52 protein-coding genes and 1 pseudogene (2 of these 53 only partly in view) are annotated in these 57,007 nt (G+C 70.8%); 33 read left to right on the forward strand and 20 right to left on the reverse strand.

Annotated features, from left to right (window positions below; genetic code table 11):
* The 3 genes in view from OE229_RS05100 to OE229_RS05110 are tightly spaced (each overlapping or abutting the next) and all read left to right on the forward strand, a layout consistent with a single transcriptional unit that may run on beyond the window.
* Positions 1-184: the 3' end of a hypothetical protein gene (locus OE229_RS05100; protein WP_262136781.1), read on the forward strand. The gene continues 635 nt to the left of window position 1, outside the view; 184 of the gene's 819 nt are visible here — the last part of the coding sequence; the start codon falls outside the window, past its left edge; it ends in the stop codon at positions 182-184.
* Positions 133-543 (forward strand): glycosyltransferase family protein, encoded by a 411-nt coding sequence (locus OE229_RS05105; RefSeq protein ID WP_459251772.1) that lies wholly within the window; start codon positions 133-135, stop codon positions 541-543. Before OE229_RS05100 ends, OE229_RS05105 begins: the two co-directional genes overlap by 52 nt.
* Positions 540-1,949, forward strand: a complete 1,410-nt coding sequence (locus OE229_RS05110) for a right-handed parallel beta-helix repeat-containing protein (protein ID WP_262136784.1) — start codon at positions 540-542, stop codon at positions 1,947-1,949. The genes OE229_RS05105 and OE229_RS05110 overlap by 4 nt, the downstream gene beginning before the upstream one ends.
* Here the strand turns inward: OE229_RS05110 and OE229_RS05115 are convergent.
* From OE229_RS05115 to OE229_RS05145, 7 genes are all read right to left on the reverse strand, one after another.
* Entirely contained in the window at positions 1,847-3,529 is a 1,683-nt protein-coding gene (locus OE229_RS05115) for an O-antigen polymerase (protein ID WP_262136786.1), read from the reverse strand. The genes OE229_RS05110 and OE229_RS05115 overlap by 103 nt on opposite strands.
* Positions 3,526-4,668, reverse strand: coding sequence for a glycosyltransferase (locus tag OE229_RS05120; RefSeq protein WP_262136789.1), 1,143 nt, complete (start codon positions 4,666-4,668; stop codon positions 3,526-3,528). Before OE229_RS05120 ends, OE229_RS05115 begins: the two co-directional genes overlap by 4 nt.
* 47 nt (positions 4,669-4,715) lie before the next feature.
* Positions 4,716-6,005 (reverse strand): glycosyltransferase family 4 protein, encoded by a 1,290-nt coding sequence (locus OE229_RS05125; RefSeq protein ID WP_262136790.1) that lies wholly within the window; start codon positions 6,003-6,005, stop codon positions 4,716-4,718.
* Positions 6,002-6,643 carry a sugar transferase gene (locus tag OE229_RS05130; protein WP_262136792.1) on the reverse strand — a complete coding sequence of 214 codons (642 nt, stop codon included), beginning with the start codon at positions 6,641-6,643 and terminating at the stop codon, positions 6,002-6,004. Before OE229_RS05130 ends, OE229_RS05125 begins: the two co-directional genes overlap by 4 nt.
* A 14-nt stretch (positions 6,644-6,657) precedes the next feature.
* Positions 6,658-8,022 carry a tyrosine-protein kinase domain-containing protein gene (locus OE229_RS05135; protein WP_262136793.1) on the reverse strand — a complete coding sequence of 455 codons (1,365 nt, stop codon included), beginning with the start codon at positions 8,020-8,022 and terminating at the stop codon, positions 6,658-6,660.
* 123 nt (positions 8,023-8,145) lie between these two features.
* Complete coding sequence (locus tag OE229_RS05140; RefSeq protein WP_259581449.1) at positions 8,146-8,574, reverse strand: DUF3060 domain-containing protein; 429 nt, start codon at positions 8,572-8,574, stop codon at positions 8,146-8,148.
* A gap of 91 nt (positions 8,575-8,665) precedes the next feature.
* Positions 8,666-11,149, reverse strand: a complete 2,484-nt coding sequence (locus OE229_RS05145; RefSeq protein WP_262136795.1) for a hypothetical protein — start codon at positions 11,147-11,149, stop codon at positions 8,666-8,668.
* Position 11,150: 1 nt separating this feature from the next.
* Between OE229_RS05145 and OE229_RS05150 the strand changes: the two genes are divergently transcribed.
* The 5 genes from OE229_RS05150 (at position 11,151) to OE229_RS05170 (ending at position 16,321) form a co-directional block, all read left to right on the forward strand.
* Complete coding sequence (locus tag OE229_RS05150; RefSeq protein WP_262136797.1) at positions 11,151-11,468, forward strand: hypothetical protein; 318 nt, start codon at positions 11,151-11,153, stop codon at positions 11,466-11,468.
* Positions 11,469-12,207: 739 nt separating this feature from the next.
* Positions 12,208-14,076 carry a molecular chaperone DnaK gene (gene dnaK, locus OE229_RS05155; RefSeq protein ID WP_259581453.1) on the forward strand — a complete coding sequence of 623 codons (1,869 nt, stop codon included), beginning with the start codon at positions 12,208-12,210 and terminating at the stop codon, positions 14,074-14,076.
* Positions 14,077-14,078: 2 nt separating this feature from the next.
* The gene (locus OE229_RS05160) at positions 14,079-14,738 is read left to right on the forward strand and encodes a nucleotide exchange factor GrpE (RefSeq protein ID WP_259581455.1); all 660 of its coding nucleotides are present in this window, start codon (positions 14,079-14,081) and stop codon (positions 14,736-14,738) included.
* Between the two features lie 41 nt (positions 14,739-14,779).
* Positions 14,780-15,784: a DnaJ C-terminal domain-containing protein gene (locus tag OE229_RS05165; protein ID WP_182064582.1), complete on the forward strand. Its 1,005-nt coding sequence runs from the start codon at positions 14,780-14,782 to the stop codon at positions 15,782-15,784.
* Between the two features lie 126 nt (positions 15,785-15,910).
* Positions 15,911-16,321, forward strand: a complete 411-nt coding sequence (locus tag OE229_RS05170; RefSeq protein ID WP_263345265.1) for a heat shock protein transcriptional repressor HspR — start codon at positions 15,911-15,913, stop codon at positions 16,319-16,321.
* 65 nt (positions 16,322-16,386) lie between these two features.
* Here OE229_RS05170 and OE229_RS05175 read toward each other — a convergent pair whose 3' ends face one another.
* Entirely contained in the window at positions 16,387-18,312 is a 1,926-nt protein-coding gene (locus OE229_RS05175) for an RICIN domain-containing protein (RefSeq protein ID WP_262136800.1), read from the reverse strand.
* A 344-nt stretch (positions 18,313-18,656) separates the two neighbouring features.
* Between OE229_RS05175 and OE229_RS05180 the strand changes: the two genes are divergently transcribed.
* Entirely contained in the window at positions 18,657-19,913 is a 1,257-nt protein-coding gene (locus tag OE229_RS05180; RefSeq protein WP_262136802.1) for a right-handed parallel beta-helix repeat-containing protein, read from the forward strand.
* Positions 19,914-19,964: 51 nt separating this feature from the next.
* On the opposite strand, the gene OE229_RS05185 is transcribed toward OE229_RS05180, so the two are convergent.
* Positions 19,965-22,025, reverse strand: coding sequence for an Ig-like domain-containing protein (locus tag OE229_RS05185; RefSeq protein ID WP_262136804.1), 2,061 nt, complete (start codon positions 22,023-22,025; stop codon positions 19,965-19,967).
* 112 nt (positions 22,026-22,137) lie between these two features.
* Here OE229_RS05185 and OE229_RS05190 point away from each other — a divergent pair, with 112 nt between their 5' ends.
* A complete protein-coding gene (locus OE229_RS05190; protein ID WP_262136805.1) occupies positions 22,138-23,283 on the forward strand; it encodes a class I SAM-dependent methyltransferase in 1,146 nt (381 codons plus the stop codon).
* A gap of 63 nt (positions 23,284-23,346) precedes the next feature.
* Here OE229_RS05190 and OE229_RS05195 read toward each other — a convergent pair whose 3' ends face one another.
* Both OE229_RS05195 and OE229_RS05200 read right to left on the reverse strand, forming a co-directional pair.
* Entirely contained in the window at positions 23,347-24,177 is an 831-nt protein-coding gene (locus OE229_RS05195) for an aldo/keto reductase (protein WP_182064587.1), read from the reverse strand.
* A 56-nt stretch (positions 24,178-24,233) separates the two neighbouring features.
* Positions 24,234-24,653 carry a pilus assembly protein CpaE gene (locus OE229_RS05200; protein ID WP_182064588.1) on the reverse strand — a complete coding sequence of 140 codons (420 nt, stop codon included), beginning with the start codon at positions 24,651-24,653 and terminating at the stop codon, positions 24,234-24,236.
* A 237-nt stretch (positions 24,654-24,890) separates the two neighbouring features.
* Between OE229_RS05200 and OE229_RS05205 the strand changes: the two genes are divergently transcribed.
* From OE229_RS05205 to OE229_RS05285, 17 genes are all read left to right on the forward strand, one after another.
* Positions 24,891-27,542 (forward strand): glycoside hydrolase family 2 protein, encoded by a 2,652-nt coding sequence (locus OE229_RS05205; protein WP_262136806.1) that lies wholly within the window; start codon positions 24,891-24,893, stop codon positions 27,540-27,542.
* Positions 27,543-27,690: 148 nt separating this feature from the next.
* Positions 27,691-27,969: a twin-arginine translocase TatA/TatE family subunit gene (gene tatA / locus OE229_RS05210; RefSeq protein ID WP_374222206.1), complete on the forward strand. Its 279-nt coding sequence runs from the start codon at positions 27,691-27,693 to the stop codon at positions 27,967-27,969.
* Between the two features lie 104 nt (positions 27,970-28,073).
* A complete protein-coding gene (locus OE229_RS05215) occupies positions 28,074-29,486 on the forward strand; it encodes an MFS transporter (protein WP_262136808.1) in 1,413 nt (470 codons plus the stop codon).
* A 53-nt stretch (positions 29,487-29,539) separates the two neighbouring features.
* The gene (locus OE229_RS05220) at positions 29,540-31,708 is read left to right on the forward strand and encodes an ATP-dependent Clp protease ATP-binding subunit (protein ID WP_259580339.1); all 2,169 of its coding nucleotides are present in this window, start codon (positions 29,540-29,542) and stop codon (positions 31,706-31,708) included.
* 100 nt (positions 31,709-31,808) lie between these two features.
* Positions 31,809-32,363, forward strand: coding sequence for a DUF2231 domain-containing protein (locus tag OE229_RS05225; RefSeq protein ID WP_262136809.1), 555 nt, complete (start codon positions 31,809-31,811; stop codon positions 32,361-32,363).
* A gap of 54 nt (positions 32,364-32,417) precedes the next feature.
* Complete coding sequence (locus OE229_RS05230; protein WP_182064592.1) at positions 32,418-33,071, forward strand: response regulator transcription factor; 654 nt, start codon at positions 32,418-32,420, stop codon at positions 33,069-33,071.
* Between the two features lie 41 nt (positions 33,072-33,112).
* Entirely contained in the window at positions 33,113-34,273 is a 1,161-nt protein-coding gene (locus OE229_RS05235; protein ID WP_182064593.1) for a sensor histidine kinase, read from the forward strand.
* A complete protein-coding gene (locus OE229_RS05240; protein ID WP_182064594.1) occupies positions 34,270-34,803 on the forward strand; it encodes a hypothetical protein in 534 nt (177 codons plus the stop codon). Before OE229_RS05235 ends, OE229_RS05240 begins: the two co-directional genes overlap by 4 nt.
* A complete protein-coding gene (locus OE229_RS05245) occupies positions 34,800-35,954 on the forward strand; it encodes a peptidoglycan-binding protein (RefSeq protein WP_182064595.1) in 1,155 nt (384 codons plus the stop codon). Before OE229_RS05240 ends, OE229_RS05245 begins: the two co-directional genes overlap by 4 nt.
* Complete coding sequence (locus OE229_RS05250; protein WP_262136810.1) at positions 35,951-36,676, forward strand: ABC transporter ATP-binding protein; 726 nt, start codon at positions 35,951-35,953, stop codon at positions 36,674-36,676. The genes OE229_RS05245 and OE229_RS05250 overlap by 4 nt, the downstream gene beginning before the upstream one ends.
* Complete coding sequence (locus OE229_RS05255; RefSeq protein WP_262136811.1) at positions 36,673-37,860, forward strand: ABC transporter permease; 1,188 nt, start codon at positions 36,673-36,675, stop codon at positions 37,858-37,860. The genes OE229_RS05250 and OE229_RS05255 overlap by 4 nt, the downstream gene beginning before the upstream one ends.
* Before the next feature lie 287 nt (positions 37,861-38,147).
* Positions 38,148-39,473, forward strand: a complete 1,326-nt coding sequence (locus OE229_RS05260) for a sugar ABC transporter substrate-binding protein (RefSeq protein ID WP_262136812.1) — start codon at positions 38,148-38,150, stop codon at positions 39,471-39,473.
* Positions 39,474-39,476: 3 nt separating this feature from the next.
* Entirely contained in the window at positions 39,477-40,505 is a 1,029-nt protein-coding gene (locus OE229_RS05265) for a carbohydrate ABC transporter permease (RefSeq protein ID WP_263345073.1), read from the forward strand.
* Positions 40,502-41,389 (forward strand): carbohydrate ABC transporter permease, encoded by an 888-nt coding sequence (locus OE229_RS05270; RefSeq protein ID WP_262136814.1) that lies wholly within the window; start codon positions 40,502-40,504, stop codon positions 41,387-41,389. Before OE229_RS05265 ends, OE229_RS05270 begins: the two co-directional genes overlap by 4 nt.
* Positions 41,390-41,501: 112 nt before the next feature.
* Positions 41,502-42,290 carry a DeoR/GlpR family DNA-binding transcription regulator gene (locus OE229_RS05275; protein WP_262136816.1) on the forward strand — a complete coding sequence of 263 codons (789 nt, stop codon included), beginning with the start codon at positions 41,502-41,504 and terminating at the stop codon, positions 42,288-42,290.
* Positions 42,287-43,282: a 1-phosphofructokinase family hexose kinase gene (locus OE229_RS05280; protein ID WP_262136818.1), complete on the forward strand. Its 996-nt coding sequence runs from the start codon at positions 42,287-42,289 to the stop codon at positions 43,280-43,282. The genes OE229_RS05275 and OE229_RS05280 overlap by 4 nt, the downstream gene beginning before the upstream one ends.
* Positions 43,283-43,361: 79 nt before the next feature.
* Positions 43,362-45,449: a PTS fructose transporter subunit IIABC gene (locus OE229_RS05285; RefSeq protein WP_262136820.1), complete on the forward strand. Its 2,088-nt coding sequence runs from the start codon at positions 43,362-43,364 to the stop codon at positions 45,447-45,449.
* A gap of 96 nt (positions 45,450-45,545) precedes the next feature.
* On the opposite strand, the pseudogene OE229_RS05290 reads toward OE229_RS05285, so the two are convergent.
* Both OE229_RS05290 and OE229_RS05295 read right to left on the reverse strand, forming a co-directional pair.
* Positions 45,546-46,556: pseudogene (locus tag OE229_RS05290) on the reverse strand (UDP-N-acetylglucosamine 4,6-dehydratase family protein); the annotation flags it as partial.
* An 84-nt stretch (positions 46,557-46,640) separates the two neighbouring features.
* Entirely contained in the window at positions 46,641-48,338 is a 1,698-nt protein-coding gene (locus OE229_RS05295; RefSeq protein ID WP_262136822.1) for a beta-N-acetylhexosaminidase, read from the reverse strand.
* 44 nt (positions 48,339-48,382) lie between these two features.
* On the opposite strand from OE229_RS05295, the gene OE229_RS05300 reads away from it, so the two are divergent.
* Both OE229_RS05300 and OE229_RS05305 read left to right on the forward strand, forming a co-directional pair.
* Positions 48,383-49,552 (forward strand): ROK family transcriptional regulator, encoded by a 1,170-nt coding sequence (locus tag OE229_RS05300; RefSeq protein WP_263345076.1) that lies wholly within the window; start codon positions 48,383-48,385, stop codon positions 49,550-49,552.
* Positions 49,553-49,603: 51 nt separating this feature from the next.
* Positions 49,604-50,374, forward strand: a complete 771-nt coding sequence (locus OE229_RS05305; RefSeq protein ID WP_259362667.1) for a DedA family protein — start codon at positions 49,604-49,606, stop codon at positions 50,372-50,374.
* Positions 50,375-50,377: 3 nt separating this feature from the next.
* Here the strand turns inward: OE229_RS05305 and OE229_RS05310 are convergent, their stop codons facing one another.
* Positions 50,378-50,581: a hypervirulence associated TUDOR domain-containing protein gene (locus OE229_RS05310; RefSeq protein WP_110858760.1), complete on the reverse strand. Its 204-nt coding sequence runs from the start codon at positions 50,579-50,581 to the stop codon at positions 50,378-50,380.
* Between the two features lie 198 nt (positions 50,582-50,779).
* On the opposite strand from OE229_RS05310, the gene OE229_RS05315 reads away from it, so the two are divergent.
* Positions 50,780-51,832, forward strand: coding sequence for a serine/threonine-protein kinase (locus tag OE229_RS05315; RefSeq protein ID WP_182064606.1), 1,053 nt, complete (start codon positions 50,780-50,782; stop codon positions 51,830-51,832).
* Positions 51,833-51,887: 55 nt separating this feature from the next.
* Positions 51,888-52,508, forward strand: coding sequence for a phosphoribosylanthranilate isomerase (locus tag OE229_RS05320; RefSeq protein WP_209133014.1), 621 nt, complete (start codon positions 51,888-51,890; stop codon positions 52,506-52,508).
* A gap of 101 nt (positions 52,509-52,609) precedes the next feature.
* Here OE229_RS05320 and OE229_RS05325 read toward each other — a convergent pair whose 3' ends face one another.
* The 3 genes from OE229_RS05325 to OE229_RS05335 form a co-directional block, all read right to left on the reverse strand.
* Positions 52,610-53,368 carry an HAD-IIB family hydrolase gene (locus OE229_RS05325; protein ID WP_262136823.1) on the reverse strand — a complete coding sequence of 253 codons (759 nt, stop codon included), beginning with the start codon at positions 53,366-53,368 and terminating at the stop codon, positions 52,610-52,612.
* An 82-nt stretch (positions 53,369-53,450) separates the two neighbouring features.
* Positions 53,451-53,882, reverse strand: coding sequence for an acyl-CoA thioesterase (locus OE229_RS05330; RefSeq protein ID WP_182064609.1), 432 nt, complete (start codon positions 53,880-53,882; stop codon positions 53,451-53,453).
* 82 nt (positions 53,883-53,964) lie between these two features.
* Positions 53,965-54,561 (reverse strand): nitroreductase family protein, encoded by a 597-nt coding sequence (locus OE229_RS05335; RefSeq protein WP_262136824.1) that lies wholly within the window; start codon positions 54,559-54,561, stop codon positions 53,965-53,967.
* 84 nt (positions 54,562-54,645) lie between these two features.
* On the opposite strand from OE229_RS05335, the gene OE229_RS05340 reads away from it, so the two are divergent.
* On the forward strand, positions 54,646-55,569 hold the full coding sequence (locus OE229_RS05340; protein WP_128781521.1) for an AEC family transporter: 924 nt from the start codon (positions 54,646-54,648) through the stop codon (positions 55,567-55,569).
* A 139-nt stretch (positions 55,570-55,708) separates the two neighbouring features.
* On the opposite strand, the gene OE229_RS05345 is transcribed toward OE229_RS05340, so the two are convergent.
* The gene (locus tag OE229_RS05345; protein WP_259580353.1) at positions 55,709-55,858 is read right to left on the reverse strand and encodes a hypothetical protein; all 150 of its coding nucleotides are present in this window, start codon (positions 55,856-55,858) and stop codon (positions 55,709-55,711) included.
* Here OE229_RS05345 and OE229_RS05350 point away from each other — a divergent pair.
* Positions 55,857-56,204 carry an aldehyde dehydrogenase gene (locus OE229_RS05350; protein WP_259580354.1) on the forward strand — a complete coding sequence of 116 codons (348 nt, stop codon included), beginning with the start codon at positions 55,857-55,859 and terminating at the stop codon, positions 56,202-56,204. The two genes, OE229_RS05345 and OE229_RS05350, sit on opposite strands and share 2 nt — an antisense overlap.
* A 33-nt stretch (positions 56,205-56,237) precedes the next feature.
* On the opposite strand, the gene OE229_RS05355 is transcribed toward OE229_RS05350, so the two are convergent.
* Both OE229_RS05355 and OE229_RS05360 read right to left on the reverse strand, forming a co-directional pair.
* Positions 56,238-56,486 carry a nuclease gene (locus OE229_RS05355; RefSeq protein WP_262136826.1) on the reverse strand — a complete coding sequence of 83 codons (249 nt, stop codon included), beginning with the start codon at positions 56,484-56,486 and terminating at the stop codon, positions 56,238-56,240.
* A gap of 133 nt (positions 56,487-56,619) precedes the next feature.
* Positions 56,620-57,007 carry the 3' end of an exodeoxyribonuclease III gene (locus tag OE229_RS05360; protein ID WP_138802509.1) on the reverse strand. Its footprint extends 449 nt past the window's final position, so the window shows 388 of its 837 coding nt (coding positions 450-837); its start codon lies off the right edge, out of view — the gene reads right to left on this strand; it ends in the stop codon at positions 56,620-56,622.

Below are 57,007 nucleotides of genomic sequence, written 5' to 3' on the forward strand. Positions count from 1 at the left end.
CCGGGGGATCGACGTCCTGACCGGGGTCGCGGCGTCACCCGGGCTCCCGGACGGCTGGCGCGTGGTCACCGCCGGTCCGATCGACTCGGCGGTCGACCGCGTGCGTTCGACGCACTGGTCGACACCGGGCGCATCGACCACCGGGGCGTCCTGGCCCCGCACGCGGCCCGCGACCTGTTGGTGACCGCCCGCGTCGGGCTCCTCCCACTCCTGCCGACGCCCGCCTACGCGGCGTCGATCCCCACCAAGCTGTTCGAGTACCTGGCGGCCGGACTGGCGGTCGTCGCGACCGACGTCCCGCTCTGGCGCGAGCTGCTCGACGGCGCCGACTGCGCGACGTGGGTGCCACCGGGTGACCCGGAGTCCGTCGTGGCCGCGCTCCGCCGGTACGACAGCGATCCTGAGCTGCTGCGGCGGCACGCCGAAGCCGGCCGCGCCCTGGTGCTCGAACGCTTCCGGTGGGACCACGAAGAGCACGTCCTGCTCGACCTGTACCGGTCGCTGTCCGGCGCTCCGCCGATGCCGGAAGCCGTCGGGCGGTGACGCCGCTCCCGCCACCCCGGTCGGTCGTCAGCCGACGGGGTGCGCTGTTCGGCGCGGCCGGAGCGATCCCCGCAGCGCTGCTCGCCACCGGAACCCGGTCGGCCGCCGCGTCCGGACGCTCGACTCCCGCGCCGGCGGACACGGCCCGGATGGTGACCGACGCCGGGGTCGGCCGGTTGCAGGACGCCGTCGCGGCCACCGACGCGGGTGCCGTGCTCGTCGTGACCCGGCACTGGGTGTTGTCCGAGCCGCTGCGGATCGACCGCGCGATGACGATCCGGTTCGTCGGCGGATCGCTCTCCACCACGCGCGACATCGACGTGCTCGTCGTCGCTGCGTCGGACGTCACCATCATCGACGCGGTCCTCCGTGGTTCCGGGTCGGACCACTCCGGGCTCGGTCGGGGGATCCACGTCGTCGGCACCGTCACACGGCCGTTCCACGACGTGCGGATCCTCGGCGCGGACATCCGCGACTTCTCCCACGACGGTGTCCTCCTCGACCACTGCGCCGCGTTCACCGTCGCGGACTGCGTCATCGCCGACGTCGGCTACGCCGGAGTGCTCATGTTCTCCTGCACCGACGGCACGGTGCGTGGCAACCGCATCGCCCGGGTGACCCAGCCTGCGCCCTACCTGAACTCGTACGGCATCGAAGCCGTCCGCGCGACCACCACCGGGCTCCTCGGCGCACCGCGTTCGGCCCGGGTCGTCATCGCGGACAACCACGTCTCCGACGTCCCCGCGTGGGAGGGCATCGACACCCACGGCGGGCAGTCCATCGCGATCCTCCGCAACCTCGTGGAGAACTGCCGGGTGGGGATCGCCGTCGTCCCCTCGAAGGACGAGTCGAACGCCGGCGCCACGAAGTACGCGCCCCTCGACTGCTCGGTCATCGACAACGTCGTCCGCCGGACGACGTCCGGCCCCGGGTCCGGCATCGTCATCCGCGGCGCGGGCGAGACCGTCGGTGACCCCGCCGAACGGGCGAACGGCATCGTCCTCCGCAACACGGTGTCGGGGTACGGAGACGGTGACCGCGACGGGGCCGTCCTCGTGTACCTGACGCGGCATCTGATCGTCGCGCACAACCACTGCCCGGGTGGCGTCCGTCGCGGGCTCTCCCTCTACCACTCGAACGACGGCATCACGCTCGTCGGCAACCGGATCGCGGGGCTGCGGCGACAGGGCACTGCCGCATCGGTCGCGATCGACATCCGCGCCACCGAGAACCGCGGGCACCTGGTGGGGAACCGGTACGAGGGCAGTGTCGAGAGCGGTGCCGTCTACGGGGTGCTGTGCCGTCAGACGGCCAACGACCTGGTGCTCGTGGACAACGACTGGGCCGCGACGACGACCGCGGTCGTGGCGGGTGCCGGCGCGGTGCTCCGGATCCGCGAGGGCTGAGCTGCCCGACGCCCGGGCACCTTCCGCCGGTCGGTCCGTGCACGTGCTGCAGCATCGCGGCGCCCAGCGCCCTGCCCCGGCAGCGCGCGGAGCAGCATCGATGCCGGCCCCTGTGACAGCGCGGGTGCGGGTGCTTCGCACGCGAGCGCCGAGCGGCGGCCGGCCCGGGATCGTGCTCGCAGCCGATCGTCGCCCAGGATGGTGAGGCGCCGTCTGGGCGCGGCCCGCTCCCAGCCACTGCGCGGGGCGATCAGCAGGATCAGCGTCCCCATCAGCAGCCCGTGCGAGAGCATCGCCGTGAAGATGGACGTGTTGGACAGCATGATGCTCGGCATCACCACCGCCATCGCCGCGACCCGCATCGGGAGCCCCCGGCTCGCACCGTCCAGGAACCGAAGCCAGACGAACAGTGCAGCCGCCGCGACGAAGATCCCGATCCAGCCCAGGTTCGCGAACCCGTCGGCGAACAGGTTGGCGTTCGCGTAACCCACCGACCCGGGCACCAGGTAGTCGGAGATCCGTTTCGGCGGCGGCAGGTCGTACGGGTACTCGATCCAGGGGCTGAGGAACGAGTACCCGTAGCGTGCGATGGGGTTGTCGGAGAAGTAGTCGACGTAGACCGAGGACAGCAGCCCCGGCGTCAGCATGAACCGACGGGTGAACACCGACGTCCAGGTGATGCCGCCCTGCACCTCATCGGCGACCGCAGAGACGATCATGATCGCGAGGGGCGCAGTGAGGAAGGCGAGCGACCGCGCCGGTTTCGTACCCCGGAACAGCACGGCCATGCCGAGGACGGCGATGAACGAGAACAGGACCGCCTTGAACCCGGTGCTCGAGTACAGCAGGAACTGCCCGGCGAGGGCGAGGACCACCAGGGACGGGCGCCGACGGAAGATGCCCCGCGCGAGGACCAGCGGGTTGATCACGTACGCCTGACCGGTCAGCAGGTACCCGAGGGCACCGCCGGTCCCGACGTCTGCCGAGTAGTCGGCACGCACCTCGTAGATGTCGTCGAGCGCCAGGAAACGAATGTGGATGCCGACCGTCCCCGCCATCAGGCCGTACGTGACGAGGGAGTAGAGGCCGCACACCAGCCACGTGAGCGTGCCACGGTCGATCCGTCGCGCACCGATGACCAGCACGTCGTCCGCCCGCTCGACCCGGGCTTCCGGAGCAGTCGCGCCGCTCGGAGTGGCGAGGCTGACCAGTGCGAAGGCCGTCCCGACCGCGGCACTCAGCGCGATCGCCGTGGCGGTGGACACGTACCCGGTCGAGATGCTCATGATCATCGTCGGGCTGACGCACACGACGAAGATCGTCCAGAGCACGACGTGCGACGGCCGGACGAGCACCCGGGGGAGCGTGAGCGCCACCCCGGTCGTCAGCACGATGACGACGAGCAGCGCCTGCCAGGTTGCGGGGACGTAGCCGTACCCCAGGTACGAGAAGATCGGCGCGACGAGGTTCGCCGAGATCCAGTTCATCGTGAGGCCGAGGAGTCCGACCGCGATGAACACGCCGATCACCCGTCCCACCGGACGGGCGAGCTCGCCGCGGTCGATCGTCGCCCGCGTCACGGGGTTGCCGTCGGCGTCGGTCGTGCTGCGCGGACGCCGGGCAGGAGGTCGTCGTACATCGCGACCAGACGCTCGGCCTCCGGCGCCCAGCTGAACCGTGCGGCGGCCCGCCGGGCCTCGGCCCCGTGGCGCTCGAGGAGCGCGGGGTCGTCCGCGTACCGGCGGATCGCCTCCGCGATGGCAGAGGGATCGTCGGCCGGAACGAAGGTCACGCACTCGACACCGCGCAACAGGTGCCGCCACAGAGGCACGTCGGTGGCGATGACCGCGAGTCCGGCCGCGAGGTACTCGAACAGCTTCGTCGGGAAGATCTGGTCGGTGACGGGCGTCCGGCGGAACGGGACCACGCCGATCCGAGCCCGCAGGAGCAGGTCGCGCGCTTCCAGCGGGCCGACGACGCCACCGTGCACAGCCCGGCCGGTGGCCTCGGCGGCACGCAACCGCTCCGTCGACGTCGCCCGGTCGATCGATCCGACCATCTCGATCCGCCATCCCGCCGGGAACGACGGTTCCTCGACGACGGACGCGAGCACGTCGATGCCGCGGTCGTGACTCAGGACCCCGACGTGCGCGACCAGGGCGGGCCGCGCCTCCAGGCCGACCTGGGCGTCGTCCTCTGGACGCGCGAAGGGGAAGTTGTGGATCGCGATCCGGCGCGGCGCCGGGAACCGGCGTCCGGTCCACTCGGTGGCGGTGACCACCCGGTTCGCGGTCCCGGCCACGCGGAGCAGCCCGTGCGAGAGCAACGCGAACACGGCACGCTGCCGGTGGGTCAGGTAGTCCTTGCCCCAGACCTGGTCAGGCAGGTCCTCGTGCGCGTCGTAGACGACGGTGCGACCGGCCAGCCGGAGCACCGGGATGGTCCAGATGAGCTCGGGATCGTGCAGGTGCACCACCCGGGCGCGCGACCGCAGCGCGAGGGTGAGTGCCTGCGTGGTCGACACGACCATGCGCCGGACCCGGGAACGCCGGGGGATCCGGACCACCTCGACGGACGTGGGAGGCGCGTCGAGGTCGGATTCGACCGCGATGAGCCGGACGCGGTAGCCGGCGTCGGCGGCTGCCCTGGCTTCCCGCAGGTGGACGCGGTTGTCGACCCAGGGGTGGGCGCTGGAGACGTGGACGATGTCGGGGAGCATGCTCGGGGTTCCTCGGACGGGACAGGACAGGACGGGGGAGGGGAGGGTCAGGCGGCGACGGTGTCGTCGAGGACGCCGGCCAGGACGCCGGCCAGCCGGCGGTAGTCGTGCTCGCGGACGACGTGGTCGCGGCCGCGGGCACCCATGGCCTCGCGTTCGGCGGCGGGCATCGTCGCGAGCGCGAGGATGCCCTCGGCGATCGCCTCGGGGTCGTCCGGCCGGACGTGCAGGCCGCTGGTCGAGGCGGCCACGGGTTCGAGCGTGACGGGTGCTCCGACGAGCAACGGGCGGCCGAGCAGCATGTACTCGTACTGCTTGTTCATCGAGACGCCGTGTCGGTAGAGCGGGAGGTCGTGCATGTTGACGACCAGGCAGTCCGCCCGGCGTCCGATGCGGCGGGCGTCGTCCTGCGGCACCCGTCCGTCCCAGATCACGTCGGCGCCGGCCGGGAGGCGCGACGCGCGTTCCCGGAGCGCGCTGACGTCCGATCCGTCCCCGACCATGCGGAGCACCAGACGTGGGCCGCCGCGCGCGGCGGCCCGGCGGGCGGCGAGGTCGAAGCCGTCGAGGACGGCTTCGAGCGCGTTCGCCGGCCCCATCGAGCCGATGTAGGTGACCGTGAAGCGGTCGTCATCGGGCGCGGGCGCGAGTGCGGAGTCGGGCTCGTCCGAGGGCTCTTCGGGTGCGTCGGGTTCGTCGGCTCGCTCGTCGAGCGCGACACCGTTCGGGACCCAGGTGAAGGGCGTGGGCTGACCGCGGTCGGCGTAGTACCGGCCGACGCCCTCGAGCGGGGAGACGATGTGCGCTGCCCGACGGACGACGGTCCGTTCCAGCCGTCGGAGCAGCCGGACCACCGTGTGCCGTTCGGTCATGCCCGCCAGCCCGAGGGCTGACTCCGGCCAGAGGTCGCGCGGTTCGAAGACGAACGGCACGTCCATCCGTCGTGCGAGCACCGAGGCGCCCCACGCGGCCAGGGGATGGAAGGAGCCACCGATCACGACGTCCGGTCGGGGGAGCCCTCGGAGTGAAGCAGGTCGGAGCAGTAGCGCGGTGAACAAGCCGATGTCGGCGATGCGACGGATCGCTCGGCGGGCTCCAGCGCCACGGTGGTCGACTCCGCGGAGCCAGCAGAACTCGTACCCGTCGCCCGTCCAGCGCTCGCGCAGCGTCGTCCCGTGCAGGTGGGAGCGGCCGGAGGGGTGGTCCGTGCCGGCGGCGATGACCACCGTGCGCCAACCGTGCTCGGTCAGACCCGCGGCGAGGTGCTGGTGTCGGGTCGCGCGGCCGTCCCGCTCGCGGTGGTGCGCGTAGTGGTTGACGATCCAGACGGTCCTCACCGGGAACGACCCGTCATCGCGGCGGTGCCCTCGAAGACGTCGGAGCTGACGTGACCCGGCGCGGCGATCCCTTCGCGGCGGAGCACGATGACGACCGTGCGGAGCAGGATGCGCAGATCCAGGCCGAGCGTCACCGTGTCGACGTACTCGACGTCGGACCGCAGTCGCTCGGGCCACGGGAGCGCGTTGCGGCCGCGCACCTGGGCGAGACCGGTCAGACCGGGCAGGACGTCGTGTCGGCGTGACTCCTCGGCGGTGTACAGCTCGAGGTAGCGGCAGAGGGTCGGGCGGGGGCCGACGAAGCTCATGTCGCCCCGCAGGATGTTCCAGAGGCTGGGGAGCTCGTCGAGGCTCGTCGACCGCAGGAAGGAACCGATCGGCGTGAGCCGGTCGCTGTCGCTGACGAGCCCTGCCACGGGGTCCGGCTCGAGCATCGTCCGGAACTTCAGGATGGTGAACGTCTTGCCGTGCAGCCCGGGGCGGGGCTGCCGGAACAGCACCGGACGACCGAGCCGAGCCGCGACCAGGACGGCGACGACGGCGAGCACCGGAGCGAGTGCGACGAGCGCGAGCGAAGCGCCGATGACGTCGGAGAAGCGCTTCGCACGGAGGGTGCGTCTGCGGCTGGGGGAGTGCATGGGTCGGATCCTTGTCATCGTTCGGCAGTGCGGGTGCTCGTGTACTCCGAGCGGTAGTACGCGCTTCGGGATGCCTTGTGCTTGGTCTTGGTGAGGACGACGCCGTCGACCTGCTGGCCGACGCGCGCCAGCGCCTCGATCGCGAGTCGCACGTCGGACCGTTTCGTCTGGTTGGCGGCGGTGACGAGCAGCGTCGTGGACACGAGCGTGCTGACGAGCGCGGAGTCGGTGACGGCGAGGACCGGTGGCGTGTCGACCAGGACGACGTCGTGGTCGGCGGCCAGCTCGGCGAGGACGCGCGCCATCGCCTCGGACCCGATCAGTTCGCTCGGGTTCGGGGGGATCGTGCCGGCGGGCAGGACCGAGAGGCCGTCCAGCCCCCAGTCCTGCAGGACGTCGACGAGTTCGACGCGACCGACGAGCAGGTCGGTGAGCCCGACGGCGCCCTCGACGTTCATGACGGCAGCGACGTTCGGGCGGCGGAGGTCGGCGTCGACGATGACCGTCCGCATGCCGCTCTTGCTCAGAGCGATCCCGAGGTTGGCGGTGGTGGTCGTCTTGCCCTCGGACGGACGCGCACTGGTGACGGCGATGGTCGGTGCCCCACTGGTCCGCAGGAACTGGATGTTCGTCCGGAGGCTGCGGAACGCCTCCGACCGCGCCGAGTTCACCTCGTCTCGGATAATCAGCGGGTGCCGGGCGGCATCGGCGTCGAATGCGATGTCACCGACCAGCGGGACGTCGCCTTCGAGGTCCTCGCCGGAGCGGACGCGCGTGTCGACCGCGGCGCGGAGCAACGCGAGGGCCGCGCCCACTGCCAGACCACCGAACAGGCCGAGGGCGAGGTCTGTGGCCTTCTTCGGGGCGACGGGGCTCAGCGGACGGGTCGCGGGGGTCACCTCCTCCAGTCTGACGGACGGCGCCCGGTCGGCGCCGGCCGGCTCGATCTGCTGCACCACCGCTGCGAGGCTCCTGCCGATCCGTTCGGCGATCCTGGCCGCGGCGTCGGCGGACCCGTCCTGCACGGCGATCCGGATGATCACGGTGCCGGTGTCGACCGATGTCGTGACTCGGGAGGCGAGTGCCGCCGGGGTGGTGTCGAGGCCGAGCTCGTCGATGACGCCCTGCAGCACCCGGGGGGAGGTCGCGAGCTGCGTGTAGGACTTGATCTTCTGCTGCGCCGCGTTCGATCCCTGCGCGATCTCGCCCGCGGAAGCCGAGGTGTCGCCGGCAACGGACACGTAGTAGGAGGTCGACGCTTCGTACGTGGGCGGGGTGACGCTCGTGATGACGATCGATACGCCAGCTCCGAGGAGCGTTGCACCGGCGATGATCCACCAGCCCGAGAGGAGGGCGCGGATGACGGCGAGGTAGTTCAAGAGGAGCCTCCGGTCGGGATGTGGCACCAGTGTAAAACATCACATCTGAAAGAACAATACGGCGCGCAGGAGGGGACGGGAAGACTGCTCCCGTCCCCTCCTCGGTGCCGTCGGCGGTCGGACTCAGCCGGCTGCCGTGATGGTGTTCCCCTTCCCCTGGTCGTCGACCTCGGGCGCCTCCCCGTTGTAGGTGAGGGTGTTGTTCGAGCCGCTGAAGAAGACCTTCTTGGTCGACGACACGGTGATGGTGGCGTTGCTGGCCTCGACGGTGATGGTCCCGACCGAGCCGAGCGCGTACGTGCGGTCGGAGCTGATGAGGTTCGCCGCAGCGCAGTCGTCAGTCGTGATCGTCTCGTCGGACTCGGCGTTCTCGTCCCAGAGCTGCACCGCACCGTCGATGCACTCGTTGTAGACGGTCTCAGCCGCCTTCGTCGTGCTCGAGGCCGTCGGCTTCGGGTCCTTCGCTTCGGACGAGCTGCACGCCGTGACGCCGATCGCGGCGACGAGGGCGATGGATGCTGCGGCGAGGCCGCGGCGGAGCGTGGTGTTCATCGGGTTTCCTCTCCGAGGAGTTCGTTCGGCGCTGACGCCGTGCGGAAGAAGGGAGGCCCCTCCCGTCTCGTGGACGGGAGGGGCCGGGGTGCTACTTGGTGTCGGCCGGCAGCGTGAAGAGCTCGCTGCGCTCGGTCTTGCCGTTCTTGGTCAGCTCGAGGGCGAACCGGAACTCGGTCGCACCGCGGGAGACCGCGCGGTCGAAGGTCCAGTTGCCCTGCCCGTCCACCTCGAACGTTCCGGGGACGATCTGCGTGCCGGAGACGTTCAGCACGCGGTAGCTCGCGTCGGGCTCACCGGTGCCGGAGAAGGTGTTCACGACACCGGGGGTGACGGAACGGTTGGCGACGGTCACCGGAGCGAAGTCCGCGGCGGCGATCGTGAACAGCTCGGACTTCTCGGTCCGGCCGTTCTTGGTCTGCTCGATCACGAAGCGGAAGTTCGGTGCGCCGTTGGAGACGACGCGGTTGAACGTCCAGTTGCCCTGTGTGTCGATCTCGAACGTGCCGGGGACGATCTGGGTGCCGGAGACGTTGAGCACGCGGTAGGTCGCGCCGGGCTCACCGGTGCCGGTGAAGGTGTTCGAGCGACCCGGGGTGACCCGTTCCGGCGTCGTGACGGTCACCGGGGTGAGCGCCGCGGCGTTGATCGTGAACAGCTCGGACTTCTCGGTCTGGCCGTTCTTGGTCTGCTCGATCACGAAGCGGAAGTTCGGTGCGCCGTTGGAGACGACACGGTTGAACGTCCAGTTGCCCTGTGCGTCGATGTCCAGCGTGCCGGGGACGATCTGCGTCCCGGAGGCGTTGAGCACGCGGTAGGTCGCGCCGGGTTCACCGGTGCCGGTGAAGGTGTTCGAGACACCGGGGCGGACGGCGGCCGGCGTGGTGACGGTCACCGGCGCGAGGGCGGTGGCGTCGACCGTGAAGAGCTCGGACTTCGTGGTCTGGCCGTTCTTGGTCTGCTCGATCACGAAGCGGAAGTTCGGTGCGCCGTTGGAGACGACGCGGTTGAACGTCCACTTGCCGTTCTCGTCGATGTCCAGCGTGCCGGGGACGATCTGCGTCCCGGAGACGTTGAGCACGCGGTAGGTCGCGCCGGGTTCACCGGTGCCGGTGAACGTGTTCGAGCGCCCCGGAGTGACCGAAGCCGGGCCCGAGAGGGTGATCGGCGCGAGCTCGGTGTCGCGCTCGACCGTGGCGGTGACGGTCTTGCGGTCGACCTCGACGCCGTTGACCTTCTGGACGACGGTGAGCTCGTTGTCGCCGTCCTCCAGACCGGTGACAGTGATGCTCCAGGCGCCCGTCGTCTCGTCGGCGGTGGTGCGCTGGTCACCGATGGAGACCTCGGCACCCTTCGTGGCGGTCCCGGAGATGACCGCGGACATCGCGTCGTCGTCCACGGAGTCCACCGCCGCCGTGAGCGGAGCGGCGATGGTCGTCGCGGTGGTGCTGGACGTGTCGAACGACCCCTCGACCGCCGTTCCGGCGAGCGTGGTCGTCATCGAGGGCGTTCCGTCTGCGATCTCCGCCGGCGTCTCGACCTCGATGCTCCAACGGAGCAGCGACGCGTCCGGCAGGGTCCACGTGCTGCTGGTCGGCTTGAACGTGAAGGTGTAGGTCTTGCCGTCCATCGACAGGTCGCCGTTGGTGAGGGTGGCGGAACGGTTCGTCCAGTCCTCACCGGGCCGCTTGTAGGAGCCCTCGATGGTGTTCTGCCCCTCGGCGAAGGTGGTGCCCTCGGGCGCGGTGAACGTCACCTGCGCATCCGGACGGGACACGTCGCCCTTGGTCTGGAACTGCGCCTCGACCTTCGTCGTCTCGCCGCGCTGCAGGGTTGCAGCTGCGCCGTCCTGCCCGACGATCGCGGCGTCGTTGATCGTGACCGTGACCGGCTTCGAGTCAACCGTGTCGTTGCCGATCTTCTGCTCCACGAGCAGGCTGTTCGGGCCCGACTCCAGGCCGGGGACCTCGAGGCTCCAGTCGCCGTCCTCGTTCGCGGTCGCGCTCTGCTCACCGACGACGATCGTCGCACCCGGCGTCGCCGTGCCCGTGAGGACCGCGCTGCCGGCTGCGTGGTCGATCGAGTCGACTGCAGCCGTCAGCGCACGCTGCGCGACCTCGATGTTCGTGGTCGTCTTCCCCTCGGCACGGTAGTCACCCTTGGAGCTGTCGCCGGAGTAGGTGAAGCTCATCTGCCCGGAGCCTGCGGCGGCATCGGCCGGCGTCGTGACGTTGAGCATGTACTGGTACTGCTCGCCGGCGACCATATTGCCGCCAGCGGTGTCCAGGTCGAAGGTGATCTTCGTGTTCCCGTCCGAACGCACACCGTTCTTCAGGTCCAGCGGCGTGTAGGGACGGAAGTCACCGCTCGTGCCGGAACGATAGCTGGCAGCGACCGTCGCCTGTCCGTCCGCGAACGTCGTGCCCGTCGGCGCGGTCAGCGTGACCGAGCCCTTCATGTTCGAACGGGTCTCGTTGTTCTGCACCAGGAACGGCACCTGCGTGCTCTCGCCACGCGTCAGGTCGACCGGGCCGTGGTCGACACCGACGACGGTGCCACCCTCCACGATCGTCACCGTGACGGGCTTCTCATCGACGTCGGCGTTGTTGAACCGCTGCTTCGCCGTCAACGTCTGGGTCCCAACCGAGAGCCCTTCCACCGTCATCGACCACGTGCCACCATTCGACACGTTCACCGACTTCGACCCGATCGTCACCGTTCCGTTCGGTGTTGCCGACCCTGAGATAATCGCCGACTTCGCAATGTTGTTCGTTTTCGACACCGACGCGGTCAGCGGGGTCGTACTCTTCTCCTTGATCAACCGATCCAAGTCCGTGAACTTGTACCCCGTGGACCCGAGAGCAAGCTTAGTAGCTTTCATGCTTGTCGAGTAGGACGTCGACCCGACCGGTCGGTTCGCGGAAACGCTCGTGAGAGTGCCGTCGGAGGAGATAGACCACAGCGTGTCCGATGCTCCCGTCCTGCACTTGTACTCGCTATTGATTTGAGTGAGTACCGTACCGGGATAGTCGTGGTAATTAGTGAGGGGCCAGAAGCATTCTGTGCTGTTGTAATAGAGCTGATAATTATTGCCGACCTTGTAAACAGTGTTTGTGCCTGCTGCAGAAAGTGCCGCAGCGTAGGACGAATGGGTGGTTATTGATACGGCACCAGCCAGGCCCTGGCTCGAGGCTTTCCACGATCCAGTGGAACCCCAAACTGCTTTGAACGTGCCGACAAGTGTCTTCGTTGCCGTTAGTTCAGGCGCTGCTGAGGCGGGGGCGGTGCCGAAGGACAACCCGCTGACGATCGTGGCGGCGGCCAGCCCGGCCGCGCCCATGGACTTGAAGGCCGTCGAGGCCCTCTTCTTGTGAGACATGTGCATCTTTCAGGACAAGCCGCGCGACGGCGGCTGTGCGGGAGGGAAGCACGCGGGCGACGATGAGCGCCGCGGCATGTACATCCAGAATATCATGTGAAATACACATACTGGTGCGACACTGCTTACTGGGAGTTGAGTGGGTTCGACGCAACTTCTGCCTTCCTGGGTTGACGTCGCCGCGGTCCCGAGTAGAGTTGAGTCCATCGGACGCAAGTCCAACGACTTACCCCTAGCAAGAGGAGCATCACCACATGGGACGTGCAGTAGGCATCGACCTCGGAACCACCAACTCGGTCGTCAGCGTGCTCGAGGGCGGTGAGCCCACCGTCATCGCGAACGCCGAGGGCATGCGCACCACGCCGTCGATCGTGGCGTTCACGAAGGACGGCGAGGTGCTCGTCGGCGAGACCGCGAAGCGCCAGGCCGTGACGAACGTCGACCGCACCATCGCCAGCGTCAAGCGTCACATCGGCACCGACTGGACCGTCGAGATCGACGGCAAGAAGTACACGCCGCAGGAGATCTCGGCCCGGACCCTCGGCAAGCTGAAGCGCGACGCCGAGCAGTACCTCGGCGAGGACGTCACCGACGCGGTCATCACCGTGCCGGCGTACTTCAACGACGCCGAGCGCCAGGCCACGAAGGACGCCGGTGAGATCGCCGGCCTCAACGTCCTGCGCATCATCAACGAGCCGACCGCTGCCGCGCTTGCCTACGGCCTCGACAAGGGCAAGGAAGACGAGCTCATCCTGGTCTTCGACCTCGGTGGCGGCACGTTCGACGTCTCCCTGCTCGAGGTGGGCAAGGACGACGACTTCTCCACGATCCAGGTCCGCGCGACCTCCGGCGACAACCGCCTCGGCGGTGACGACTGGGACCAGCGCATCGTCGACCACCTGATCAAGAAGTTCAAGGACGAGCACGGCGTCGACCTGTCCACGGACAAGATCGCCAAGCAGCGCCTGAAGGAAGCGGCTGAGCAGGCCAAGAAGGAGCTCTCGTCGCAGATGTCGGCGAACATCCAGCTCCCGTACCTGACGCTCACCGCCGACGGCCCGCTGAACCTCGACGAGACCATCTCGCGCGCACAGTTCGAGCAGATGACCTCCGACCTGCTCGACCGCACGAAGAAGCCGTTCAACGACGTCATCAAGGAAGCCGGTGTCTCGGTCAACGACATCGCGCACGTCGTGCTCGTCGGTGGCTCGACCCGTATGCCCGCCGTGGCCGAGGTCGTCAAGTCGCTGACCGGCGGCAAGTCGCCGAACCAGGGCGTCAACCCGGACGAGGTCGTCGCCGTGGGCGCCGCGCTGCAGGCCGGTGTGCTGAAGGGCGAGCGCAAGGACGTCCTGCTCATCGACGTCACGCCGCTGTCGCTCGGCATCGAGACCAAGGGCGGCCTGATGACGAAGCTCATCGACCGCAACACCGCGATCCCGACCAAGCGGAGCGAGACCTTCACGACCGCTGACGACAACCAGCCGTCGGTCGCGATCCAGGTCTTCCAGGGCGAGCGTGAGTTCACCCGCGACAACAAGCCGCTCGGCACCTTCGAGCTCACCGGCATCGCGCCGGCTCCCCGTGGCGTGCCGCAGGTCGAGGTCACGTTCGACATCGACGCCAACGGCATCGTGCACGTGTCCGCGAAGGACAAGGGCACGGGCAAGGAGCAGTCGATGGTCATCTCCGGCGGCTCGTCGCTGCCGAAGGAGGACATCGAGCGCATGGTCCGCGAGGCCGAGGAGCACGCCGCCGAGGACAAGGCCCGTCGCGAGGCCAACGAGCGTCGCAACCAGGCCGAGCAGCTCGTCTACTCGATCGAGAAGCTCATCAAGGAGAACGACGAGAAGCTCCCCGCGGACGTCAAGTCCGAAGTGCAGGCCGACGTCGACGCGCTCAAGTCCGCACTCGCGGGCGAGGACGACGACGCCGTGAAGACCGCCTTCGACAAGCTCAACGAGTCGCAGGGCAAGCTCGGTCAGGCGATCTACTCGCAGCAGGACGCGGGCGCCGCGGCCGGTGGCGAGCAGCCCACCGCCGACGGCCAGGCCCAGGCGGACGACGAGGACATCGTCGACGCCGAGGTCGTGGACGACGAGGACGACAAGGACAAGAAGTAGCGATGACGGATCCCAAGGACAACGTGCCCGAGGAGAGCGAGCCCCAGGTCGAGGGCGACGCCACCAACGCGCAGGAGCCCGAGGACCTCATCGAGGCGGAGGGGCCCGACGTCGAAGTGCCGACGGACGGCCCCGCCGCCGGGGGCCCGGCTGCGGACGCGGCGAACGACCTCTCCCCGGAGGACGAGGCCCTGCTCGCCGACGCCGCCCGCGGCATCGCCGAGGACAAGCTGAGCACCGAGGACCGCGACCTGGTCGCCGAGATGCGTGCGGACATGCTCCGTGCGCAGGCCGAGCTGGTGAACTTCCGGAAGCGCGTCGAGCGTGACCGCGAGGCGAACCGCGAGGTCGCCATCGCCGAGGTCGTCCGGGCACTGCTCCCCGCGCTCGACGACCTCACCCGTGCCGAGGCTCACGGTGACCTCGCCGAGGGTCCGATGCAGGTCATCGGCCAGAAGATCCGCGGGGGCTTCGAGAAGTTCAAGCTCGTGCAGATCGGCGAGAAGGGCGAGGCGTTCGACCCGAACATCCACGAGGCGATCGTCCAGCTCCCCACACCGGGCGCCACCGGACAGACCGTCGCGGACGTCGTCGAGCCGGGCTACAAGCTCGGTGAGCGCGTGCTCCGCGCGGCCAAGGTCGCGGTGGCGGTCCCGGCCTGAGCCGGGTCCCCGTGGCGACGACAGAAGAAGGCAGGTGATCCATGGCCAGTCAGGATTGGTTCGACAAGGACTTCTACAAGGTCCTCGGCGTGTCCAAGGACGCCTCCGACGCCGAGCTGAAGAAGACGTACCGGAAGCTCGCGCGGCAGTTCCACCCGGACTCCAACCCGGGTGACGCCGCCGCCGAGAACCGATTCAAGGAGATCAGTGAGGCGTACTCGGTGCTCTCCGACAAGGAGCAGCGTCAGGAGTACGACCAGGTCCGTGCCATGGGGTCCGGCGCTCGCTTCACCGCGGGTGGCGGAGGCCAAGGCGGGTTCGAGGACGTCTTCGGCGGGATGTTCGGGCAGCAGGGCGGCGGTGGACAGCGCGTCCGCTTCGGCCAGGGTGGCGCGGGCGGTGCCGGGGGGTTCGAGGACATCCTCGGCGGGATGTTCGGCGGCGGCGGTGGCTTCGGTCAGACCTCCGGCGGCTACCGCGGCTTCGGCGGGCCGACGAAGGGTCGTGACGTCACGGCGTCGACGACACTCGACTTCACGACGGCCATCGCCGGTGACACCGTCAAGCTGTCGCAGGGCAACGGCCGGCCGGTGAACGTCCGGATCCCCGCGGGGGTCGCGGACGGGCAGAAGATCCGATTGCGCGGGCGCGGCGAACCCTCGCCCGACGGCGGGGAGTCCGGTGACCTCGTGGTCCAGGTGTCGGTGCGCAAGCACCCGGTCTTCGAGCGCGACGGGCTCAACCTGCGCGTGGACGTCCCCGTGACGTTCACCGAGGCGGCGCTCGGCGCGACGATCGAGGTGCCGACGCTCGGTGGTTCGCCCGTGAAGCTCAAGGTCGCTCCCGGCACGCCGTCGGGTCGCGTCCTGCGCGTCAAGGGCCGCGGCGTCACGACCAAGAACGGCACGGGTGACCTGCTCGCGACCGTCCAGGTCGCGGTGCCGTCCCACCTGTCGGACAAGCAGCGCGAGGCCGTCGAGGCGCTCGCGGCCGCTCTGCCCGACGAGAACCCTCGCGAGGACCTCCTCGCGAAAGCGCGTGACTAGCGTCACGCCAGCACAGCAGTAGAACCGGTCTGGAGGAACGGTGCGGCTCCGTCAGGAAGCCGCACCGTTCCTCCAGACTGGTTCCAGGACCCCGCGGACGACGGAAAGGAACGCGCCATGACCGACATGGACGAGAACTCGCCCGTCTTCGCGATCGCGGTGGCGGCGGAGCTCGCCGAGATGCACCCGCAGACGCTGCGCCAGTACGACCGGCTCGGCCTGGTCGTGCCGGGGCGCACCCGTGGTGGGTCCCGCCGCTACTCCATGCGCAACGTCGCGCAGCTGCGCGAGATCGCGCGCCTCGGCTCCGAGGGGGTGTCGCTGGAGGGGATCCGGCGGGTGCTCGACCTGGAGAACGAGAACAAGGAACTCCGCGACCGGGTGCGCGAGCTCGAGTCGGCGTTGGCCGACCAGCTCATCAACCGTCCCGGTGCGCGCGTGTTCGCGGCGACGACGACGGGGGCTGCGGTGTCGCTGCGCGCCGGCGCACGACCCCAGCGGAACACGCAGATCGTCCTCTACCGCGGGCCGCGCTGACGGCTCTGCGCGGACACGTCGCCCCCGGGATCGCCGATCCCGGGGGCGAACTGTGCGCGCGGTGATCAGCGGGTGTTCGCGTACACTGTGTAGAGCGACGACGTGTACTGCACGTCGGACACCGAGACCTCGAGCTTGAACTCGAACTTCGTTGCGCCACGCGACACGGCGCGCTGGAAGCTCCAGTCACCGTCCTCGGACACCGCGACCGTCCCCGGCACGATCTGCGTCCCCGAGGCGTTGAGCACGCGCATGGTCGCGCCGGCCGGACCGGAGCCCTGGAACGTGTTCACCTCGCCCGGGTCGACCGCGCGTGTGTCGACGATGATCGGATCGAGGCCCTCGTTCGCGTCGATGCTGAACAGGTCGGAGGTCTCCGGGCCCTGATCGTCCTTCGTCTGCTCGATCACGAACTCGAACTTGATCGCGCCGGCCGTCACCACGCGGTCGAAGCTCCAGTTGCCGTCCTCGTCGACCGTGCGGGTACCCGGCACGATCTGCGTCCCCGACGCGTTGAGCACGCGGTACGACGCCCCCGGTTCGCCGGTGCCGGAGAACCGGTTCGAGACCCCGGGGATCACGGTCTCCGGACCGGAGAGACGCGCGGGCGTCAGGCGTCCGGTCGCGCCCGGGTTGATGGTGACCTCGGCGACCGTGGTGTTCGCGCCCTTCGACTGCTGGACGACCCGGAGCACGTGCTCGGCGCGGTCGAGGTCGTCCGTCTCGACGAACCAGCGACCGCTCGGCAGGACGCCCTCGTCGCTCCGGCCGACGACGCGGTCCTCGTCGCCGGACACGTCGAGGACCTCGACGGAGGATCCCGGCTCTCCACCGCCCGACATCGAGACCGGCCCACCGCGGTGCGCGTCGCCGTCCTCAGGGGTGCTGATGCTGACCGCTGCGCCGTAGTCGACGTCACGTTCCACCTCGTGCTCGGTGTCGCGCGCGCCGTCGATGAACTGCGCCCCCGTCACCCGGAGCACCCCGCCGGTCCCCGGCGCCGGGATCGTGATGCTCCAGGAACCGTCGTCCGGGTCGGCGGTGGCGGACGTACCGAGCTGGGCTCCCGTCGGACCGAAGAGCCGGACCTCGGCACCGGGCTGTGCCGTGCCGAAGGCGGTCGCGGGTTCGGTGCGCTCGTCGGGCTCGATGGTCGTCTCCATCGTCAACGGCGCGGCCGTGACGGTGACGTCGAGGTCGGCCGTGGCGGTGCGTTCGGTGCCCTCGTACTGCTCGAGGGCGAGCGTGCTCGTGCCGAGCGGCAGGTTCGTCACCCGTGCGCTCCACCGCCCGTCGGCGTCGATCCGCTGCGGGTTCCGACCGTCGATCAGCACGGTGGCCGACGGCGTCCCGGTGCCGGAGAGCTGCGCGCTGCGGGACAGGACGTCGACCGAGGCGACGGACGCGCTGAAGGACGGCACGAAGTCCTCGATCGTGGGCACGCGGTCGGCGACGTTCTGTGACTGCAGCCGCATCACGCCGTCGGTGTTGAACAGGCCGAGGAAACCGCGGTTGTACGTCGACTGCAGGCCGGTGCCGACGGGGTTGTTCGAGCCCGAGTTCGCAGCCGTCCGGAACCGTTGCTTGGCGTCCCCGGGCTCGCACGTCTCGAGGGTGACCGGGGAGGAGCTGGTGATCGATGCGGTGCCGGCCGTCAGGCAGAGCTCCGGCGCGGAGACCGGGCGGACGGTGGTGACCGCGCCGGGGGCGGGGATGACCCACCGCACGGCGGCGGCCCGGGCGGCTTCGAGGGTGCGGGTGCGGTTCGCCGGGAGTTCCTGCCCGGCGGCCACGACCGTCGGTGAGCCGAAGGTCGGCGTCGTCGGGTCGCCGGCGAAGGCGGACGTCTCCGTCACCAGGGGACCGACCAGGGTGGGGACTGTCTCGTGCGTCGATGCGGCCTGTGCCGGTGTCAGGCCGGCAGCAGCGATCGTCAGGGCCGTCAACCCTGCGGCACCGACTGCCGTGATCGAACGGGGTGTTCTCGTCATGCGTTCGTCTTCCTCGTCACTGAGTCCGGATCGACAGGTGCCGAGCCGGGCCGGCTCTGCCGGCTGCGGGTAACATATCAGACGTGAAGCTTCATCGACGATGGTGCGCATTGCCGATACGGGATGGGCCCGCCGCGACATGTGGAGTGTTCGAACGAGCGGTGTTCGTGCCCCTACGGTGGGGTGGCGACCCACGGCGACCCCGCCTGGTCGAGTGTCTTCGGGGAGGGGCCATGCGCAGCCGAACACCGGGCGGTGGCCCTGCGAGCAGCTGCACCGTTCGCCGCCGCACGCTGTTGACGGCGGCCGCGGCGCTGGCGGGTGGAGCTGCGCTCCTGGGTGCGGTGGGGAGGACGACCGCGACGAGAGCCGCCGACGACGCTGACCAGGACGTCCTGCAGGACGCGCTGCGGGCCGTTCCCCTCGGCGGTGCGATCGTCATCGACCGCGAGTGGGTGCGTTCCCGGAGTCTCGTGGTGGACCGCCCCGTCCGCATCCGGTTCACCGAGGAAGGACGTATCAGGATGGTCACCACGGCCACCGCAGTGGTCGTCACGGCGTCCGGTGTCGAGATCGTCGATGCCGACATCCGCGGAGTCGGCAGCGAGAGTGGGGGCGAGGGCCACGGGATCGCCGTCATGGGTGACCGGCTGGCACCACTCCGCGGGGTCGTGGTGCGAGGCGGTCGGTTCCGTGACCTGCCGCACGACGGCGTCCACCTCGAGTACTGCGATCACTTCCGGGTGACCGGGACGACGATGGACCGTGTCGGGTACGCGGGGGTGCTCGGCGTCGGTGTGGTGGACGGGGTCATCGACCGCAACCGGGTGTCCGACGTCCGGCAGCCCCGGGGTCGCGTGAACTCGTACGGGATCGCGCTGACCCGGGATGCGACCGCGACGCCCGACGTCACGCGGCGGTCGGCGCGTGTCCGGGTCGTGGACAACCACGTCAGCGGCGTCCCGGCGTGGGAGGGCATCGACACCCATGCCGGCGAGGGCATCGAGATCCGCGGGAACGTCGTCACGGCGTGCCGCGTGGGCATCGCGGCCGTGCCGTCGAAGGACCCCGACGACCGGACGCAGACGGGTGTTGCGCCGATCGACCTGGTGATCGCCGACAACGTCGTCACGCGCGGCGCCGGGCTGCCCGCAGGCTCCGGGATCCTGGTCAGCGGTGCCGGCACGACCGTCGGATCGACGCGTCCCCGCGCGACCGGACGGGTCATCGGGAACGTCGTGACCGGATACGGAGGCGGCGGGGAAGCAGGCATCCTGGTCAAGCTGACGCGTGGCATGGTGCTCGACGGCAACCGCGTGCGGTCCAGTGCCGACAACGCGATCTGCCTCGTCCACTCGAACGCGGCCGCAGTCGCCCGGAACAACTCCGTCCGTGGTGTGAGCGCCACCCGCGTCGGCGTGAACATCCGCGCCGGTGCGAACGACGGATCCATCCACCACAACGCCTTCGCGGTGACGCAACCCGCGCTGGCGGTCGCGGTGCGGTTCGGGGATCCGGACAACCGGTTCCACGTGTCGGACAACGACTGGGGCAACGCTCGGGTGCACCTCGCGCGCGGTGGCGCGGTCGTGACGAGCTGATCACGGCGACGGGCCCGGCCGGGGAGGTGCACCACGGCCGGGCCCGCCCCGTCAGGATGCGCGGATGCTGAACACGCGGCTGGTGTCGACGGTGCCGTCGAGTGTCTGTTCGATGACGAAGTCGAACTTCGTGGCTCCCGTGGAGACGACGCGCTGGAAGCTCCAGTCGCCGTCCTCGTCCGCGGTGACGGTGCCGGGGACGATCTGTGTGCCCCAGGCGTTGCGGACGCGGATCGAGGCGTTCGGGGTGGCGGTGCCGGTGAACGTGTTCAGGACGCCCGGGGAGACCGACGACGTCGCGACCGATGCATCCCGGAGGGCTGCCGCCGCCGCGATGCTGAACACGCGGCTGGTGTCGACGGTGCCGTCGAGTGTCTGTTCGATGACGAAGTCGAACTTCGTGGCTCCCGTGGAGACGACGCGCTGGAAGCTCCAGTCGCCGTCCTCGTCCGCGGTGACGGTGCCGGGGACGATCTGTGTGCCCCAGGCGTTGAGGACGCGGATCGAGGCGTTCGGGGTGGCGGTGCCGGTGAAGGTGTTCAGGGCGCCGGCCGAGACGGCCGTCGTCTGCACCGTGGCCGGTTCGATCGGCTGGGTCTCGTCCGTCGCGGGGGTGAATGCGATGTCCTGCATGACCGAGGTCCGGCCGTCGGCCGTCGTCTGCGTGAAGGTCACCTCGTACCCGTCGCGGCTGGTCAGCTCGGCGGACGCCGACCACGCGGCGACGCCGGAGCGGGTCTGTACCGCCCGGGTACGGAAGAGCTCTGCGCCGTGCTGGTCCGTCGCGACGACCGTGGCGCCTGCCTCGGCGGAGCCGCTGAACCGACGTGTGCCGGGCGTGTACTCGTTCTGCTGATGGATGCCGTCGACCTGCAGCAGGCGCGGGAGTGCCAGGCGTTCGGACGTCGCGGAGTAGTGCTGTCCGTTGAAGGCGAGCGCGACGAGGTCGAGTTGTCGCCCGGTGTGCGCCTGGCCGATCGTGAAGCTCCACCCGGCCGTGTCGGGACGGATGTGCGCGACGACGACATCGCCGTCGAGCACCTGCAGCCCGGCCGTCCTCTTGACGTCGCCGACGAGCTGGATCGATCCGTTCGGCAGGACGTTGACGTCGCGGACACCCGGCGCCTCGACGTCCGGGTCGACGGCGAGCGGCAGGAGTTCGGCCCGTGTCGCGGGGGACTCGGAGCCGTCCTCGGAGATCCCGACGACCTCGAGCGCGGCACCGAGGTGCTCCTGCGGGACCGTCGCCACGAACTCCCCGTCGACGACCCGTGTCTCGCCGACGCTCGTGCCCCCGGCGGTGCGCACCTCGACAGCGACCGTCCGGTCGTCGACCGCGCCCCACAGGGTGAAGTCCCCGTCGAGGCGGCGCTCCGACGGCTGCACCTGCGGAGCAGCAGGGGTCGCACCGGTGCCTTCCGAGAAGACCACCGGTTCGATCGTGCTCTTCCGGCCGTCCGGCAGCGTCTGGCTGAAGGTGATCGTGTGGTCGCCCGCGGTCAGGTCGGCTTCGGCGCTCCAGGTACCGACGGCCGAGCGGGCCGACGGGACCTCGGTCCTGAAGAGCGTGGTACCCGTGACGGTGTCCGTCGCGGTGATCGTCGCGCCGACGGTCGCCGTGCCCTCGAACCGCTTCGGGCCCGGGACGAACCGGTTCTCCGCCCGCAGTCCGTCGACCCGGAGCGTGCGCGGGAGCGGGATGCGCTCCGTCCGTGTCGCCGTGCCGTCGGCTGCGATGTGGACGCGGACGAGGTCGAGACCCGTGTCGCGGTACTTGTCGAGGGCGCGGAGGAGGAACAAGCCCTGGCCGCCGGCCCATCGGCTGACCGTCTCGTCCCCGTCGAGCAGGTACACGTCGTCGGTCCCCGCGAACCCCGTCACCGCGCGTGAACCGGCGAACGTGTCCTCGATCCTCGAGATGGCGGGGGACTCGAGCAGGGGGTCGACCGGGAGGTCGGGGACGAACACCGCGTCGGACGCGGACGGTCGGGACGAGGTCGGGGCGTCCGCGCTCGCGGCGGTCGCCACGTCGGGGGTCAGGACGCCGAAGGCGAGTGATGCGGTGACGATGCCGCAGGCGACTGCGGCGCTCCGGAACGGAGAGGGTGCCATGGGGGCTCCTTGGGGTAGGGAATGTCCAGAATATTGACATTTCGTATACCCACGCGGTGAACATGCCGAGTGCGATGCCCACGACGCAGCGACGCCCGGATACGCTGACGCGGTGCCCGACTTCGCCGACCTCTTCCGCCGCCGCGACGACTCCGCCCCGGACCTCATCGCGATCGACGGCACCGACCGGTTCCTCATCGACGAGGCCCCGCACGTGCACGGCGACGCGCTCCGGCAGCCCGGAGAGGTGGCGGTCGTCGACGACCGTCACGGCGTCCTGACCCTCGGGCTCATCACGCAGTACGGCGCGTCGAACCTCCGGGTCGTGCAGGACTCGCTCGTCGGCCAACGGGCGCTCGAGGCGAACGCCGGGACGTTCGGGCTGCGCGGCTTCCACCACCCGGACACGCTCGAGGACGCCTTCCGCGACGTCCGGCTCGTCGTGCTGCGGCTGTCGAAGTCGCACGACCGTCTGGACGAGATCGCCCGAGCCGTCGCCCGGTTCGCGGCGCCCGACGTCGTCCTGCTGTGCGGCGGCAACGTGAAGTACATGCACGCGTCGCAGAACGACGTGCTGCGTCGGTCGTTCGGCGAGGTCACCGCGTCGCGTGGCCGCGGCAAGTCGCGCCTGCTCATCGCGCAGGACCCGCTGCGTGCTCAGGCGAACCGTGCTGCGGTCACGAACCCGTGGCCCAGGTCGGTGCACGTCGACGACCTCGGCATGACCCTGGTCGCCCACGGCGGCGTGTTCGCTGGCACCTCGCTCGACCAGGGCACGCGGGTCCTGCTCGACGAGGTCGACGCCGCGGTACCGAGTGCCCGGACCGTCGTCGACCTGGGCAGCGGCAACGGCGTGATCGCCGCGGCCGTCGCCCTCCGGCGGCCCGCGGTCCGGGTGGTCGCGACCGACGTGTCGCGGATCGCCGTCGAGTCGACGCGGGCGACGGCGGAGGCGAACGGGGTGGGCGACCGGGTGACCGTGGTGCAGACCGACGCGGGGGACGAGCTCGGGAGCGGTTCCGCCCAGCTGGTGCTGTGCAACCCGCCCTTCCACGCCGACACGACGGTGACCACCGACGCTGCCGAAGCCATGTTCCGGAACGCGGCCACGATCCTCCAGGCCGGCGGGGAACTGTGGTGCGTCTGGAACTCCCACCTGCGGTACCGACCCGTGCTGGAACGACTCGTGGGTCCGACGCGACAGGTCGTGCGGACCGCGAAGTTCACCGTCACGGCGTCGGTCGCGACCTCCCGGTGACGACGAGAGCCGCCCGGGGTGACCCCGGGCGGCTCTCGTCGTGTGGCGCGGTGCCGGGACCGATCAGGCCGGCACGTAGTCGAACGTGTCGGGGTCCGGACCGGTGCGGTGGCCCTTGTCGAGGCCCGAGATGTCGGTCATGTCCTCGTCGGAGAGCTCGAAGTCGAAGATCGCGAAGTTCTCCTCGACCCGGGCACGGGTGACCGACTTCGGGAACACGATGTCGCCGCGCTGGATGTGCCAGCGGAGGACGACCTGTGCCGGGGACTTGCCGACCGAGCCCGCGATGCGGGTGATCGTCTCGTCGTCCAGGACCAGGCCCTGCGCGATCGGGGACCATGCCTCGGTGGCGATGCCGAGTTCGCGGTTGACGGCGCGGAGCTCGTCCTGCACGAGGTACGGGTGCACCTCGATCTGGTTCACCGACGGCGGGACGTCGGTCTCGGCACGCAGGCGGTGCAGGTGGTGCGCCTGGAAGTTGGAGACGCCGATCGAGCGGGCGGTGCCGTCGTGGTACAGCGCTTCGAGGGCCTTCCACGTCGGGACGAAGTCCGAGACGGTGGGGAGCGGCCAGTGGATGAGGAACAGGTCGGTGTAGCCGCCGAGCAGGTCGGCCGACTTCTTGCCGTTCTCCAGCGCAGCCTCGGGGGCGTGGAAGCCGTTGTTCAGCTTGGAGGTGACGAAGATCTCGGAACGGTCGATGCCGGACTCGGCGATCGCCTCGCCGACCTCCTTCTCGTTGCCGTACATCTCGGCGGTGTCGATGTGGCGGTAGCCGACCTCGAGCGCGGCCAGGGTGGCGGCCTTCGTCTCGGAGGGGTCGATCTGGAAGACACCGAAGCCGAGCTGCGGGATGGTCTTGCCGTCGTTCAGGGTGATGTTCGGAACGGTCATGACTCCATGCAACCAAACGTCCCTCAGCGCGCCTTCCGGGAACGTTCAGTCTCGCGTCACGCGAGCGCCGCCGTGATGTACGCCTGCAGCGCCTGTCCGTAGGCGATCGCCGGCACCTCGGACGCGAAGCTGCGGTCGGTGCCGCCGATCGTCGCCGTCACGGTGAAGACCACCCGACCGCCGACCTGCACACGGGTCAGCCCGACGAACGACGGCCCGAGCAGTTCGCGCAGCTGGTCCTCACGGGGCAGCCAGAGCGACTCGGTGGCGGTGACCGAGTCGAGCGCCCACTCGGTGGTGCCGTTGAAGCCGAGGATCGTGCCGGTGGGGGAGTCGTGCCGTTCGACGGTCATCTCGGACACCGTGTAGACGTCGTCGTCGATGCCGGGCTTGTCGATCACGAACCGGTCCCCGGTCTCGGGGTGCCAGCGGAGACCGGCGTCACGGAGGGACCTGGCGAGTTCGACGGTGATCACGTTCCCACCCTGCCCGCGCGACCCGCCCCTGTCACCACCTAGGTTGCCGAAAGCATCCCGTACTAGCATCGCCGAGCACCCCTCGCGCGAGCGCAACCCGTTCGTGCGCGCGACGTGACGACGCCCGGGCAACCGGTGCCGCGCCTCCAGGCCGTGGGAACCGGCCGCGGGTCGGACGCCGGCCGGGGGCACCGACCGAGGCTGACGGAAACCCTGCCGCCGAAGAGAAGGACCCGCATGACCCTCGAACGCGAGGAACTCCGCGACGACTGGACCGTGACGATGGCCGGAGGAACCGGCGCGCCGGACGGTGTCGCGGGCCGCACCATCCCGGCGACGGTGCCGGGCCAGGTGCACACCGACCTGGAGCGGGAGGGCCTGCTGCCGGACCCGACGTTCCACCTGAACGAGCAGGCCGCGAAGTGGGTCGGCCGCGCCGACTGGGCCTACCGCCGAGCGGTCGACGTCGACCCGCGGGGTCACGAGCGCGTCGACCTGGTCTGCGACGGTCTGGACACGGTCGCTGAGCTCAGCCTGGACGGCGTCGTCGTGGGCACGACCCGCAACATGCACCGCCGGTACCGGTTCGACGCCCGTGTGCAGACGGGCTCCGGCGGCACCACGAAGGACCTCGAGATCCTGTTCGAGTCGCCCTACCGTGAGGCCGGCCGGGTCGCCGCGAAGGCCGGCAGCATGCCCGGTCCGTACGACGAGCCGTTCCCGTACGTCCGCAAGATGGCGTCGAACTTCGGCTGGGACTGGGGTCTGACGGCGGTCACGAGCGGTCCGTGGCGGCCGGTCGCGATCGAGCGGTGGTCGACCGCGCGCCTGCGCGAGGTCCGCCCGCTCGTCGACGTCGAGGCCGGTGAGGGCGTGCTCGACGCGCACATCACCGTGGAGCGCTCGGGCATGAACGACCTGGACCAGGACGGCGAGGACGACGACCTCGTGCTCGTCGTCACCGTCAGCGGCGAGACCGAGGACGGCGGCACCACGCGCCAGCGGTCCCGCGCGCAGCTGACCCCGAAGGACGACGAGACGGTCGTCACCGTCCGCGTCCCCGAGGCGCGGCGCTGGTGGCCACGCGGCTACGGCGCGCAGCCGCAGTACGACGTCGTGGTCGAGCTGCAGACCGTCGACGGCGAGGTGCTCGACCGCGACACGTTCCGCACCGGCTTCCGGTCGACCCGAATCGAGACCCAGGTCGACGGCATCGGCCGCCCCTTCGCCGTGCACGTCAACGGCACGCTCATCGACGTCCGGGGCGTCAACTGGATCCCCGACGACGTCATCGTCTCGCGCGTCGACCGCGCGCGACTGGAGTCCCGGCTGGGTGCCGCGGCATCCCTCGGCACGAACCTCGTGCGCGTCTGGGGCGGCGGAGTGTACGAATCGCGCGACTTCTACGAGGTCTGCGACGAACTCGGTCTCCTGGTCTGGCAGGACTTCCCCTTCGCGTGCTCGGCCTACCCCGAGGTCGAGCCGATCCGCAGCGAGGTCATCGCCGAGGCGCGGGACAACGTCGCCCGCCTCGCCCGCCACCCCTCGCTGGTGGTCTGGAACGGCAACAACGAGAACATCTGGTTGCACGACGCCGACGGCTGGGGTGCGGAGCTGGGCGATCGGGGCTGGGGACTCGACTACTACCTCGACCTGCTGCCGACCATCGTCGACGCCGTCGACCCGTCGCGGTTCTACACGGTCGCGTCGCCGTGGTCCGGCTCCGAGTCGCTGCCCGCGAACGAGGTCGACCACGAGACGCACCACTCGTGGGACGTCTGGAACCGGCTGCCCGACACCGCCTACCGCGAGTCGGTGCCGCGCTTCGTGTCGGAGTTCGGCTGGCAGGCGCCGCCCGCCTGGCGCACGCTGCGCGACGCGGTCACGGACGCGCCGCTGCGGGTCGACTCGCCCGGTGTGGTCCACCACCAGAAGGCGGCCGACGGGATGGCCAAGCTGGCCCGCGGGCTGGAGCCGCGCTTCGGCGCGGTCGGCCCGGCCGCGTTCGACGCGTGGCACTACCTGACGCAGCTGCAGCAGGCGCGGGCGATCGCGACCGGCATCGAGCACTGGCGCACGCACTGGCCGCGCAACACAGGTGTCGTGGTGTGGCAGCTGAACGACCTGTGGCCGGTGTCGTCGTGGTCGGCGATCGACTCGGCGGGGCGGCTGAAGCCGCTCGCGCACGAACTGCGCCGCCTGTACGACGACGTGCTGCTGACGATCCGTCCGGTGTCGTCGGTCCCGGTCACGCCGGGTGCGGAGCGGACTGGAGGCCCGGATCACCCGGGTGCATCGGCGGCGGTCGGTGAGACGGCCGATCTGGGCGAGCTCGCGGACACGCTCTCGCTGGGGGTCTCGCCCGGCGCCTTCGGGTCCTCGCCCGTCGAGGTGGCCGTCCGGTCGACCCGCACCGGGCACGACAGCGTGGTGCGGGTGCGCCGGATCACCACGGCCGGCACGATCCTGGCCGAGGTGTCACTGCCGGTCCGGCTGTCGTCCGCGGGCGTCGCGGTCGTCGCCCTGCCCGAGTCGGTCGGTGTCGTCGACGACCCGGCCAATGAGCTCATCGTCGCCGACATGGACTGGCGCCGCGCGGTCTGGACCCCCGGTCCCGACGCCGCGATGCGGTGGGAGCCGGCGCGCTACCGGACCTCGTTCGCGGTGGTCGACGGTGGCCTGGACCTGACCGTCGAGGCCGACTCGCTCGTCCGCGACCTGCTGGTGCAGCCGGACCGGGTCGCCGCCGGTGGAACGGTCGACCGCGGGTTCATGACGCTGCTGCCCGGCGAGCGTGTGGTGTTCCGGCTCGGCGGCGTGACCGAGGCCGACATCCCGGCGCTCCGCGAGGCACCCGTGCTGTGGAGCATCGACCGCGTGCTCGGGTGACCGGGGTGCTTCCCTGTGCGAACGGTGTCCGTTCCGGGGGCCGGCCTGGGCATCCAGGGGCGGGGGAGTTACGATGGGGGCACACGGACTTTCGCCGCGTGGGTCGACGACGATCACCGGATGGCGACCAGTTCCAGATCAAGGAGTCATGATGCTCGGAAACCTGACCGGCCTTCACCTGCTGATCATCCTCGGGATCGTCATCCTGCTGTTCGGCGCGACCAAGCTCCCGGCGCTCGCCAAGGGCCTCGGCCAGTCGATCAACATCTTCAAGAAGGAGATGTCGGACGACGAGAAGAAGGCCAAGGGCGCGGACGGTACCGTGCAGAACACGACCGCCGGGCCGGCGGCGCCGGTGCAGCCGGTCGTCAACCCGGAGCCGTCGGTGCAGCCGAACGCGGACTCCCGCCACTACTCCCAGAACTAGGACACCCAGCCCCGTCCTGTCGGCAGCCCCCGCGACCACACCGGTCGCGGGGGCTTCGTCGTGCGGGATCGACCGCGGGGTCCCCCGTGCCGCAGGATGAGCACATGACCGTTCCCGCTCCCGTCCCCGCGCCGCACGGGGTCGCGCCCCTCCGGGACGACCGGCGGATCGTGCTGGTGGTGGCGATCCTGGCGTCGTTCGTCGTCGGGCTCGACTCGAGCGTCGTGAACGTCGCACTCCCCGCGATCCGGCAGGAGCTCGGCGGTGGACTCGTCGTGCAGCAGTGGGTCGTCGACGCGTACCTGGTCACGCTCGGCTCGCTCATCCTGGTCGCCGGCAGCCTGTCCGACCTGTTCGGCCGGGTCCGGATCATCACGTGGGGACTCGTGGTCTTCGGGATCGCGTCCGTGGTGTGCGCGATCGCCCCCACCGGCGAGGTGCTCATCGTCGCCCGGGCGCTGCAGGGCGTCGGCGGGGCGCTCGTCATGCCGAGCGCGCTCGCCCTCATCGTCGCGGCGTTCCGCGGGGCGGCGCAGGCGAAGGCCATCGGCACGTGGACGGCGTGGTCGAGTGCGGCCACGATCCTCGGCCCCGTGGTCGGCGGGCTCGTGGTGGACGGCATCGGGTGGCGGTGGGTCTTCGTGCTCACCGCGGTGCCGATCGCCGTGACGATCCCGCTGGTCCTGCGCATCACCGGCGACGTGCACCCCGCCGTCCGCCCGCGCATCGACGTCGTCGGGGCCGTGCTCGCCGTGGTGGGTGTCGGCGGGGTCGTGCTGGGCCTCATCGAACAGGAGCGGCTGGGGTGGGGTGCGCCCGTGGTGGTCGGCGCGCTCGTGCTCGGTGCCGCCGCACTCGTGGCGTTCGTGCCGTGGGAACTGCGGGTGACGCGGACGACGGGTTCGCCGCTCGTGCCGCTCGAGTTGTTCCGGGCGCGGAACTTCACGGTCGGGAACCTCGCGACCCTGTCCATCTACGGGGCGCTCGGCATGGTGTTCTTCGTCGTCACGCTGTTCCTGCAGGAGGTGTGGCGGTTCCCGGCCTGGCTCGCCGGCCTCGCGACGCTGCCGCCGACGATCATGCTGCTCGCCCTCTCCACCGCCGTCGGGTCGGCGGCGGGTCGGTTCGGCCCGCGGTGGTTCATGGCCGCCGGGCCGGCGGTGGGCGCGGTCGGGGCGCTCCTGCTGCTGCTCGCCGGCGACGATCCGACCGGGTACTGGTGGTCGGTGTTCCCGGGGCTGGTGCTGATCGGCGTGGGCATCGCCCTGATGGTCACGCCCCTGACGAGCGCGGTGCTCGGGTCGGTGCCGCAGTCCGAAGCCGGGTCCGGTTCGGCCGTGAACAACGCGGTCGCGCGCATCGCCGGACTCGTCACGGTCGCACTGGCCGGCGTGGTGCTCGGCGGCGAGGTGAGCGTCGACGGGCTGCACCGAGCCATGGTGGTGATGGCGCTCCTGCTGCTCGCGGGTGCCGTCGTCTGCGCCGTCGGGATCCGGAATACCGTCGAGCGCACCTAAGTTGAGTGGAGTAGACTCAACTCCAGGACCACCGCAACGAAAGGACGGAACGCATGGCGAACCTCCAGGGCGCTCCTGACTCCCAAGAGCGACAGAAGACCGCCCTCGAGCAGTACGGCATCGACCTCACGGCGATCGCGCGCAGCGGCAAGCTCGACCCCGTGATCGGACGCGACTCCGAGATCCGGCGCGTCTCCCAGGTGCTCACGCGCCGCACCAAGAACAACCCCGTGCTCATCGGCGAGCCCGGCGTCGGCAAGACCGCCGTCGTCGAGGGACTCGCGCAGCGCATCGTCGCCGGCGACGTCGCCGACTCCCTCAAGGACAAGCGGCTCATCTCGCTCGACATCTCCGCCCTCATCGCCGGCGCCAAGTACCGCGGCGAGTTCGAGGAGCGGCTCAAGTCCGTGCTCAAGGAGATCAACGACTCCGACGGGCAGGTCATCACGTTCATCGACGAGCTGCACACCCTGATGGGTGCCGGCGGCGGCGAGGGGTCGGTGGCGGCCTCGAACATGCTCAAGCCGATGCTCGCCCGCGGTGAGCTCCGGCTCATCGGCGCGACGACCCTCGACGAGTACCGCGAGTACATCGAGAAGGACGCCGCGCTCGAGCGGCGCTTCCAGCAGGTCTACGTGGGTGAGCCGAGCGTCGAGGACGCCGTGGCGATCCTGCGCGGACTCAAGGAACGCTACGAGGCGCACCACAAGGTGACGATCAACGACTCCGCCCTCGTCGCGGCCGCGAGCCTGTCGAACCGGTACATCTCCGGGCGACAGCTGCCCGACAAGGCCATCGACCTGATCGACGAGGCTGCGAGCCGTCTGCGCATGGAGATCGACTCCAGCCCGGTCGAGATCGACGAGCTGAAGCGGAACGTCGACCGTCTGCGGGTCGAGGAGTTCGCGCTCAAGCAGGAGAAGGACGACGCCTCGAAGGCCCGCCTCGAGACCCTGCGCAACGAGCTGCACACGCGCGAGGAACGGCTGGCCGAGCTCGAGCAGCGCTGGCAGGCCGAGCGTGCGAGCCTGAACCGCATCGGTGAGCTCAAGCAGCGGCTCGACGACCTGAACATGCGGTCGCAGCGGGCCCAGCGCGAGGCCGACTACGAACTCGTCTCCCGGCTCGAGTACGGCGAGAAGCCCCGCATCGAGGCCGAGCTCGCCGCCGCCGAACAGGCCGAGAGCGCCGACCGGATGGTGAACGACAGCGTCACCGACGAGGACATCGCCGCGGTCATCGCGCAGTGGACGGGCATCCCGCTCGGCCGGCTGCTGCAGGGTGAGACCGAGAAGCTCCTGCACCTCGAGAGCGAGCTCGGCCGCCGGATCATCGGGCAGCGCACGGCCGTGACCACCGTGTCCGAGGCCGTGCGTCGCACCCGCGCCGGCATCTCCGACCCGGACCGTCCGACCGGTTCGTTCCTGTTCCTCGGCCCGACGGGCGTCGGCAAGACCGAGCTGGCCAAGGCCCTCGCCGAGTTCCTGTTCGACGACGAGAAGGCCCTCGTCCGGATCGACATGAGCGAGTACGGCGAGAAGCACTCCGTGGCCCGCCTGATCGGTGCCCCGCCCGGGTACGTCGGGTACGAGGCCGGTGGACAGCTCACCGAGGCGGTCCGCCGCCGCCCGTACTCGGTGATCCTGCTCGACGAGATCGAGAAGGCACACCCCGAGGTGTTCGACGTGCTGCTCCAGGTCCTCGACGACGGGCGACTGACCGACGGCCAGGGCCGCACGGTCGACTTCCGGAACACGATCCTCGTGCTGACGTCGAACCTGGGGTCGCAGTTCATGACCGACCTGTCCCTGAGCGACGCGCAGCGGGAAGAAGCGGTCCGTGAGCTCGTGCAGCAGGCGTTCCGGCCGGAGTTCATCAACCGTCTCGACGACATCGTGGTGTTCCAGGCCCTGACGGCCGACGACCTCGGCCAGATCGTGTCGCTCTACGTCGACCGGCTGGCCCGCCGCCTGACCGATCGCCGGCTCGAGCTCGCCGTCACCCCCGAGGCACGCGGCTGGCTGGCGGAGCGCGGGTACGACCCGCTGTACGGCGCGCGGCCCCTGCGTCGCTTGATGCAGCGGCAGATCGACGACCGGTTGGCCCGCGCCATCCTGTCCGGTGACGTCCGCGACGGTGACACCGTCCGGGTGGACGTTGCCGCCGATGGCGACGGCCTGACGGTCGAGCCGTTCGAGCTCGCCGAGATCGTCGAGGAGTAGTCCACCGAGACGGACGGGAGGCCCGTCGCCGGGTCCTGGGACCGGGTCCTGGGACCGGTTCCTGGGACCGGTGACGGGCCGTTCGTCTACCGTCCACGGCATGCCTGAGATCCGCGCGTTCCGCCGCCTCACCGCCGCCGTCGAGCACGCGAGCGTGCTCGACAAAGCCGTCGACATCGACCGTGCCGTCGTGAACGCCCTGGCCAAGCCGAAGGCCCTGCGCCAGCTGCTGCACGGCGTGCCGTTCGGTCACCCGATCCACCCGCTCATGGTGCAGGTGCCGCTCGGCGCCTGGATCTCGGCAGCGGTGCTCGACCTGCTCGGCGGGAAGGGCAACGCGAAGGCCGCGAAGACCCTCGTCGGCGTCGGGGTGGTGTCGGCCGGCAGCGCATCGGTCGCCGGGTACGTCGACTGGTCCGAACTGGACCGCGAGCAGCTCCGGACGGGGTGGGTGCACCAGGCCGTGAACTGGGCGGGGCTGTCGCTGTACGGGCTGTCCTGGCTGGAGCGGAAGCGGGGCAACCACGGAGCGGGCAAGGTGCTCGGTCTCGCGGGACTCGCCGTCGTCAGTGTCGGTGGGTACCTGGGCGGACACCTGTCCTACCGGCAGCGCGCGGGCGTTAGCGACCACGGCGAGGTGCCGTTCGACGCGTAGTCCGAGCGCGGCTGCTCCCAGCCCGTCCACTGGAACATCACGTGCAATGTACGGATGCGTGTACTCGTGGTGGACGATGAAGGGGCCCTCGCCGACCTCGTCGCGAAGGGGCTGACCCGGCAGGACATGGCTGTCGACGTCACCTACCGTGGCGACGACGCCGACGAACTGCTCGGCGTCAACGACTACGACGTCGTCGTGCTCGACCGGGACGTCCCCGGACTGCACGGCGACGAGGTCGCCCGGCGGCTGGCATCGAGGGGGAGCCTCACCAGGATCCTCATGCTGACCGCGGCGACGTCCCTGACCGATCGGGTGAACGGCCTGGAGCTCGGAGCCGACGACTACCTGACGAAGCCGTTCGAGTTCCCCGAACTCGTGGCCCGCGTCCGTGCGCTCGGTCGACGCAGTGTCGCCCCGGTCGCGCCCGTACTCGAGCGCTCGGGGATCGTCGTGGACACCAACCGGCGGATGGCCACCAGGCAGGGGCGGCCCCTGGACCTGACGTCCAAGGAGCTCGGCGTGCTCGAGGAGCTGCTGCGCGCGGACGGTCGGATCGTGGCGGCCGAGGAGCTGCTCGAGAAGGTCTGGGACATGAACATCGACCCGTTCACCGCCGCGGTGCGGGTGACGATGTCGAAGCTCCGGAGGAAGCTCGGCGACCCGGACCCGATCCGCACGGTGCCGGGGCAGGGGTACGCGCTGTGACCCGCCGACCCCGGACGTGGAGCATCCGGACGCGCACGGCGGTGACCTTCGCACTCGCGGCGATGGCGTTGGCCGCGGGCGTGGTGGTCTTCAGCAACGTGATGTCCCTGGCCGGCGTCGGCGCCGGACTCGACACCGCAGCCTTCCGGACGGCGGTCCCGACGCCGGACTTCACGCCGGCGACGCGGGCCCGGGTCGACGGCGGTGCTGCGGGGACGCCCTCGGTCGCGGTGGTCCAGCTCGTCGCCGTGCAGCAGTGGCAGTGGTCGGCGATCGGCGTCGCGGTCGCCGGGGTCGCGGCGGGCGGCATCGGGTGGGTGCTCAGCCGACGGATGCTCCACCCGATCGACCGGATCACTGCGACCGCGAACCGGATCTCGGCGTCCAACCTGCACGAACGCATCGCCCTCGACGGCCCCGACGACGAGCTCCGGCGACTGTCCCGGACCGTCGACGACCTGCTCGACCGGCTGGAGGCCGCCTTCGCCAGCCAGCGGCGCTTCGTCGCGCAGGCCTCGCACGAGCTCCGCACCCCGCTCGCCGTCCAGCGTGCAGCGGTGCAGGTCGGGTTGACCGTCGACGCAGCCCCCGACGAGGTCCTGACCGTCCGGGACGAGCTGCTCGAGCAGAACCGCCGGACGGAGCACCTGGTCGAGTCCTTGCTCGTGCTGGCCGAGGCCGATCGCGGGCTCGCCGGAGCGACCCGGCCCGTCCACGTCGACGAGGTGACCGCCGCGGTGGTCGCGGCGATGGCGGGTGACGCGACCGACGCCGGGGTGACGCTCACCCACGAGACGCTCGACGGGCCTCCCGGCATGGTCGTCGACGGCGAGCCGACGCTCGTGCGGCAGGCGGTCGTCAACCTCGTCGGGAACGCCGTCGAGTACAACGGACCCGGCGGGTTCGTCCGGGTGACCACGTCGTCCGACGGCGTCGTCGTGGAGAACTCGGGGCCGGTCGTGCCCGACGACGAGGCTCCCTGCCTGGTCGAGCCCTTCTGGCGGCGCGACCCGACGCCCACCGCCCGGCGGCACAGCGGGCTCGGACTGTCCATCGTGGCGGCCATCGTGCAGGCGCACGGGTGGCGGCTGTCGGTGCGGGCGCGACCGGGTGGCGGCCTCGTGGTGCGGATCGGTGTTTCGCCGGTGCAACCCGATGTACCCGCGGTCCGAAACAGCCGGGGCGGTGTGCTGGATGCATGATGAAGCAGACGACGACACGCAAGCCCTCCGGGACCGTCCGCGGCTCCCGCTCCCTGGTCGCTCTGGCCGCCGCAGCCGTGTTGCTGCCGGGGTTCCTCGCCGGGTGCTCACCGACCACCTCGGACACCGACGCCGCCGGCTCGAGCGCCGTCGACGCGAAGGGCAACGACCTGGCGGAGTGCATGCGCGACAAGGGCTACGACATGCCGGACCCGACCGCGGGGAACGGTGGCGCCCAGGTGCAGGTGCCGGACGGGGTCGACCCGGACCAGTACACGGCGGACCTCGGGACGTGCATCGGTGACGGGGAGGGCGCCGGGGACGGCGTGCAGGCGAAGCCGATGGAGGGCCTCGACGACAAGCTCCGCGAGGCTGCGGCGTGCATCCGGGAGGAGGGGTTCTCGGACTACCCCGACGACGAGGCCGGCATGCGGTCCTACCGGCCCGACGACGAGGCCGCGTTCGAGGAGGTCGCGAAGACCTGCAACGAGCGGGCCTTCGGCTCGGACGTGGTCGGAGCGGGGGAGTGAGCCGCCCGACGCGGCGTCGCGCACTGGTGGCCGGGATCTGCCTGGTCGCCGTGCTCGGAGCGGGCGCAGGGACCTGGGCGATCGTCGGTGTCCGTGCGGGCGACTCGGCCTCGGCGACCTCCGGTCCCCGGTCCGGCACCGCTCGGCCCGACACGACGGCGCCGGTGACGAGGGGTGACCTGACGGACTCGAAGGTCTTCGCGGGCGCGCTCGGGTACGGGACGCCGGTCGGGATCCCCGGCGCGGCACCCGGCACGATCACCTGGTTGCCGCACCCCGGCGACGTGATCGAGCGCGACGGGGCGTTGTACGCGGTCGACGAGCAGCCCGTCCGGGCGCTGTACGGCGCGGTGCCGCTGTGGCGCGACCTGGCACGCGGCCGCAGCGGTGCCGACGTCCGGCAGCTCAACGAGAACCTGGCCGCCCTGGGGTACGACGTGTCCGTCGACGACGAGTTCGGTCCGCGCACGGAACGGGCGGTCCGGCAGTGGCAGCAGGACCGGGACCGCGAGGGGGACGGTGTGCTGACCGCGTCCGACATCGCGTTCGTGGACGGTCCGGTCCGGGTGGCCTCGGTCGGCGGGCGGCTCGGCCAGCCGACGGGCGCGGGCGGCGGGGCGACCGGGGCCGCCGGGCTCGGAGCTGCCGGCGGTGACGACCCGGGTGCTGCCGACGGCGGTGGAGCAGGCACCGTCGGCGGCGACGTCCTGCAGGTGACGAGTCCGAGGCGCATCGTGTCGGCGACCGTGTCCCAGCGCGATGCCGAGCGGCTCGCGGTCGGCACGCGGGTCGACGTCCGGGTCAACGGCGCCGGTGGACGGATGGCCGGCAGGGTGACGGACGTCGAACCGGTCACGGGCGACGACGGCGCGACCAAGGTGCAGGTCTCGGTGTCGTTCGATGCAGGGAAGCGGAAGCTCCCGACGGCGGCGTCGGCCCAGATCGACGCGAAGGGCACCACCGAGCGTGGTGTCCTGTCCGTCCCGGTCACGGCGTTGGTCGCCCGGGACGGCGGCCGGTACGCCGTCGACGTGGTCCGCCCCGACGGCACGACGGAACGCGTCCCGGTGCGCCCCGGGTTCTCCGCGGACGGCAGGATCGCGGTCACCGGGGACGTCGAGGCCGGCGACCGGGTGGTGGTGCCCGGATGAGCGGCGCGGTCCTGGCGTTGCGTGACGTCGTCAAGACGTACGGGGACGTCCACGCGCTGCGCGGCGTGTCGCTCGAGGTCGTCGCCGGCGAGTTCGTCGCGGTCGTCGGGCCGTCGGGTTCCGGCAAGTCCACGATGCTCAACATCGTGGGGACCCTCGACCGACCCACGTCGGGCACCGTCACGATCGCCGGCAACGACGTCGCGACGATGTCGGACGACGAGCTGTCACGCCTGCGAGCCGACCACATCGGGTTCGTCTTCCAGCACTTCCACCTGCAGACGGGGGCCACCGCCGCCGAGAACGTCGCGGACGGGGTGCTCTACGCGGGCGTCCTCCGTCGGGAGCGGCACCGTCTGGCGGTCGACGCGCTCGGCCGGGTCGGCCTCGGGCGCCGTGTGGACCACCGCCCGCACGAGCTGTCCGGCGGCGAGAAGCAGCGCGTCGCCATCGCCAGGGCGATCGTCGGCGGCCCGACGATCCTGTTGGCGGACGAGCCGACCGGGGCGCTCGACACCGCCTCGGGCGCGGCGGTCCTCGCCCTGCTCCGCGAGCTCAACGACGGGGGGACCACCGTGCTCGTGATCACGCACGACCTGGAGCTCGCCGCCTCCTTGCCACGGCAGGTGCGGATGCGGGACGGTCTCGTCTCGCAGGACGACGGGGCCGGTGCGGCCGCAGGTGCGGTTGCACTCGCCGCGGCGATCCGGGAGGACCGATGAGGGCCCGGGGGAGCGTCAGTCCCGCGGACCTGCTCCGGCTCGGGGTCTTCGGCCTGCGGACCCGCCCGGGCCGCGTCGTGCTGTCGGCGCTCGGCATCGCGATCGGCATCGCAGCGATGATCGCGGTCGTGGGGATCTCGTCGTCGAGCAAGGCGAAGCTCGACCAGGTGCTCGACGCGCTCGGCACGAACGTGCTGACGGTCACCCAGGCGCAGGGGTTCGGTGCACCCGAACCCCTGCCGACCACCGCCCTCGGATCGGCCCAGCGGCAACGGGAGGTCGAGTCCGCGGCGGCGGTCGGGACGGTGCCGGATGCCGCGGTGTACCGGAACGACCACGTCCCCGCACCGGAGACGAAGGGCATCGGGGTGTTCGCCGCCTGGGGTGACGTGCCCGGGGTGCTCGGCGGCGGACTCGCGTCCGGACGCTGGATCGACGACGCGCACGGCGCGGCACCGCAGGTGGTCCTCGGTGCCGAGGCCGCGCGGTCGCTCGGGGTCGACCGCGTCCGCGCCGACACCCGCGTGTGGATCGGCGGGCAGTGGGTGCAGGTCGTCGGGGTCCTCGAGCCCGTCGAGCTGGCCGCTGACCTGGACCGCCAGGTCTTCGTCCCGCGGGGACTCGCCGGACAGCTCGGCTTCGACGGCGCACCGACCGCGGTGTACACCCGCGTCGACCCGACCCGGGTGGCCGAGGCCCGGGACATCCTCGCCGGCGCGATCCGCCCGGGGGCACCCCAGCAGGTGGGGGTCACGAGACCGTCCGACGCGCTCGCAGCGAAGAACGCAACGGACGACTCGTTCACCGGGCTGCTCGTCGGCATCGGCGGCGTCGCGCTGCTCGTCGGCGGGATCGGTGTGGCGAACACGATGGTGATCACCGTCCTGGAGCGCCGTGCCGAGGTCGGCGTCCGTCGGGCGCTCGGCGCACGTCGTCGGAGCATCCGCGACCAGTTCCTGGTCGAGTCGTTGCTGCTGTCGCTCCTCGGCGGGCTCGCCGGCGTCGTGCTCGGCGTCGCGGTGACGGTCGTCTTCGCCGTCACGCAGGGCTGGCCGGTCGCACTGCCGGTGTGGGCCGTCGTCGGCGGGCTCGGCGCCACGGTCGTGATCGGCGGGGTCTCCGGGCTCTACCCGGCGGCACGCGCAGCGCGGATCCCGCCGACGTCCGCCCTGGCGGCCGTCTGACGCGTGCGGTGGACGCGCGCAGGGGAGGCCCGGGGCCGGTCCGGCGGACCGGCGCCGGGCCTCCGGGCGGTCGCTTCCCGACGCCGGACGCGAGCCGCAGATCATGCCTGGTCATGACCACCTGGTCAAGCATCTGCACCGATCTGTTCGACATCCGTGATGACCCGGAAACACGCGGATCGAAAGCGGTCACCAGGACCGATCCAACGGTTGACAAGGGGCCGAGCAGGGTCTTCTATTGCGAATACGCAACGTCCTTTCATAAAGGTCGGACCAAGGGAGTCATCGTGACACGAACGCGTTTCGCCGCACTCGGTGCGCTCGCCCTCGCAGGCGCGCTCGCCCTCACCGGGTGCTCCGCCGGGAGCAACGCCGCTTCCGACGGCGGCACGAAGTCCATCGGCACGCCCGATGGCACGGGCAAGACCATCACCGTCTGGATGATGAACGGCGACCTGAGCGACAAGGTGCTCGACGCCGCCGGCAAGCAGTTCACCGCCGACACCGGGGCGAAGGTGAAGATCCAGACCCAGCAGTGGGACGGGATCACCACCAAGCTCACCACGGCGCTCGCGCAGAGCGACGCCCCCGACGTCGTCGATCTCGGCAACACGCAGGTGCCGGTCTACGCGGCCGCCGGCGGGTTGACCGACCTGACGCCGTACCGCGACGAACTCAAGGACGGCCAGACCTGGCTCACCGGGCTCGAGGGCCCCGCCACCGTCGACGGCAAGCTCTACGGGGCACCGCTGTTCGCCGGCAACCGGGCCGTGGTCTACGACAAGCAGGTCTGGAAGGACGCCGGCGTGACCGACGTGCCGACCACCTACGACGAGCTCACCGCCGACCTCGACAAGGTCAAGGCCGCCAACCCGGCCAGTGACTTCTCCGCCTTCTACATGCCGGGGCAGTACTGGTACGGCGGCCTGCAGTGGGTCTGGGACGCCGGTGGCGAGATCGCCACGGACGAGAGCGGCAAGTGGACCGGGACGCTCGACTCGGCCGAGGCCGTCGAGGGGCTGACCGCCTGGAAGGACTTCCAGAACGCGTACTCGGCGAAGTCCACCCAGGACATCAACACCGACAAGCCCTCGCAGAGCGACGTCTTCGCACAGGGTGACACCTCGGCGTTCCTCGGGTCCGCGTGGGAGATCGGCTCGATCACCACGGCGAAGCCGGAGCTCGCCGACCGGATCGGCACGTTCCCGATGCCGTCCTCGACCGCGGGGAAGACCCAACCGGTGTTCCTCGGTGGCTCCGACCTCGGGATCCCGGCGAAGGCGCAGAACCAGGAACTCGCGCTGTACTACCTGAAGATCCTGACCTCGAAGGAGTTCCAGCAGGACCAGGTGTTCGGGGTCGACGGCTGGGAGCCGAACTCCACCGAGCTGCTCGACGCGGTCGCCGGCGACGTCGACGAGCTGCACAAGCCGTACTTCGAGGCGGCCGGCACGAGCCGACCGACCCCGGCCACCCCGGGCTGGGCCACCATCGAGGGTGACGCCTCGTTCCAGTCGATGTTCGCCGACGTCGCCACCGGTCGGAAGTCGCCGGAGCAGGCCGCCGAGGGGTTCTCGAAGCACCTCACGACCGCGCTGAACGCGCAGCCGTAGGCGATGACGTCGACTGCGGAGCCGGTGACCGACGCGGAGCAGTCCGCGCCGGTCACCGGCGGGCGTGCCGGCGGCGGTCCGGTTCAGGGGCCGTCGCGGGATGCCCGTCGAGGTGGGCGCATCGCGGGTCGTCGCTCGCCGGTCGGGTCGCGGGCGCCGCTCGTCCTGCTGGCCCCGGCGGCGCTGCTGCTCCTGGCCCTCGTCGTCTACCCGCTCGTCCGGCTCGTTGTCATCTCGTTCCAGGACTACGGGCTGCGGGCGATCTTCACCGGGCAGGCCGGGTTCGCAGGGTTCGCGAACTACACCGGCGTGCTCACCGACGCGAGTTTCTGGCCGGTCATCCTGCGCACCGTGCTCGTGACGGGTGCGATGGTCCTCGGCACGATCGTCATCGGCGTGGGAGTGGCGCAGCTGCTCACCCGTCTCGGGGTCGCGATGCGCACGATCGTCAGCGTCGTGCTCGTGCTGGCCTGGGCGATGCCGAACGTGGCCTCGAGCCTGGTGTGGCAGTGGCTCTTCCAGCCGTTCTACGGCGTGCTCAACTGGCTCATCACGCAGCTGCGGGTGTTCGGGGACCACACGCAGGACAACTGGGCGTCGCACCCGGGGCAGGCGTACACGATCGTGCTGACGCTCGTCATCTGGCAGGCCGTGCCGTTCGTGGCGCTGACGCTGTACGCCGCGCAGTCCCAGATCGCGCCGGAGTACTACGAGGCCGGTGCGCTCGACGGGGCATCGGTGTGGACGATGTACCGCGCGATCACGCTGCCGGCACTCGCGCCGACGCTGCTGCTCGTGTCGATCCTGTCGGTGATCTGGGACTTCAACGTCTTCAACCAGATCTGGCTGCTCACCCGCGGCGGACCGGAGGAGGCCACGCTGACCCTCGGCATCTGGACCTTCGTGCAGTCGTTCGTGTCCAACGCCTACGGGCAGGGGGCGGCGATCGCCGTGATCTCCACCCTGATCCTCGGGGTGCTCACCAGCTACTACATCCGCCGGCTCGTCCGCAGCGGTGAGGAGGACCTGTGACCGTCTCGAGAACGGCGCCCCGTGCGGGCAGCGCGTCCGCGCCGGCCCCCGTGCGGGTGCGCAAGCGCAAGCCACGCGTCGTCGCGAACACCATCGCCGTGCTGTTCTGCCTGGTCTGGGTGTTCCCGATCTACTGGATGGTGAACACCGCCTTCAAGCCCGCCGACGAGGTCACCACGATGACCCCGATCTGGGCGCCGCTGCACCCGACGCTCGACAACTTCACGCGGGCGCTCACGCAGGAGGGCTTCCTGGTCTACCTGCGGAACTCCGCGATCGTCGTGGTGGCTGCCGTGCTGCTGTCGATCGTCGTCGGGTTCCTGGCGTCGGCGGCACTGTCGCGGTTCCGGTTCCGCGGACGGCGGGCGATCCTGGTCGCGATCCTGTTCGTGCAGATGATCCCCTCGGGCGCACTGCTCATCCCGCTGTTCCTGTCGTTCCAGAGCCTGGGGCTGCTGAACAGCTACGTCGGGCTGATCCTGGCGTACGTGGCGAGCGTGCTGCCGTTCTCGATCTGGGTGATGCGCGGCTTCTTCGTGGCCGTCCCCGTCGAGATCGAGGAGGCGGCGAAGGTGGACGGCGCCGGCACCTTCCGGATCCTGTGGAGCGTGCTGTTCCCGCTCGTCATGCCCGGGGTCATCGCCACGAGCGTGTTCGCGTTCATCGCGGCGTGGAACGACTACCTGATCGCGTACGTGATGCTCAAGGACCAGGGGATGTACACGCTGCCGGTCTGGCTCGCCGGGTTCTCGACGAACAAGGGCACGGACTTCGGTGGGCTGATGGCGGCGAGCGTGCTGTTCTCGATCCCGGTCGTGGTCTTCTTCCTCGTCGTGCAGCGCCGGCTGGTGAGCGGGATGACGGCGGGCGCCGTGAAGGGGTAGCGCTCGGACGACCAGCACCTGTGGACGTGTTGGTTGCATGACGGAACGGTTGCGTTCTTGTGGGTTTCAGACGTACAGTGCTCGAAACCCAACGGAACGAAGGAGTTCGGGCATGTACGCAACCGAGCGGCACGACGCCATCGCCGCGGCGCTGCAGACCGCGGGCCGCGTCTCGGTGGCCGACCTCGCCGAGCACTTCGACGTCACGACCGAGACCGTGCGCCGCGACCTGGACCTGCTCGAGTCGGCCGGGGTCCTGCGCCGCGTGCACGGGGGAGCGGTCCCCGTCGGGCGCTCGAGCGTCGTCGAACTGACCGTCGCCGAACGCGAGGGGCAGCACGGTTCGGCCAAGTCCGCCATCGCCCGGGCCGCCATGCGCCTGGTTCCGCCGACCTTCACCGGCTCGATCGCCCTCGACGCCGGCACGACGTGCGCCGCCGTAGCCTCCGAACTCGCCCGCTGGGAGCCGTCCACGCCCGGCGCGACGATCACCGTCGTCACCAACTCGGTGCCGATCGCCGCGACCCTGCAGCACAGCGAACACGTCGAGCTGCACCTGCTCGGCGGACGGGTCCGTGGGGTCACGAGCGCCGCGGTCGGCACGGCCACCGTCGAGCAGATCGGCGCCCTCCGGCCCGACATCGCGTTCGTCGGCGCGAACGGCCTGTCAGCGGGCTTCGGCCTGAGCACCCCCGACGAGTACGAGGCCGCAGTGAAGGGCGCGTACGTGCTCGCCGCCCGTCGGGCGGTGGTGCTCGCCGACGCCGCCAAGCACGGGGTCGAGGCACTCATGCGGTTCGCGCGGATGGACGAGATCGACACGCTCGTCACCGACGAGCAGCCGCCGGCCGACCTCGCCGGTGCGCTCGCCGACGCCGACGTCGAGGTGGTCGTCGCATGAACGGCCGCATCGTCACGGTCACCCCGAACCCGTCGCTCGACCGCACGATCGAGCTCGCCGGTGAACTCCAGCGCGGCGCCGTCCAGCGTGCGACCCGGTCCACCGCGGAACCCGGCGGCAAGGGCGTCAACGTCTCCCGCGTGGTCGTCGCGAGCGGCGGGGACACCGTCGCCGTCCTGCCCGGCGACGAGCTCGACCCGGTCCTGCTCGGCCTTGCCACGCGCGGCATCCCGACCGCCGCGCTGCCGATCGGGGCGCCCCTCCGCTCGAACGTCACCGTGACCGAGCCGACCGGCACCACGACGAAGCTCAACGAACCCGGCCCCTCGCTCGCCGGTCGCCTCGACGACCTCGCCGCGCTGGTCGCCGACACCGCGGCTGCCACTGCCACCGGCCCCGCCGCCCGCTGGGTCGTGGTCGCCGGGTCGCTGCCGCCCGGTCTGCCCGACGACGCACTCGCCGTGCTCGTCCGGGCCGTCCGTGCCCGCCACGGTGCGGACGTCCGGATCGCCGTCGACTCGTCCGGAGTGCCGTTCACGGCGCTGCTGCAGTCGGGCGAACGGATCGACCTGGTGAAGCCGAACGCCGAGGAACTCGCCGAGGTCGTCGGCGGCGACCCCGAGGAGTACGAGCGCGACCTCGACGCCGCGGTCGCCGGAGCCCAGCGGATGCGGCGGAGGAACGTCGGTACGGTCTTGCTCACCCTGGGCGGCGCCGGCGCCGTGCTGGTCTCCGACGAGGGGGCCTTCGCCGCCGCCGCACCCGAGATCGTCGCCCGCTCGACCGTCGGCGCGGGGGACTCCTCGCTCGCCGGCTACCTGCTCGCCGAGGTCGCCGGAGCGTCACCCGAGCAACGTCTCGCCCAGGCCGTGGCCACCGGTGCCGCGGCCGCAGCACTGCCCGGCAGCGACGTGCCGGCACTCGACCACACCGACCCGACGGCGGTCTCCGTGCGGGTGCTCGGCACGCACCCGGCCCCCGAACCCGCCTGATCCCCTCCCCACCCCGCCCGACGACCCCACGAACACCTGCACCACCGCGCGATCAGCGCCATTGCGAAGGAGCAAGCACATGTCCGCAGACTCGAGTCCGCGCCTCATCAGCGCACAGCTCGTCGGCCTCGACGAGGACCTCGGAGCCACGTCGACCGACGTCATCCGGGTGCTCGCCGACCGCGTCGCCGCGACCGGCCGCGCCGCCGACGGCGCCACGCTCGCCGACGACGCCGTCAAGCGCGAGGCGAGCGTCGGAACGGGCGTCCCCGGTGGCATCGCCATCCCGCACGCCCGGTCGGCGTCGGTGTCCGAGCCGACGCTGGCGTTCTCGCGCCTGGCCCGGAAGGTGCCGTTCGGTGCTCCGGACGGCGACGCCGACATCGTCTTCATGATCGCCGTGCCCGAGGGGGCGGACAAGGACCACCTGACGGTCCTCTCGACCCTGGCCCGGGCGCTCATCCGTGACGACTTCACGGCCGCGTTGCGGGCCGCGACCACGGCCGACGAGATCGTCCGGTTGGTCGACGACGAGGTGGGCGGCGAAGTGGCCGAGGCCGGCGTCGGGAAGGCGAGCAGTGCCTCCGATCCGGCCACCGCGCCCGCCGCCGACCGGAAGGTCTTCGTCGGCGTCACGGCCTGCCCGACCGGCATCGCGCACACCTACATGGCGGCCGACGCCCTCGTCGCCGCAGCCCAGCGCGCCGGTGCCGAGATGCACGTCGAGACGCAGGGGTCCTCGCAGGTCGAGCCCCTCGACCCGGCGCTCATCGCCCGTGCCGACGCCGTCGTGTTCGCGGTCGACGTCGACGTCCGCGACCGCGGTCGGTTCGCCGGCAAGCCGCTGGTGTCCGGACCCGTCAAGCGTGGTGTCGACGAACCCGACGAGATGATCGCCGAGGCCATCCGCGCCTCGGAGGACCCGCACGCCGCACGCGTGCAGGGCGGCGCCGCCGTCGAGGGCGCGTCCACCGCCAAGAACGAGCACTTCGGTCAGGCGCTCAAGCGCTGGCTGCTCACGGGCGTCAGCTACATGATCCCGTTCGTCGCCGGTGGCGGGCTCCTCATCGCGCTCGGCTTCCTGCTGTCGGGGTACCAGATCGCGTCGACCCACGGGGACGACGGCATGAGCAACGCCGCGTGGACGCTGACCCACTCGACCCTGCTGAACCTGCCGGCGGAGGGCCTGGGCTACTACCTCGGTGCCGCAGCGTTCCAGATCGGACAGGTGTCGCTCAGCTTCCTCGTCGCCGCGCTCGCCGGCTACATCGCCTACGCGATGGCCGACCGACCCGGCATCGCGCCCGGCTTCGTCGCCGGGTCGATCGCCGTGTTCATGAACGCCGGGTTCCTCGGTGGTCTGGTCGGCGGCCTCATCGCCGGTGCCGCCGCGTACTGGATCGGGCGCATCCCGACGTGGCGCTGGCTGCGTGGCCTGATGCCGGTCGTGATCATCCCGCTGTTCGCGTCGATCATCGCCTCGGGCCTCATGCTCCTGGTGCTCGGTGGCCCGATCGCCTGGGTCATGACCGAGCTCACCGCGTTCCTCAACTCGCTGTCGGGTGCCTCCGCCGTCCTGCTCGGGATCATCCTCGGTCTGATGATGGCGTTCGACCTCGGTGGTCCGGTCAACAAGGTGGCGTACGCGTTCGCCGTCGCCGGCCTCGGCGCCGGGACCGCCACGAACGTGGTGCCGTTCGAGATCATGGCCGCGGTGATGGGTGCCGGTATGGTGCCGCCGCTCGCGATGGCGCTCGCGTCGACGCTCTTTTACCGGAATGGCTTCACGAAGCCGGAGCGTGAGAACGGCAAGGCCGCATATCTGCTCGGCCTCTCCTTCATCTCGGAAGGTGCGATCCCGTTCGCCGCGGCCGACCCGCTCCGCGTGATCCCCGCGTCGATGGTCGGTGCCGCCGTCACCGGTGCGATCTCGATGGCGGTGGGTGTGACCTCGCGGGCACCACATGGTGGCGTGTTCGTCTTCTTCGCGATCGGCAACTTCTGGGCTTGGCTCGGTGCGGTCGTGCTCGGTGCGTTCATCTCGGCCGGTGTGCTCGTCGCCCTGAAGAAGTGGGTGCGTCGTCGCCCGGTCGACGAGGCCGCTGCGGGCAGCGAGGCTGCCGTGGCCGGCGAGACGGTGGGCCAGCGCGCGCCGGTCGCCGCGTAGTCGACCGCAGCACACGACGGACGGGAGGCCCGGTGCCAGCTGGCACCGGGCCTCCCGTTCGTCGTCCGGTCGCGTCGCGGGCCGGACGTGCGTCGGTCAGGCGGCCATCGCGAGTGCCGACGGGTCGACCTGACCGGGGACGCACTCGACGACGTCGCACGGCGCGATCGGCGCGACCGACGTGTGGGTGATCTTCGGGTGCACGGGACGACGTTCGGTCTCGCCGCGTCCGATGAGGTCCTCGTGGAGCTTCTCGCCCGCCCGCAGGCCCGTGAACACGATGTCGGACGGGCTCCCGGTGGCCTGGAGCATGCGCCGTGCGATGTCGAGGATCCGGACCGGGGCGCCCATGTCGAGCACGAGGACCTCGCCCGGGTGGGCGATCGCAGCCGACTGGATCACGAGGTGGCACGCCTCGGGGATGGACATGAAGTAGCGGGTGGCGTCCGGGTGGGTGACGGTGAGGGGTCGGCCGGCGCGGATCAGCTCCGCGAAGAGCGGGAGCATCGAGCCACGGCTGCCGAGGACGTTGCCGAACCGGACCGACACGTAGTCGTGGCCCGTGTCGGCGGCGGTCCAGGCGGTCAACCGCTCGGCGATGCGCTTGGTCGAGCCGAGCACACTCGTCGGGTTCGCGGCCTTGTCGGTCGAGATGTTCACGAGCGTCCCGACGCCCGCGGCGGCAGCGGCGCGGAGGACGTTCAGGGTGCCGAGGACGTTCGTCTTCCAGCCTTCGTCCGGGTACTGCTCGAGCATCGGCAGGTGCTTCAGCGCCGCGGCGTGGAAGACGACGTCGGGCCGGCGGCTCAGCATGATGTCGCGGACGGCGTCGGCGTCGCGGATGTCGGCGAGCACGACGTTCTTCGTGTCGAGCAGCCCGTGACCGTCCACGGAGACCTGCACCTGCTGCAGGGCGGTCTCGTCGCGGTCGAGCATGATGATCTCCGCCGGCTCGAACCGGACGAGCTGTCGGCAGAGTTCGCTGCCGATCGAGCCGCCGGCGCCCGTGATCAGCACCGACCGGCCCCGGACGAAGTCGACGGTGATCTCGAGCTCGGCCTCGGGCTGTCGATCCCCGATCAGTGCGTCGATGTCGAGTCCGTCGAGGCCGGGGATGCTGCGGTGTGCCATGGGGTCTCCTCCGTGAAGTCCTCCCCAGTGTGACCCGATCGCATGTGAAATGTCAATTGATCATTCGCCGATGTTCGCCGTGACCGCGTCGATGTACGCCGCACGCTCCTCGCGCGAGTGCGGGCGTCCCGGGACGCCCGGTCGCTGCTCCCACGGGAACGGGCCGGCCTCGTGCCGGTACTCGATGCCCATGGCCTCGAGCCGGGCGGTGTGCTCGGCCAGGCGCCCGCGGAACTCGGCGAGGTCGCGCGGCCCGGTGGTGTCGGCCGACCACAGTGCCTCGGCGAGGGCGGCGACACGGGGGAAGAGCTGGTAGTCGAGCCGACGGGCGGTGTCGACGTGCTCCGTCCACATGTTGCCCTGGCCGCCGATGACGTGGGCGCGCTCGGCGTCGGTGAGCCCCGACGGCACCGGGTCGAAGGCGAAGACGTCGTCGACGGTGAGCACGATCGACACTGGGATCGGCTCGGTCGGCAGGTCGCTCTGGCGGTAGTCGAGGTACACCTGGTCGTCCGGCGACGAGATGACGTCGTGCCCGCGGCGGGCGGCGGTCCGTGCGCCGGTCAGCCCGCGCCACGAGACGACGGTGGCGGAGGGGTCGAGCGTGCCGCCCTCGAGGATCTCGTCCCACCCGAACGCCCGTCGGCCGTGCGACTCGACGTGTGCGGCGAGCTGTCCGATGATCCAGGCCTGCAGCTGTTCCTCGTCCTGCAGTCCGAGCTCGCGGATGCGCTCCTGGGTGCGCGGGTCGGTCTCCCACTGCACCTTCGGGCACTCGTCGCCGCCGATGCCTATGTACCCGGAGGGGAAGAGCGCGATGACCTCGTTCAGGACGTCCTTGAAGAAGTCGATCGTGGCGTCCTCGGCGTTCAGGACGTCGTCGGCGATGCCCCACTCCGTCCACACCTCGACCGGTGCGCCCGTGACGCCGAGCGACGGGTAGGCCGCCAGCGCCGCACGGACGTGCCCGGGGGTCTCGATCTCGGGGACGACGGTGACGAACCGGTCGGCCGCGTAGGTCACGATCTCGCGGACGTCGTCCTGCGTGTAGTACCCGCCGTGCGGGCGGCCGTCGAACCCGGGGACGACGAGTGTGCCGTCCGGCCCGGGGACGTGCGCGCCGACCTGGGACTCCCGACGCCAGGACCCGACCTCGGTGAGGCGCGGGTACTTCCGGATCTCGATGCGCCACCCCTGGTCCTCGGTGAGGTGGAAGTGCAGGCGGTTGATCCGGTGGGCGGCGAGCTGGTCGACCACCCGCATGACCTCGTGCTTCGTGCGGAAGTGCCGGGCGACGTCGAGCATCACGCCGCGCCAGGCGAAGGCGGGAGCGTCCTCGACCACCACGGCGGGGACGGACCACGGGCCCGTCGCGACCCGGCCGCGACGGTACACGTCCGGGGGCAGCAGCTGCAGCAGTGCTTGCACGCCGTAGAAGACCCCGGCGGGCGAGCCGCCGACGACGTCGATGCCGTCCGGCGTCACCGTGAGGCGGAACGACTCCGCCCGCTCACCCTCCGGTGTCGTCGGGCCCGCGGGCAGGGACGGGTCGTCGGCGACGCGCAGTGCGATCGTGCCGGCCCCCGGTGCCGTGTCGTCGAGGGCGTCCCGCACCGGCAGCCCGGTCGATCCCCGCAGGGTCTGCTGCAGGTACAGTCGGACGGACTCGCTCGCCGGGTCGGCGGCGATCCGGGTCGACGGGGTGATCTCGAAGGCCCCGGCACCGGGAGCGGTGCGGCGCGGTCGTGGGACGAGCATGTCGGAGCCACCATTCCTCAATGATCTTTCGTAATGTGGAGGCTATGGCCGTGCAGCAGACCGTGTCAACGACCGCGGGTGCCGTCGGGACGACCCCGGGCGTTCTGCGGCAGATGAACTCGCGGGCGATCCTCGACGAGCTCCTGCGCGACGACGTCTCCCGCACGGTCACCGACCTCGGGCGCACGGTCGGCCTCTCCCGCCCCACGGTCGAGGCCGCGCTGTCCGACCTGGTCGACGAGGGGTGGGTGACCGAGACCGAGGCGATCGCGACCCCGAACAAGGCCGGTCGTCGGGCCAAGCGCTTCGCGGCGGACGCGTCGGCCGGTTCCGTGCTCGGCGTGGACCTCGGCCTGCACGGGATCGTCGGCGTGCGCGCGGACCTGCGCGGCGTCACGCTCGCCCGGGTCGAGGAGCGCTACACGGACCTCGCCGACGCCGAGCAGGCCTGGTCGAGCGTGCAGGACGTCGTCCGTCGGCTGACGTCGCCCGTCGGTGGCACGGTCGGCGGCCCCCCTGGTGGCGCGCCGGTGCTCGGCGCCACGTTCGGGGTCCCGGCGGTCGTCGACCGCGACGGCGCGATCGACTACACGGTCGCGGTGCCGGAGTGGGTCGAGCGGCGGGTGCCCGGCCGGATCCAGGACCTCTTCCCCGGAGTCGCCACCTTCTTCGACAACGACGCCAAGCTGGCGGCCACGGCCGAGGCCCGGTGGGGGCGGTTCCACGGCGTCCGGGACGGCCTGTACCTGGTGATGGGTCGGCAGATCGGTGCCGCCCTGGTGGTCGACGGCTCGTTGGCGCGCGGTGCGCGCGGCGCGGCGGGCGAGATGGGCGGCATCGCCTCGACCGGCTGGCCCGAAGCACCCGCCCGCCTGGAGGCCCGGATTCCGTCCGACACGGACCTCGAGTCCGTCTTCGCGGCGGCGGCCCGGGGCTCGGTGTCGGCAGTCCGGATCGTCCGTGCGTTCGCGGCCGACGTGGCACCCGGCGTCGTGCAGCTCGTGACGACGATCGACCCCGAGGTCGTCGTCGTCGGTGGTGAGGTCCTGCCGGCGGCAGAGGTGTTCTGCGCCGCGCTCGACGAGATCGTCACGCCACTGCTCCGGCACCCCGTGGTGTTCGCCCCGTCGACCGTCGGTCGCGACGCAGTCGCCCGGGGCGCGCTCGCCCGGTCGCTCGCGCACGTCCGCGCCGCCCACATGGGACTCGGCTGACACCCAGGGAGCGTGCCGGGTCCTGACAGGGCGTTCAGGGATGCTGGGTCCATGACGACTGCCGTGACCGCCCGTGCCATGACCGTCGCCAGTGGCGACTCCACCGCTCCGTCGGACCTCGGCGGGCTCTCCGGCCTGGTGCTGCAGCTGATCGACGCGCTGGGGGAGTGGGGCGTCGGGCTGATGCTCTTCGTCGAGACGGTGTTCCCACCCATCCCGTCCGAGGTCATCCTGCCGCTGGCCGGGTTCCTCGCGGGTGCCGGCCAGATGAACCTCGTGCTGGTGCTCGTGCTGGCGACGATCGGTTCGTACCTCGGGGCGCTCGTGCTGTACTGGCTCGGCGCGAAGATCGGGTTCGAACGCACCACGCGGTGGTTCGGCAAGCTGCCCCTGGTCGACGAGGACGACTTCCGCAAGGCGGCCGGCTGGTTCCACCGGCACGGCAAGAGCGCGGTGTTCTTCGGCCGGTTCGTCCCGATCGTCCGCAGCCTCATCTCGCTGCCGGCCGGCGCCGACCGCATGCACCTCGGCACGTTCTCGGTGTTCACGATCATCGCGAGCGGCATCTGGAACAGCGCACTCGTGCTGCTCGGTGCCGCGTTCGGGTCGCAGTACGACCAGGTCGAGGCGTACACCGAGTGGATCGACCGCGTGCTCTACGTCGTGATCGCCGTGGTCGTGGTGACCTTCGTCGTGCGTCGGGTCCGTCGTGTGCGTGCCGAGCGGCGTGCGGGCGGCCGCGACGACCACGACGACGACGCCGGCAGCCCTGCCGTGGGCGGTGCCCGGGGTCGCCGTCGCGCCGAGCCCGCCCGCGACTGAGCCTCAGGCCTTCGTCAGCGCTGACTCCTTGTGGGCGGCCTGCTTGCCGCTCTTCTCCGACTCGACGATCCAGTACGGGTCGTCGTCGGTCGGCTTGAAGTGCTGCCCGTCGAACTCGAAGTCGCTCGTCCGCTTCCGCACGAGCGTGCCGGTCGTCCTGCCCTGCGAGGTGTTCCAGTGCACCTCGTCACCCTTCGACAATGCCATGCTGTCCTCCTTGCGCGATTCCTCGTCGTGATGGAGGTCGGACTGTACCCCGCCGATCCCCGGGGAATCAGGGAACCACGGCGATCACGATGTCGTAACGGCCATGCGGATCGAGAGTCGGACGCGTACCGTTTCCCATGAGCCCACACGCCGGCAGCGGCCGCGGAACCACGGGCTCCGGACAGGACGACGGACACCATGACCCTGCTGGACAGCGCGCGGGCGGACACCGTGCTCGCTGCGCGGTACCGGCTCGTGAAGCTCATCGGCACCGGCGGTATGGGATCCGTCTACGAAGCCCGTGACGAGCACACGTACCGGGCCGTGGCCGTGAAGCTCTTCGCGACCCCGGACAAGATGACCACCGCCGACCGCGTCCGTCAGGAGCGCGAGATTCGGCTGCTCAGCATGCTCTCCCACCCGGGCCTCATCCCGCTGTACGACGCCGGGACCCACGAGTTCGAGGACGGCCCGCACCGGTTCATCGTGATGGAGCTCATCGCCGACACGACGCTGCTCCGCCGACTGTCCGAGGGGGCCCTGCACAACTACGAGGTGGCCGACCTCGGTGCGCAGCTCGCCGACGCCCTGGCGTACGTGCACTCACGCGGCATCGTGCACCGCGACGTCAAGCCCGCCAACATCCTGATCAGCGACGAGGGCTCGTCCGGGTTCGCCCGCACGGTCAAGCTCACCGACTTCGGCGTCGCCCACTTCGTCGACGGCTCCCGCCTGACGAACGACGGCACGGTCATCGGCACCGCCGCCTACCTCAGCCCGGAGCAGGTCGCCGGCGAACCGATCAGCTTCGCCACCGACGTGTACTCACTCGGGCTCGTCCTGCTCGAGGCGCTGACCGGCAAGCAGGAGTACTCGGGCACCCTCATCGAGGCTGCACTCGCCCGGCTCCGCCGCGATCCCGAGATCCCGGACGACGTCGCCGACGAGTGGCGCGAGCTGCTCAGCCGGATGACCGCGCGCGACCCGGAGCGCCGGCCGACGGCGGTCGCCATCGCCAACGCGCTGCGCGGCGGCTCCACCCAGATCACCGGCCCGGTGCCGCTCGGCCCGGAACGCGTGAAGCACCAGCGAGACCACCGCATGCACCGCGCCGCCCACCGGCACGCCAAGCGCGGCACGTTCTCGGCGGTGCGTCGCTGGCGTCGGCGGAACGTCCTGGTCGGGTCGTTCGCGGCCTTCGGCGTCACCGCGGCCTGTGTGGCCGCGTACGTCGCTGGCGCCCTGCACTGACCCGCTCGGCGGCTCGGTGCTCCGGGCACCGGAGCACCCTGGCAGGATGGACAGCATGACCGACCAGCGCTGGATCAAGATCTGTGGCCTGTCGACGCCCGACACCGTGGACGCCGCCATCGACGCGGGTGCCGACGCGGTCGGGTTCGTCTTCGCGGCGGGCAGCCCCCGGACCGTCACCGCCGACCTGGCGAAGGAACTGGTCGAGCGGGTGCCGGACGGCGTCGACGCCGTCGGGGTCTTCCGCGACCAGAAGATCGACGAGATCGTCGGCATCGCCTCCGAGGTCGGTCTCACCACGCTGCAGCTGCACGGTGGCGAGTCCCCGTCCGACTTCGCCCGGGCACGCGACGCCGGCTTCTTCACCATCCGGGCCATCGCGGCCGAGGACTACCTGCGCGAGACGCCCGAGCAGCGCGCCGCGTTCGACCACGACCTGCTGCTGCTCGACGCCGCCGTGCCCGGCAGCGGTCGGCTGATCGACCCGGCCACGATCGACGGCGTGGACGAGGCCTGGATCCTCGCCGGCGGGCTGACCCCGGCCAACGTGGTCGCCGCGGTCGAGGCGCTCGACCCCGACGGCGTCGACGTGTCGAGCGGTGTCGAGTCGGAGCGCGGCGTCAAGGACCCCGCGAAGATCCGTGCGTTCGTCGAGGCCGTCCGCAGCCTGGGCTGAGCCGGCCGCACCGATCGGCCGCGGTCGCGGTTCTGGACGCGACCGCGGACCGACAGGAGGCACGGTGCGGGCCCGCCACGGGCCTCCCGTCCGCCGCGCGCTCAGCGCAGGGTGGGGATGAGCTCCGTCAGGAACGCGTCCGTGTCCTCCCAGCCCTGCACCGCGTGGCAGGGGACCCCGAGTGCCTTCACCGGGTAGTCGTTGCCCTCGGGGTCGAGCCGGTCGCCCACGAAGAGCGTGTCGTGGAGTGCGATGCCGGTGATCTCGGCCAGGCGCTGCATGCCGTAGGCCTTGTCGATGCCCTTGCGGGTGATGTCGATGCTGGTGGAGCCGCCCGAGCGGACCTCGAGGTCAGGCAGGTCCTGCTGCACCAGACGGCGCAGGTGGTCCTTCTTCTCGCCGGTCGGGTCCCACTGCTTCTTGACGTCCACCGGGGCGGACTGGCCGAGGGCGGAGAACGTGATCTGCGACCCGCGGTCCTCGAGGATGGCACCCCAGGTCTCGGACTCCCAGTACCCGGCTTCCTGCGCACGGGCCTCGACCGCGGCGAGGGCGCGGTCCTTCTGCTCGTCGGTGAGGTCCTCGGCGTACTGCAGCGCCCAGTCCTGGTCCTCCCAGCGGTAGTACCGGGTGCCGCAGGTCGGCAGCAGGTGCAGGGCGTCGAGCGTCAGGCCGTCGCGCTGCCGGAGCGGGGTGACCAGCTGCTGCTCGAACTGGGTGAAGTTGCCGCCGGAGATGACCGCGACCGGCACGACCTCGAGCAGGGACGCGAAGGTCTCGAGCATGCGGGGATCGAGGGAGGACTTCGACGGGGCGAGCGTGTCGTCGAGGTCGAAGGCGACGAGGCGGGGCGTGGTCATGCCCCCGATCCTGCCAGAGCCCGCCGACCACCCGCAGGGTGCGACCACGCGGGTGCAGCGGTGCTGCGCGATGTCTGCGGGGTCACGCGCGGTGCGTGGCAGGGACCCGGTCGCGGGCGTAGGTGATGTCCGTGTAGCCGTGCGGGGCGGGGTTGCCGTCCTCGTCGAGGTTCACGAACACGACCTCGTCGATCGTCAGGATGCTGCGGTGCGTGAAGAGGTTCCGCGCCTCGGCCCGCATGGTCAGCGACGTCCGGCCGAACCGGGTGGCGACGAGGCCGATCTCGACGATGTCGCCCTCCTTCGCCGACGACAGGAAGTTGATCTCCGACATGTACTTCGTGACGACCTTGCCGTTGCCGAGCTGGATGATCGCGTAGACCGCGGCCTCCTCGTCGATCCAGCGGAGCAGGCTGCCGCCGAACAGCGTGCCGTTGGCGTTGAGGTCCTCCGGTCGCACCCACTTCCGGGTGTAGAAGTTCATCTCCGGTGGGGCGTCCTGGTGCTGATCCATGTCACGTCATGGTACGCCGACGGCCGCGCTCCCGCAGGGACGCGGCCGTCGTGGCGATCGCGGGCGGCGATCCCGCCGGAGCTCACTCCTTGACGAGGACGACCTCGTCGAGCGGGATGCGGGTGCGCGGGGCGACCTCGCGCTCGGCGGCCTTGTCGTCGAGCTGCGACGGGTGCGCGACGGTGCCGACGGCCGTGACGGTGTACGGCAGGAACCGCTCGGGCAGGTCGAACGCGGCACGGAGCCCGGCGGGGTCGATGCCCGCCATCTGGTGCACGTGGAGCCCCTCGGCGTGGGCCTGCACGGTCAGGGCGGCGAGGGACTGGCCGAGGTCGTACTGCGCGAAGGGGCGCTCCTCGCCGTCGGCGGTCACGGTCTCGAGCACACCGACGACGAGGGCGCTGGCACGGAAGGCCCAGGCCGCGTTGAAGCCGAGCAGGTTCTCGTTGATCTTCCGGAACGTCTCGGTGCCGCGGCGGCCGGCGATGAAGCGGCGGGGCTGGAAGTTCATGGCCGACGGCGCCCAGCGAGCGGCCTCCAGGACGGCGTCGAGCTGGTCGTCCGAGATCGTCGCGGTCTCGTCGTAGGAGCGGGGGCTCCAGCGCTCCTCGAGCAGCGGCACGAGCGGCTGGCTGGAGTCGGTGGACCGGGTGAGGGTGTCGGCGTTCGTCGAGGTCATGGTGCGCTCAACGGTATTCGATGCGTACGCATTTCCGACCTGAGTGACGTCACATCACCGCCGGCAGGTGCCAGGATGGAGGGGATGGGTGGCGTGTTGACCGGCTTCGCGATCATCGGCGCGATCATCGCCGGTGGGTACGTCGTCGGACGCATCGGCCTGCTGGGCCCGCACGCGCAGTTCGTGATGAGCAGGCTCGCGTTCTTCGTGCTGATGCCGTGCCTGTTGTTCCACACCATCGCGACCGCCGACATCGCGTCGCTGCTGTCCTCGATGCTCTGGGTCTCGCTGCTGAGCGCCGCCGTGGTGGCCCTCGGCGCCGCGGCGGTGTTCCGCTTCGTGCTGCGCCGCCCCGTCACCACGACCACCGTCGGCGCGCTGGCGTCGAGCTACGTCAACGCGAACAACATCGGGTTGCCGGTGGCCGTGTACGTGCTCGGCCAGGCGACCGCGGTCGTCCCGGTGATCCTGCTGCAGCTCGTCGTGATGGCCCCGATCGCGCTGACGATCCTCGACGCTGCGACCGCGGGTGGCGGCGGGTGGGGGCGGCGGATCGCCGGGCCGTTCCGGAACCCGATCATCATCGCCTCGCTCGTCGGGCTCGTGTGCTCGGCGACCGGGATCACGCTGCCGGACCCCGTACTGGAGCCGTTCTCGCTCGTCGGCGCCGCCGCGGTGCCCGTCGTGCTGCTGTCGTTCGGGATGAGCCTGCACGGTGCGACCCCGCTGCGGGACCCTGCGATCCGGACGGACGTCATCGTCGCGTCGTCGATCAAGCTCGTCGTGATGCCGGCCGTGGCGTTCGTGTTCGCCCGGTTCGTTTTCGGGCTCGGCGACCAGGACGTCTTCGTGCTCACCACCCTCGGCGCCCTGCCGGCGGCGCAGAACGTCTTCAACTACGCGCAGCGGTACGGGGCAGCGGTCCCGGTGGCGCGCGACGTCGTGCTCATCTCGACGCTCGGCTCGGTGCCCGTGCTCGTCGCGATCGCCGCCCTGCTGCACCCGTAGCGCGCCCTGGACGCGCGCCGCGGCGGACGGGAGGCCCGTGGCGGGGGCGCAGCGGGCCTCCCGTCCGGCCGTGGTCGCGACCACTGCGGATGGTGAGCAGGAACGGTCGGGTCGCGTCCGCCGACCCGACCACGACTGCTCACGAAGCACGGACGGCGCGCGCGTACCCTGGCGGGCACGCGGGGCGGACCGCTCCGTGACCGATGACCACGACGAGGAGACCGGCGATGGACACGATGGCGATGATGAAGAACATGTCGATGACGGACATGCCCGTGGAGATGGACATGGACACGATGCAGGACACGATGATGGCGATGAACGCCGCGTCGATGGCTGCGACGATGTGCTCCGCGGCCGACATGCGGATGGGCGGCGAGATGGCCACCTGCGCCGCGATGTGCTCGAACACCGCGATGCTCGCGGACACCGGCATGCGGATGATGATGCGTCCGATGGGGATGGACACGGCCGCGATGCAGGCGATGCTCATGGCCGTCGTCGCGATGGGCACCGCGTGTGCCGCCGAGTGCCGCCGGCACCAGGACATGGACGAGTCGTGCCGCTACTGCGCCATGGCCTGCGACGAGATGGTGTCCAAGTGCCAGGCGATGCTCGACTCGATGGCGGCCTGAGCAACTCCGCCTGCGCTCCGCGACGCGTGCGCGCTACGCGACGCGTGCGGTGTTCTGTCGACCGCTGGCGCTGAGGATCTCTGCGACCGGGTGGTGGGCGACCGGCTCGCCGACCGACAGGACGCCGTCGGCGTCCGCCACCCGCAGCTGCGTGGTGCTCCCGTCGAGGAACAGCACCACGGCGTCGGCTGCGCGGGTCTCGACGACGATGCCGTCGCGCCACGCACCGGGGGCTGCGGTCGCCATGAGGCGCTGGATGGGAAGGATCGTCGTGCGGGACATGGCTTCACCTGCTCTCGAAGGGGTTCGGTGCAGGAAACCTACGTCGGCGTGACGGACGGCTCAATCACGGCGGACGCCGGGCGTAACAGAGCCGGGCGGGCGCCGTCGATCCGGACCGGTGACCCGACTCCGATCAGAAGATCATCGGGCGGTCGTCGTCGAGCGACGTGTCCAGGTCGAGGTCGACCACGACGGGGACGTGGTCGCTCGGGGCGTCGCCCTTGCGCTCGTTCCGGTGGATCGAGGCATCGGTGACGACGTCGGCGAAGGCCTGCGAGCCGAGGACGAAGTCGATGCGCATGCCCTCGTTGCGCGGGAACCGCAGCTGCTTGTAGTCCCAGTAGGTGTAGCCGTCGGGCACGATCGGGCGGACGACGTCCTGCAGGCCCCGTGCCTCGAACTCGCGGAACGCGGCCCGCTCCGGCTCGCTGACGTGGGTCGACCCCTCGAACACCCGCATGTCCCAGACGTCCTGGTCGAGCGGTGCGACGTTCCAGTCGCCCATCAGTGCGAGCGGGGTC

It is taken from the genome of Curtobacterium poinsettiae (assembly GCF_025677645.1).
Taxonomy (GTDB): domain Bacteria; phylum Actinomycetota; class Actinomycetes; order Actinomycetales; family Microbacteriaceae; genus Curtobacterium; species Curtobacterium poinsettiae_A.

Coding starts and splice junctions, on each gene's coding strand:
- OE229_RS05120 (WP_262136789.1), bottom strand. CDS start 4,668: ATGCTCCCCGACATCGTCCACGTCTCCAGCGCCCACCCCTGGGTCGAC.
- OE229_RS05130 (WP_262136792.1), bottom strand. CDS start 6,643: ATGCACTCCCCCAGCCGCAGACGCACCCTCCGTGCGAAGCGCTTCTCC.
- OE229_RS05140 (WP_259581449.1), bottom strand. CDS start 8,574: ATGAACACCACGCTCCGCCGCGGCCTCGCCGCAGCATCCATCGCCCTC.
- dnaK (WP_259581453.1), top strand. CDS start 12,208: ATGGGACGTGCAGTAGGCATCGACCTCGGAACCACCAACTCGGTCGTC.
- OE229_RS05160 (WP_259581455.1), top strand. CDS start 14,079: ATGACGGATCCCAAGGACAACGTGCCCGAGGAGAGCGAGCCCCAGGTC.
- OE229_RS05165 (WP_182064582.1), top strand. CDS start 14,780: ATGGCCAGTCAGGATTGGTTCGACAAGGACTTCTACAAGGTCCTCGGC.
- OE229_RS05170 (WP_263345265.1), top strand. CDS start 15,911: ATGGACGAGAACTCGCCCGTCTTCGCGATCGCGGTGGCGGCGGAGCTC.
- OE229_RS05175 (WP_262136800.1), bottom strand. CDS start 18,312: ATGACGAGAACACCCCGTTCGATCACGGCAGTCGGTGCCGCAGGGTTG.
- OE229_RS05185 (WP_262136804.1), bottom strand. CDS start 22,025: ATGGCACCCTCTCCGTTCCGGAGCGCCGCAGTCGCCTGCGGCATCGTC.
- OE229_RS05195 (WP_182064587.1), bottom strand. CDS start 24,177: ATGACCGTTCCGAACATCACCCTGAACGACGGCAAGACCATCCCGCAG.
- OE229_RS05205 (WP_262136806.1), top strand. CDS start 24,891: ATGACCCTCGAACGCGAGGAACTCCGCGACGACTGGACCGTGACGATG.
- tatA (WP_374222206.1), top strand. CDS start 27,691: ATGATGCTCGGAAACCTGACCGGCCTTCACCTGCTGATCATCCTCGGG.
- OE229_RS05215 (WP_262136808.1), top strand. CDS start 28,074: ATGACCGTTCCCGCTCCCGTCCCCGCGCCGCACGGGGTCGCGCCCCTC.
- OE229_RS05220 (WP_259580339.1), top strand. CDS start 29,540: ATGGCGAACCTCCAGGGCGCTCCTGACTCCCAAGAGCGACAGAAGACC.
- OE229_RS05225 (WP_262136809.1), top strand. CDS start 31,809: ATGCCTGAGATCCGCGCGTTCCGCCGCCTCACCGCCGCCGTCGAGCAC.
- OE229_RS05230 (WP_182064592.1), top strand. CDS start 32,418: ATGCGTGTACTCGTGGTGGACGATGAAGGGGCCCTCGCCGACCTCGTC.
- OE229_RS05240 (WP_182064594.1), top strand. CDS start 34,270: ATGATGAAGCAGACGACGACACGCAAGCCCTCCGGGACCGTCCGCGGC.
- OE229_RS05250 (WP_262136810.1), top strand. CDS start 35,951: ATGAGCGGCGCGGTCCTGGCGTTGCGTGACGTCGTCAAGACGTACGGG.
- OE229_RS05255 (WP_262136811.1), top strand. CDS start 36,673: ATGAGGGCCCGGGGGAGCGTCAGTCCCGCGGACCTGCTCCGGCTCGGG.
- OE229_RS05265 (WP_263345073.1), top strand. CDS start 39,477: ATGACGTCGACTGCGGAGCCGGTGACCGACGCGGAGCAGTCCGCGCCG.
- OE229_RS05275 (WP_262136816.1), top strand. CDS start 41,502: ATGTACGCAACCGAGCGGCACGACGCCATCGCCGCGGCGCTGCAGACC.
- OE229_RS05280 (WP_262136818.1), top strand. CDS start 42,287: ATGAACGGCCGCATCGTCACGGTCACCCCGAACCCGTCGCTCGACCGC.
- OE229_RS05285 (WP_262136820.1), top strand. CDS start 43,362: ATGTCCGCAGACTCGAGTCCGCGCCTCATCAGCGCACAGCTCGTCGGC.
- OE229_RS05295 (WP_262136822.1), bottom strand. CDS start 48,338: ATGCTCGTCCCACGACCGCGCCGCACCGCTCCCGGTGCCGGGGCCTTC.
- OE229_RS05300 (WP_263345076.1), top strand. CDS start 48,383: ATGGCCGTGCAGCAGACCGTGTCAACGACCGCGGGTGCCGTCGGGACG.
- OE229_RS05305 (WP_259362667.1), top strand. CDS start 49,604: ATGACGACTGCCGTGACCGCCCGTGCCATGACCGTCGCCAGTGGCGAC.
- OE229_RS05310 (WP_110858760.1), bottom strand. CDS start 50,581: ATGGCATTGTCGAAGGGTGACGAGGTGCACTGGAACACCTCGCAGGGC.
- OE229_RS05315 (WP_182064606.1), top strand. CDS start 50,780: ATGACCCTGCTGGACAGCGCGCGGGCGGACACCGTGCTCGCTGCGCGG.
- OE229_RS05320 (WP_209133014.1), top strand. CDS start 51,888: ATGACCGACCAGCGCTGGATCAAGATCTGTGGCCTGTCGACGCCCGAC.
- OE229_RS05325 (WP_262136823.1), bottom strand. CDS start 53,368: ATGACCACGCCCCGCCTCGTCGCCTTCGACCTCGACGACACGCTCGCC.
- OE229_RS05330 (WP_182064609.1), bottom strand. CDS start 53,882: ATGGATCAGCACCAGGACGCCCCACCGGAGATGAACTTCTACACCCGG.
- OE229_RS05335 (WP_262136824.1), bottom strand. CDS start 54,561: ATGACCTCGACGAACGCCGACACCCTCACCCGGTCCACCGACTCCAGC.
- OE229_RS05340 (WP_128781521.1), top strand. CDS start 54,646: ATGGGTGGCGTGTTGACCGGCTTCGCGATCATCGGCGCGATCATCGCC.
- OE229_RS05350 (WP_259580354.1), top strand. CDS start 55,857: ATGGACACGATGCAGGACACGATGATGGCGATGAACGCCGCGTCGATG.
- OE229_RS05345 (WP_259580353.1), bottom strand. CDS start 55,858: ATGTCCATCTCCACGGGCATGTCCGTCATCGACATGTTCTTCATCATC.
- OE229_RS05355 (WP_262136826.1), bottom strand. CDS start 56,486: ATGTCCCGCACGACGATCCTTCCCATCCAGCGCCTCATGGCGACCGCA.